Below are 57671 nucleotides of genomic sequence, written 5' to 3'. Positions count from 1 at the left end.
AACTGTGCATTATCGGCGTCCTGCGGCCGCAGCTTCAAGTTTTAAGCGGCAAGCTGCAAGCGCCGTGTCGAGCTATCGGTCGGGTTGGCTGCGGATCGGTGTTCGTTCAGAACAGGTCGATGGGGTCGATATCCAGCGACCAGCGCACCGCGCGGCCGCCGGGCAGTTGCTCCAGGGCCTGGCTCCAGGGCGTCAGCAGGCGGTGCAGCGGCGCGCGGGCATTGGCCTGCAGCAACAACTGGGCGCGGAAACGGCCGGCTCGGCGTTCCATGGGCGCCGGCACCGGGCCCAGCAACTCGACGTTGTTCAGACCCAGGTCCGCCAATTGCTGTTCGGCTTCGACGCAGGCGCTGTCGAGGAAATCCTCCGCCTGGCCGGGCTTGTGCGCTTCGGCACGCAGCAGCGCGAGGTGGGCGAAGGGGGGGAGACCGGCGGCGCGGCGCTCGCTGAGCGCCTGCTCGGCAAAGGCGAAGTACCCCTGTTCGGTGAGTTGCACCAGCAGCGGGTGTTCGGCCAGGTGGGTCTGGATGATCACCCGGCCCGGCTCTTCGGCGCGGCCGGCGCGACCGGCGACCTGGACGATGAGCTGGGCCATGCGCTCGCTGGCGCGGAAGTCGGCGGAGAACAGGCCGCCGTCGGCGTCGAGGATGGCCACCAGGGTCACCCTTGGGAAATGGTGTCCCTTGGCGAGCATCTGGGTGCCGACCAGGATGCAAGGTTCGCCTCGCTGGATGGTGGCGAACAACTTGTCCATGGCGTCCTTGCGCGCGGTGCTGTCGCGGTCGATGCGCAAGACCTGAGTTTTTGGGAAGAGGATCGCCAGGCGCTCCTCGGCGCGCTCGGTACCGGCCCCGACGGGGCGCAGGTCGACCCGCCCGCAATCGGGGCAGCAGGCCGGCTGGCGCTGGGTATGGCCACAGTGGTGGCAGCGCAGCTCGTTGAAGCGCTGGTGCAGGGTCATGCGTGCGTCGCAGCGCGGGCACTGGCTGATCCAGCCGCAGTCATGGCACAGCAGGGTCGGCGCGAAGCCGCGGCGGTTGAGGAACACCAGCACCTGCTGGCCGGCGGCCAGGGTTTGGGCGATGGCCTGTTGCAGCGGCATGGAGATGCCGGAGTCCAGCGGCAGGCTCTTCACGTCCAGGCGCAGGAAGCGTGGTTGCTTGGCGCCGCCGGCACGCTGGGTCAGGCGCAGCAGGCCGTAGCGGCCAGCGTGGGCATTCTGCAGGCTTTCCAGGGACGGCGTGGCCGAGCCCAGCAGGATCGGGATGTTCTCCTGGCGGGCGCGCACCAGGGCCAGGTCGCGGGCGTGGTAGCGCAAGCCTTCCTGCTGCTTATAGGAAGCATCGTGTTCTTCGTCGATGATGATCAGCCCGGGGTTCTTCAGCGGGGTGAACAGTGCCGAACGGGTGCCGATGACGATGTCGGCCTCGCCGTCGCGGGCGGCCAGCCAGGCGTCCAGGCGCTCGCGATCGTTTACCGCCGAGTGCAGCAGAGCGATCCGCGCGTTGAAGCGCCGCGAGAAACGCTCCAGGGTCTGCGGGCCGAGGTTGATCTCGGGAATCAGCACCAGGGCCTGTTTGCCGGCCTCCAGGGTCTGGCGGATGAGCTGCAGGTAGACCTCGGTCTTGCCACTGCCGGTGACCCCGGCCAACAGCAGGGCATTGAAGCTGCCGAAGGAGGCGTGTACTGCATCGAAGGCGGCGCGCTGTTCCGGATTGAGCGGCAGTTCCGGCTGGGACAGCAAGGGTCCATGGCGTTCGCTGGAGGCGTGACGGCGCACTTCGACCCGCACCAGGCCTTTCTCCAGCAGCAGGTCGAGGCTGTCCTTGTTCAGCTGCAGCTGGCCGAGCAGCTGGTGCGCGACGCCGTGGGGATGCTGGGCGAGGGTGGCCAGGGCCTGGCGCTGACGCGGCGCGCGGGCCAGGCGCGGGTCGTCGAGGCTGGCGCCGGGAACGGCATGCCAGAAGCGCTCCTGCCGCGACTCCGCCGGTTCGCCCTGGCGCAACAGCACTGGCAGCGCCCAGCTCAGGGTGTCGCCCAGGCTGTGCTGGTAGTACTGCGCGGTCCACAGGCACAGCTTGAACAGCGAGGGCGGCAGGGGCGGGCGGCTGTCCAGCAGTTCCAGGGCGGGCTTGAGCTTGTCCGCCGGCACGTCGCTCCGTTCGGCCAGCTCCACCAGCACGCCGATGATCTCGCGACGGCCGAAGGGGACGCGCAGGCGCACTCCCGGCTGCAGGGCGGCACGCGGCATCCCGGCGGGCGCCCGATAGTCGAACAGACGGCGCAGGGGCGAGGGCAGGGCGAGGCGCAGGATGGGGGCGTTCGAAGTGGCGTCGGGCAAGCGGGCGGTCCTTTTCGAAGAGGCGCGATCTTAGCACGGCGCGGCACGACAGCCGGCGCGGCTGGCGGCTTGCAACGCCCCCTCACTCTGGTATCATCCGCCGCCTGTTTCCGTGCGGTGCTCGACATAGGGTCGGGTGGCGGCACGCCAGACCTGAGGATCATGCAATGAAACCGGAAATCCATCCCGAGTACGTCGCGATCGAAGCTACCTGCAGCTGCGGCAACGTCATCAAGACTCGCTCCACCCTCGGCAAGAACATCAGCCTCGACGTATGCTCCGAGTGCCACCCGTTCTACACCGGCAAGCAGAAAGTGCTGGACACCGGCGGCCGTATCGATCGCTTCAAGCAGCGTTTCGGCGTGTTCGGCGCCAAGTAAGGGCCCGAGCAGCCCGGGAAGGCCGAATGGCCAAGTCCCCGCTGACGAAAAAGGCGCCTCTAGCAGGCGCCTTTTTCTTTTTTCTGGTCCTGGGATTTCCTCTCCAGGCCGCCTGCCCGATCCCGGGCAAACTTCCTACCTATAAAGTCAGACAGGTCGTCGATGGCGACACCCTGCGGCTGGTCGATGGCCGAAGCGTTCGCCTGATCGGTCTGAACGCACCCGAGATTGCTCGGAAGGGGCGGCGGGCAGAACCCTATGCCGAGGCAGCCCGCAAGCGTCTGCAGGAGCTGGTGCAGGCCAGTCAGGGGAGGGTGGGGCTGCGCCTCGGACGTGAGCCGCAGGACCGCTATGGCCGTACCCTCGCGCATCTCTATGACGACCGTGGCCGCAATCTGGAGGAGCGCCTGCTCGCCGAGGGACTGGGCCTGCGCGTCGTCATTGCGCCGAATGCCGCGCTCAGCGAGTGCCACGCCGTCGCCGAGCGCGAAGCCAGGCGGGCCGGTCGTGGCCTGTGGCAGCGCGCGCCAGCGCGATCGCCCTGGCAGTTGCGGCAGTCCGGCTTCGCCTTGTTGCAGGGACGGGTGACCAGAGTCGAACGCAACCGCGGCGGGCTCTGGCTGCAATTGGATGGGCCCGTGGTACTGCGCATCGAGCCGAAGCGGCTGCGTCAGTTCGATAGCAAGTCCATACAGGGACTGGTGGGGCGTCGGGTGGAGGCGCGGGGCTGGGTAATTGACCGCGCGCGGGCGGGCGGCGTAAAAACTGGGAAGTCCCGCTGGATGCTTCCGCTCACTCATCACGCAATGCTCGAGGTGCTTCAATGAAATGGCCCGCGCTCAGTCTGGCGCTGCTGCTGGCTTCCTCCCTGTTGGCCGGTTGCGCGGTCAACCCGGCCACCGGGCGCACCAATTTCGTGATGATGAGCGAGCAGCAGGAGCTCGACCTGGGCCGCCGCTATAACCAGGAAATCGCCAAGGAAAATCCGCGCTACGCCGATGAAAAGCTCCAGGCCTATGTCCAGCAGGTGGGGCAACGGGTCGCCGTGCATAGCCATCGCAGCAACCTCACCTACCACTTCACGGTGGTCGACTCGCCGGACATCAATGCCTTCGCCCTGCCGGGCGGCTACATCTATATCCATCGCGGCCTTCTCGCCTATCTCAACTCTGAAGCCGAGCTGGCGGCGGTGCTGGCGCATGAGGTGGGGCATGTCACGGCACGTCACAGCGTGCAGCAGCAGAGCCAGTCCACTGCGTGGAACGTCCTCGGTCAGGCGGTCGCCATCGGCACCGGCGTCGGCGCCGCCAGCGACCTGACCAATGTGGTAGGTACCGCCTTCGTGCGCGGCTATGGCCGCGACATGGAGCTGGAGGCCGATGGCCTGGGCGCCCAGTACCTGGCGCGCAGTGGCTATGACCCGCAGGCGATGATCGAGGTGGTCAAGGTGCTGAAGAACCAGGAGGACTTCGCTCGCGACCAGGCCCGGCTCAAGGGGCAGCCGGCGCCGCCTTCCGGCTATCACGGCGTGTTCGATACCCACCCGGACAACGACACCCGCCTGCAGCAGGTGGTCGGACCGGCCAAGGCCCTTGCCGGCGGCAGCCAGGTGGTCAACCGCGAGGTCTTCCTCGAGCATCTGGCGGGACTGCCGTTCGGCGACTCGGCGGAAACCGGCGTGCGCCGTGGTCAGGATTTCTATCACGCGGGGCTCGATTTCACCCTGCACTTCCCGGAGGGCTGGGGCCTGGTCAACCGCCCCGATGCAGTGATCACCCACAGCGCCGACAAGATGGCCTTCATCGCCATGTCCATGGATGGGCGCAAGCCGAGCGCGGCCCCTGCGGACTACCTGAGGCAGAAGGCGGGCGGCCAGCGCCTGGCCGTGGAGGAGCCGCTGCAACAGGCCGGCCTGCAAGGCGCCACCGCCGTCCTTCCGGGTAACCCGGCGCGTCGCGTGGCGGTGATCTATAAGGACGATAAGGCTTATCTCTTCGTCGGCGCTATTCGCAACCGAGCGTCCCTGGAAACGCAGGATGGCAACTTCCTCGCGGTGATCAGGAGCTTCCGCCCGCTGAAGAAGGAAGAGCTGGCACTGGCCCAGCCACTGCGCCTGCACCTGACTCAGGTAAAGGCCGGGCAGAGCATCGCCAGCCTGGCCCGGGACAGCAAGTTGCCGGGGTCGAAAGCTGATGTGGAAAATCGTATTCGATTACTGAATAATTTGTATCCAATCGACGAGCCGAAGCCGGGGGATTGGCTTAAAGTCGTACGCTAGAGGGGTTGACGCGGGGTGACTGAACGGTCTTGTTAGCCCCCGACATCTTGCGTATGCTCGCCCGTCACGTCTGTCACAAGCAAAAGCGGAAATGCCAAAATGTCTGATCTGAAAACGGCCGCTCTCGAATACCATGCCCAACCCCGCCCCGGGAAACTCAGCGTCGAGCTGACCAAGCCGACCGCCACCGCACGTGATCTGTCGCTGGCCTACAGCCCGGGCGTCGCCGAGCCGGTACGCGAAATCGCGCGTGATCCCGAGTTGGCCTTCAAGTACACCGGCAAGGGTAATCTGGTAGCGGTAATTTCCGACGGCACGGCAATCCTCGGTCTGGGCAACCTCGGCCCGCTGGCCTCCAAGCCGGTGATGGAAGGCAAGGGTGTTCTCTTCAAGCGTTTCGCTGGTATCGACGTGTTCGACATCGAAGTGGACGCTGAGAGCCCGCAGGCCTTCATCGACACCGTCAAGCGCATCTCCATCACCTTCGGCGGCATCAACCTCGAAGACATCAAGGCGCCCGAGTGCTTCGAGATCGAGCGCACGCTGATCGAGCAGTGCGACATCCCGGTGTTCCACGATGACCAGCACGGCACCGCGATCGTGACTGCCGCCGGCATGCTCAACGCCCTGGAAATCGCCGGCAAGAGCCTGGGCGAAGCCAGGATCGTCTGCCTGGGCGCCGGCGCCGCCGCCATCTCCTGCATGAAGCTGCTGGTGAGCATGGGTGCCAAGGTCGAGAACATCTTCATGATCGACCGCAAGGGCGTGATCCATGCCGGCCGTGACGACCTGAACCAGTACAAGGCGGTATTCGCTCACGAGACCGACAAGCGCACCCTGTCCGAAGCCCTGGACGACGCTGACGTATTCGTTGGCCTGTCCGGCGCCAACCTGCTGAGCCCGGAAGACCTGAAGCGCATGGCGCCCAACCCCATCGTCTTCGCGTGCTCTAATCCGGACCCGGAAATCAAGCCGGAACTGGCTCACGAGACCCGCAACGACGTGATCATGGCCACCGGTCGCTCCGACTACCCGAACCAGGTCAACAACGTGCTGGGCTTCCCCTTCATCTTCCGTGGCGCGCTGGACGTGCGCGCCACCCGTATCAACGAAGAGATGAAGATCGCCGCCGCCAACGCCCTGCGCGAACTGGCCAAGCTGCCGGTGCCGAAGGATGTCTGCGACGCCTACGGTGTGGCTTCCCTGGAATTCGGTCGTGAGTACATCATTCCGAAGCCCATGGACAAGCGCCTGATCACCGTCGTGTCCGATGCCGTGGCCAAGGCCGCCATCGAGTCCGGCGTGGCGACCCTGCCCTATCCGAAGAACTACCCGCTGAACTCGGTGGATGACGTGTTCAACGGCTAAGTCGAGTCCCAATAAAAAGCCCCGCAATCGCGGGGCTTTTTATTGGGCGTCTGTTGCGTCAGAACAGGTCGATGGGCGCCGCCTCGTCCGCCGGCAGCGGGCTGCCAGGGATGGCCAGGCCGGGCTCCAGTTCGCTCATGGGGGGTGGCGTGTCTTCACTCTTGAACAGCTCGAAGAACGCGTCCGGTGCGCCCGGACTGGCGGCGCGGCCGCTGAGCGGGTCGATGCGCAGGGTCAGTAGGCCGGCGGGCTCCGGCTGGGCATGGGCCGGCTTGTCCTTGAGGGCGGCGCTCATGTAGTTCATCCAGATCGGCAGGGCCACCGTGCCGCCGTACTCGTGGCGGCCCAGGCTTTCCGGCTGGTCGAAGCCGACCCAGACGGTGGTAACGTAGTCGGCGTTGTAGCCGGAGAACCAGCTGTCCTTGGATTCGTTGGTGGTCCCGGTCTTGCCGGCGATGTCGGCGCGGCCCATGGACAGGGCGCGGCGACCGGTGCCGCGTTTGATCACATCCTGCAGCATGCTGTTGAGGATGTAGGTGGTGCGCGGGTCGACGATGCGCTCGGCGACGGCGGGTGCCTGGGCTTGCGGCGCTGAGGTGTCGGTCGAAGCGAGCAGGGTGTCCGGCGCGGCGGCGGTCTGCGCCACGTCGTTGGGCTGGACCTCGCCCTGGGGGACTCGCGGCGGGTTGGCGACGAACAGGGTCTTGCCGTCGCGGCTCTCGATGCGTTCGATCAGGTACGGCTGCACCTTGTAACCACCATTGGCGAAGGTGCTCCAGCCGCCGGCGATCTCGAGAGGGGTGAGGTTGGCGGTGCCCAGGGCCAGGGACAGGTTCCGCGGTAGGTCGTCCTTGCTGAAGCCGAAGCGACTGACGTAGTTCAGCGCGTAGTCGATGCCGATGGCCTGAAGCACGCGGATCGATACCAGGTTGCGCGACTTGTACAGGGCTTCGCGCAGGCGGATCGGGCCGAGGAAGGTGTTGTTGTCGTTCTTCGGCCTCCAGGCTTCCTCCATGCCGGCTTCATGGAAGACGATGGGGGCGTCGTTGACCAGGCTGGCGGCGGTGAAGCCGTTGTCCAGCGCCGCGCTATAGAGGAAGGGCTTGAAGCTGGAGCCCGGCTGGCGCTTGGCCTGGGCGGCGCGGTTGTAATTGCTTTGCTCGAAGGAGAAGCCGCCGACCAGGGAGCGGATGGCGCCGTCGTTCGGGTCCAGGGAAACCAGGGCGCTCTGCGCTGCCGGCAGCTGGACGAAGTGCAAGCTGCCATCGGCCTGGCGCTGCACGCGAACCATATCGCCGATCTGGGCGACGTCGGCCGGTCGCTGCGGGCGCGGCCCCAGGCTGTTGGTGTTGAGGAAGGGGCGGGCCCATTTCATGCTGTCCCAGCCTACCGCTTCTTCCTGGCCGCTGCGGGTGAGGACGAGGATGCCGCTTTTCTCCACCTGGGTGACGATGGCCGGCTCCAGGCCGCCAAGGGCTTTCTGCTTGACCAGTTCCTGCAGCCAGGTCTCCCGGGTCATGCCGGGGAGACGGGTTTCCGGGCCGCGGTAGCCGTGGCGCTGGTCGTATTCCAGCAGGCCTTCGCGCAGGGCGCTGTTGGCGACTTCCTGCAGATTGCTGGGTACGGTGGTGATCACGCGGAAGCCTTCGGTGTAGGCGTCGCTGCCATAGCGGCCGACCATTTCGGCGCGCGCCATCTCGGCGATGTAGGGGGCGGCCAGTTCTGGAGTGGGGACGTGGTAGCTGGCGTCGATCGGCTCGTTGATGGCCTGCTGGAAGCGTGCCTCATCGATGCGGCCGAGCTTGTACATGCGGCCGAGGATCCAGTCACGACGTTCCTTGCTGCGGGTCGGATTGACCAGCGGATTGAAGCGCGACGGGGCCTTGGGCAGGCCGGCGATCATGGCCATTTGCGCCAGGCTGAGTTCGCGGATGGACTTGCCGTAATAGACCTGCGCGGCGGCCTCTATACCGTAAGCGCGGTTACCCAGGTAGATCTTGTTCACATAAAGTTCAAGAATCTCGTCTTTGCTGAGTTCTCGTTCAATTTGCAAGGCCAGCAATATTTCATTGATCTTGCGTGAGAAACTTCTTTCGCTGGTGAGGAAGTAGTTCTTCGCCACCTGCATGGTGATGGTGCTGCCGCCCGTCTGGATGTGGCCGGTCTTCAATAATTGAGTGGCAGCGCGCATCAGGCTGGTGAGGTCGACGCCATAATGGTTCGCGAAATTGTCGTCCTCGGCGGCCAGCAGGGCCTGGATGAAATCCGGCGGGATATCAGCGAAGCGCACGGGGGATCGACGCATTTCGCCGAATTCAGCAATCAGTTTGCCGTCGTTGCTGTAGACCCTGAGGGGGATCTGCAGCTGGATTCTCCGCAGCGAGTCGACGGACGGAAGGCTGGGGCTAAGATAGAGGAAGGCGCCGCTGAAACTGAGCAACAGACCACAGAAAACGGCGACGAAGGACCACCAGAAGAACTTCAGCAGGCGCATCAAGGCTTGTGGATTTCCAAGTAAAAGAATGAGTTGAGCGAAAGGCGTTGATGAAAGGCAAAAGCCGTTCACATTATAAGCGTTTTTTTTCCGGGGGAGCCATTTGCGCTTCTGTCAAGACTGCTATTTAATGTGGAAAAACATAAATCGTCCGTAAGTCTCGGACGCTGATAGGAAATCGGTCGTGCTAGGGCTCTTCAATAAGAAAGCGAATTCGCTGTTGGGGATCGACATCAGCTCGACCTCAGTCAAGCTCCTTGAATTGAGTCGCTCGGGAAGCCGCTTCAAAGTGGAGTCCTATGCCGTCGAGCCGCTCCCGCCAAACGCAGTGGTCGAGAAGAACATTGCTGAGCTGGAGGGCGTGGGGCAGGCCCTTTCCCGAGTGGTCACCAAGGCGCGTACCGGTGTCAAGGTCGCAGCGGTAGCCGTGGCCGGTTCGGCCGTGATTACCAAAACCATCGAAATGGAAGCCGGGCTCTCCGACGACGACCTGGAGAATCAGCTGAAGATCGAGGCCGACCAGTACATCCCCTACCCGCTGGAAGAAGTGGCCATCGATTTCGAAGTGCAGGGAGCGTCTGCGCGCAACCCGGAACGGGTCGACGTGCTGCTGGCCGCCTGTCGCAAGGAAAACGTCGAAGTGCGCGAGGCCGCGCTGGCGCTGGCAGGGCTCAACGCCAAGGTGGTCGATGTCGAGGCTTACGCGCTGGAGCGCGCCTACACCCTGCTTTCGGCTCAGCTTGGCGAAGGCCATGACGAGCTGACCGTGGCGGTCGTCGACATCGGCGCCACCATGACCACCCTGAGCGTGTTGCACAACGGCCGCACCATCTATACCCGTGAACAGCTGTTCGGTGGCCGTCAGCTGACCGAGGAGATCCAGCGTCGTTACGGTCTTTCGGTCGAGGAAGCTGGTCTTGCCAAGAAACAGGGCGGTCTTCCGGATGACTACGACAGCGAGGTGTTGCAACCGTTCAAAGATGCCGTCGTCCAGCAGGTTTCCCGTTCGCTGCAGTTCTTCTTCGCGGCGGGTCAGTTCAACGATGTGGATTACATCCTCCTCGCCGGCGGCACGGCTTCCATTCCCGATCTGGATCGCCTGATCCAGCAGAAGATCGGCACCCCGACCCTGGTCGCCAACCCCTTCGCCGACATGGCGCTGAGCAGCAAGGTCAATGCCGGCGCGCTGGCCAGCGATGCGCCTGCGTTGATGATTGCCTGCGGCTTGGCGATGAGGAGTTTCGACTGATATGGCACGCATCAACCTATTACCTTGGCGCGAGCAGCTGCGCGAGGAGCGCAAGCAGCGCTTCCTGGTGGCCATGGGGGCTGTGCTGGCGCTGGGTGCCGCTGCGGTTTTCCTGGGCGACCAGTACCTGAACAATGCCATCGAGAACCAGCAGGCGCGCAACGACTTCGTGCGCAAGGAGATCGCCGTCCTGGATGCCAGGATCAAGGAGATCAGCGAGCTGAAGACCCGTCGCCAGCAGTTGCTGGAGCGGATGAAGATCATCCAGGACCTGCAGGGCAATCGTCCGATCATCGGTCGAGTATTCGACCAGCTGGTGCGGACGCTGCCGGACGGCGTGTTCTTCACGGGCCTGAAGATGGCCGGTAAAGAAATTGCCATTGTCGGTGCGGCCGAGTCGAACAACCGGGTTTCCAACCTGATGCGCAACCTGGACGCGTCGGAGTGGTTGGCTTCGCCCAACCTTACCGAGGTCAAGGCCGTCACAGCGGGAGCGGTCGATCAGGCCAACGTCTTCAGGTTGACGGTCCAGCAAACCCAGCCCGGTGCCGAAGGAGAGACAGGCAACCAGGGTGCTGCAAATCAAGGGGTTGCCAACAAAGGAGCGGTGAAATGAGCCTGTCCGACTCCCTAGACAGTCTGCGCAAGATCGACCTGGCCGATCTCGACGTCAACAACCTGGGCTCCTGGCCTATCGCGGTCAAGGTCATCACCTGCATTCTGCTGCTGATACTGGTCCTGGTGCTCGGCTACAACTTCCACCTGAAGGACCTTCAGGCGCAGCTGGATTCCAAGCGCGCGGAAGAGGTCACCCTTAAGGAGCAGTTCGCTAGCAAGGCCTTCCAGGCCGCCAACCTGGAAGCCTACAAGGAGCAGATGAAGGAGATGGAAACTTCCTTCGGCGCCTTGCTGCGCCAGCTCCCCAGCGACACCGAGGTGCCGGGCCTGCTGGAAGACATCACCCGCACAGGCCTGGGCAGTGGTCTTGAGTTCGAAGAGATCAAGCTGCTGCCGGAGGTCGCCCAACAGTTCTATATCGAGCTGCCGATCCAGATTTCGGTAGTGGGCGGGTATCACGACCTGGCCACCTTCGTCAGTGGCGTCGCCAGCCTGCCGCGCATCGTGACCCTGCATGATTTCGAGATCAAGCCGCTTGCCGAGGACAGTGGATCCAAGCTGCGCATGTCGATCCTTGCCAAGACCTATCGCTACAACGACAAGGGGCTGCAGAAATGAGTAGTGCCCGCGCCCGCCTTGCGTTCTGTGCCCTGGTGCTGGCCGGCCTCTCCGGCTGCGGCGTCGGTGGCGATTTCAGTGACTTGCAGAGCTATATGGACGAGGTTCGAGCCCGTCCGAAGGGTTCCATCGAGCCCTTGCCGAAATTCCAGCCCTATGAGGCCTTCACCTACAGTGCTGCGGCATTGCGCAGCCCTTTCCAGCCGCCGGTCAAGATCGATCTGGCCAAGCAGCAGAAGGGTTCCAAGGACATCCATCCGGACGAAACGCGGGTCAAGCAGTTCCTCGAGGGCTTCAACATCGAATCCTTCGAGATGGTGGGCACCCTGGCCAACGGTTCGGGGACCTTTGCCTTGATCAGCGGCGCTGGAGGGGTGCACAGGGTCAAGGTGGGGGATTACCTGGGGCGCAACCACGGCCGCATAGTCGGAATCGACGAAGCCAAGGTCGATGTGGTCGAGATAGTCCCGGATGGGGAAGGCGGATGGCTGGAGCGTCCGCGAAGTCTCGCGCTCAGGGAGCGCTCTTGAGGGCGAGGTCACCCGATGAAAAATAACTACCGGTCTGCACAACGGAACCAGATGATGAAAAGCTCGCTATCGCGCCTTGGTATCACGCTATTGGCCGCCCTGCTGTCGCCAGCGCTGCTGGCCGCGAACCTGCAGGCCTTGGATGTTGCGGCCCTTCCGGGCGACAGGGTTGAACTCAAGCTGGGCTTTGACGAGCCGGTGGTCGCGCCGCGTGGCTACACCATCGAGCAACCCGCGCGTATCGCCCTGGACCTGCCGGGCGTGTCCAACAAGCTCGGCACCAAGAATCGTGAACTGGGCGTGGGTAACGCCCGTAGCGTGACCGTGGTTGAGGCCAAGGACCGCACCCGCCTGATCATCAACCTGTCGACCCTGGTGCCGTACAGCACGCGCGTGGATGGCAACAACCTCTATGTGCTGGTGGGCGACTCCGCTTCGGCACCTGCCGCCCGGCCAGTCGCCGCCGCTGCGCCGGCGCCCGTTGCCGCGCCCCTGGCCGCTGCGCAGCCGGTCAAGAGCTACGCCCGCGCCGGTCGCGCCATCGAGAACATCGACTTCCAGCGCGGCGAACAGGGCGAGGGTAATGTGGTCATCACCCTGTCCGACCCCAGCGTCAGCCCGGATATCCAGGAGCAGGGCGGCAAGATCCGCCTGGACTTCTCGAAGACCCAGCTTCCCGAGCCGCTGCGTGTACGCCTGGACGTGAAGGACTTCGCTACTCCAGTGCAGTTCGTCAGTGCTTCGGGTTCCGGCAGCAACGCGAGCATCAGCATCGAGCCGACCGGCTTCTACGACTACCTGGCCTACCAGACCGACAACAAGCTGACCGTCAGCATCAAGCCGCTGAGCCAGGATGACGTCGAGAAGCGCAAGGCCGATCGATTCGCCTATTCCGGCGAGAAACTCTCGCTGAACTTCCAGGATATCGATGTGCGCTCAGTGCTGCAGCTGATCGCCGACTTCACCGACCTCAACCTGGTGGCATCCGATACCGTGCAGGGCAACATCACCCTGCGCCTGCAGAACGTGCCCTGGGACCAGGCGCTGGATCTGGTCCTGAAGACCAAGGGTCTGGACAAGCGCAAGGTAGGCAACGTGCTGCTGGTCGCCCCGGCCGATGAAATCGCCGCCCGTGAACGCCAGGAACTGGAGTCGCAGAAGCAGCTCGCCGAACTGGCGCCACTGCGTCGTGAATTGATCCAGGTGAACTACGCCAAAGCGTCGGATATCGCCAAGCTGTTCCAGTCGGTCACCAGTGGCGATCCGAGCGCTGCCGGCACCGACGAACGCGGCTCCATCACGGTGGACGACCGCACCAACAGCATCATCGCCTACCAGACCCAGGACAAACTGGACGAACTGCGCCGCATCGTCACCCAGCTGGACATCCCGGTTCGCCAGGTGATGATCGAGGCGCGCATCGTCGAAGCCAACGTCGACTACGACAAGGCGCTGGGCGTCCGCTGGGGTGGTGCCTTCGCCAGTGGCAATTGGGCCGGTTTTGGCAAGGACGGCAACATTGGTATTGAAGACGAGGGCGCGGGAAATTGCGGTCCATTTGCCGGCAATTGCACCTTGCCGACCAACGACGATGACTCGCCGACTCCCTTCGTGGATCTGGGTGCGGTTAACAGTACTTCCGGCATCGGCATCGGCTTCATTTCCAATCACGCTATCCTGGATCTGCAGCTTTCTGCGATGGAAAAGACCGGCAATGGCGAGATCGTCTCGCAACCCAAGGTGGTTACGGCTGACAAGGAAACTGCGAAGATCCTCAAGGGTTCCGAGATCCCGTACCAGGAAGCGAGCTCCAGCGGTGCCACCAGTACCTCGTTCAAAGAGGCTGCGCTGTCGCTTGAGGTAACGCCGCAGATCACTCCGGATAACCGCATCATCATGGAGGTCAAGGTGACGAAGGATGCGCCGGACTTTGCCAATGCCCTGAACGGTGTGCCTCCAATCAACAAGAACGAGGTGAACGCCAAGGTGCTGGTCAATGATGGCGAGACCATCGTTATCGGTGGCGTGTTCTCCAACACCCAGATCAAGGCCGTGGACAAGGTGCCGTTCCTGGGCGATCTGCCATTCCTTGGTCGGATATTCCGTCGCGATGTGGTTCAGGACAAGAAATCCGAGCTGCTGGTCTTCCTCACTCCGCGTATCATGAACAGCCAGGCTATTGCTGTGAGTCATTGAGTGAAGTGCAAAACTTGATTTTGATCGGCCCGATGGGAGCAGGGAAAAGCACCATCGGGCGTTTGCTTGCCAAAGAACTGCGTCTTCCCTTCAAGGACTCCGATAAGGAAATCGAACAGCGTACCGGGGCAGATATTCCGTGGATCTTCGACGTCGAGGGGGAACAGGGCTTTCGTGATCGCGAACAAGCGATGATCGAGGAGCTCTGCGAGCAGAATGGCGTGGTCCTGGCGACCGGTGGCGGCGCGGTGTTGCGCCCGGCCAACCGCCAGGCCTTGCGCTCCGGCGGCCGGGTCGTCTACCTGCACACCTCGGTGGACCAGCAGATCGAACGGACTGCCCGGGACCGGAATCGGCCGCTGTTGCGTGCCGCCGACCCCGGCAAGGTGCTGCGCGACCTGATGGCGATTCGCGATCCGCTCTACCGCGAGATTGCCGACATCATCATCGAAACTGACGAGCGGCCGCCGCGTCTCGTGGTGCATGAGATACTCGCGCGCCTGCAGGAATTGCCTCCCCGTTAAAGCGCAGGCCGATCTGCGCTATCCTTTAGCCCTTTTTATGTCGGGGGCCCCATGCGGACACTTCAGGTCGATCTTGGCGAGCGTAGCTATCCCATCCATATAGGTGCGGGCCTGCTGTCGCAGCCCGAGCTTTTCACCCCGCACATCGCTGGCCGTCAGGTGGCCATTGTCACCAACGAGACCGTGGCGCCCCTCTACCTGCAGAAGCTGACTCAGACCCTCCAGGGTTACTCGGTGCTGCCGGTGGTGCTGCCGGACGGTGAAGCCCACAAGAACTGGGAAACCCTGCAGCTGATCTTCGACGCGCTGCTGGGTGCGCGCCACGATCGGCGTACCACCGTCATCGCTCTCGGCGGCGGCGTGATCGGCGATATGGCCGGCTTCGCCGCGGCCTGCTACCAGCGCGGCGTGGACTTCATCCAGGTGCCCACCACCCTGTTGTCCCAGGTGGACTCCTCGGTCGGCGGCAAGACCGGGATCAACCATCCGCTGGGCAAGAATATGGTCGGTGCCTTCTACCAGCCCAAGGCGGTGATCATCGATACCGATAGCCTGAAGACCTTGCCCGAGCGCGAGCTGTCTGCCGGGCTGGCCGAGGTGATCAAATACGGTTTGATCTGCGACGAGCCCTTCCTGCCCTGGCTGGCCGAGCGGATGCCGGCCCTGCGAGCCCTCGACGGCAACGCCCTGACCCAGGCCATCGAGCGCTCCTGCGCCGCCAAGGCGCGAGTGGTCGGGGTGGACGAGCGCGAGTCGGGGCTGCGCGCCATTCTCAACCTGGGTCACACCTTCGGCCACGCCATCGAGACCCAGATGGGTTACGGTGTGTGGCTGCATGGCGAGGCGGTGTCGGCGGGCACCGTCATGGCTCTGGAGATGTCCGCCCGACTGGGCTGGATTTCCACCGACGAGCGCGACGCAGCGATCCGTCTGCTGCGCAGTGCCGGCTTGCCGGTCGTACCGCCAACGGACATGACGCCGGAACATTTCCTCCAGCACATGGCCGTAGACAAGAAGGTGCTCGATGGCCAATTGCGTCTGGTGCTTCTGCGCCGGATAGGGGAGGCCGCCGTAACCGCCGAATTTCCGCGCGAAGTGCTGGAGGCCACACTGGCCACAGACTATCGCGCCCTGGCCGACCAGCTTGGAGAGTAAAGGATTCCCATGAGCAGCCTGCACGCCGACGAGGCCTACCTCGGTCATTACCAGTTCACCCATGATCCGTTCGCCGCGCGGGTGCCCGGTTTCAAGTTCTTCCCGGCCCAGCGCAAGCCCGTACTTGGCCAATTGCACCACCTGGCGCGCTACAGTCAGCTGATGCTGGTGGTGAGTGGTCCTCACGGCAGCGGCAAGACCCTGCTGCGCCAGGCGCTGGTGGCCAGCACCAACAAGCAGGCGGTGCAAAGCCTGGTGGTGTCGGCGCGCAGTTCCGTTGAGGCCGGTGGCCTGCTGAGGCAGATTGCCCAGGGGCTGAACGTGACCCAGGCCGACCCGCAGTCGATCCTCGCCCAGATCGCCCAACTGGCCCTTACCGGCCAGGAGGTCTACCTGCTGGTCGACGATGCCGAGGAGCTGGATGACGCCTCTCTCAACAGCCTGCTGGCCCTGGCCGAGGGCAGCGTCGAGGCGCGTCCCCACGTCTTCCTGTTTGGCGAGGACGCCTTGCTGGCGCGCCTGGACGCGCTGGTCGAGGGCGAGGAACGTTTCCACGTCATCGAGTTGCAGCCATACAGCCAGGAAGAAACCCGCGAATACCTCGCCCAGCGCCTCGAGGGCGCCGGACGCGACGTGGAGCTGCTGAGCAATGACCAGGTGGCTGAGATCCACCTGCAGTCCGGTGGCTGGCCGGGCTCGATCAACCAGATCGCCCGCGACCTGCTGATCGAAGCCATGCTCGCCCAGCGTGGCTCCGCCCGAAAGACCGGTGCCGGCTTCAGCCTGCCGAAGAAACACCTGCTGGCCCTGGCGGTGGTGGGTGTCGGCGTGATCGCTGCCTGGATGATGCAGGGGCGTAACGATGGCGGTGCGGAGACCGCGTCGGCCACTGCCCAGCTGCCCGCGGGGCAAGCCCAGGCTCCTGCCAGTCAGGCGACCGAGGGCGACTCAGGCTCGCCTGCTGTCGAATTCGCCGGCTCCTCGCAGCCGCTACCCCTGCCGCTGGTGGGCGAGGCGCAGCCGGTTATCCGCGAGCCGCTGGCCCAGGCCGCTGGCCAGGGCGAACCGGAAGATGCTCCCGCGCCCGAAGGGGCCGCTGCGAGCGTGCCGCCCACGGTCACCAGCATCGCGCCGCCCCAGGGTGTTCCGGCTGGTCCGGCGCCCGCGCCTGTCGAACCGATCGCATCGGCGCAGCCGCTGCCCAAGCCGGTGCAGCCCATTGCCGCGGCACCTGTCGCGCCGGCCGCTCCGGTCGCCGCGCCCAAACCTGCTGCTCCCGCCCCGGCGCCCGCTGCCAAACCAGCGCCCGCGCCGACCCAGGCCGCGGCCAAGCCTGTTCCTGGAGCCAAGCCTGCCCCTGCGCCGGCGGCCACTGGAGCCGGTGGCGGTGCCGGCGGTGGCTGGTACCGCAGTCAGTCGGGTGGTCATTTCGCCCTGCAGATCCTGGGCACCAGCTCGGAGAGCAGCGCCAAGGCATTTGTGCAGCAGAATGGCGGCCAGTACCGCTACTTCAAGAAGCAGCACCAGGGCAAGGCGCTCTATGTGGTCACCTATGGCAATTTTGCCAGCCGCGATGCCGCCCTGGCTGCGATCAAGGCCTTGCCGGCCAAGGTTCAGGCTGGTAAACCCTGGCCGAAAACCTTCGCCAGCATCCAGCAGGAGATGGCTCGCTAGTTCCACGCGAGCCTGCTTCCTCACCTTCTGACTAGGTGGTCGCTAGCACGACCGCCTGGTGCATTCATTCATTTTTGCGACATCGACTTTCACTAGTTGGCCGCTAAAATTTGTGGTCGACCAAGGGGCTATGTACAATGACCTCCCTTTGCCCTACGCAAAAGCTGGCGGCTCGTTCAGTGCGTATGGTAAGGAGTTGAATTACAAAGCAATTCTGCCTTTTCTGAAGGCAACCCTGGTGAGAGTTCCCCTATGAAAGCAGGTCTGTACCATCCTGATGAATTCAAGGATAACTGCGGTTTCGGCTTGATCGCCCATATGCAGGGCGAGGCGAGCCACCATCTTTTGCAAACCGCCATCGAAGCCCTGACCTGCATGACCCACCGCGGCGGCATCAACGCCGACGGCAAGACCGGCGACGGTTGCGGTCTGTTGATCCAGAAGCCTGACCTGTTCCTGCGTGCGGTCGCCAAAGAGACCTTCGCGGTTGAACTGCCGACCCAGTATGCCGTCGGCATGGTCTTCTTCAACCAGGATCCGGCCCGCGCCGAGGTGGCCCGCGAGAACATGAATCGCGAGATCCTGGCCGCCGGCCTGCAGCTGGTCGGCTGGCGCAAGGTCCCGGTGGACACCAGCGTCCTCGGCCGCCTGGCCTTGGAGCGCCTGCCGCAGATCGAGCAGGTGTTCGTCGGTGGCGAAGGCCTCAGCGACCAGGAAATGGCGGTCAAGCTGTTCAGCGCCCGTCGCCGCTCCTCCGTGGCCAACGCCGGCGACGTCGAGCACTACATCTGCAGCCTGTCGCACAAGACCATCATCTACAAAGGCCTGATGATGCCGGCCGACCTGCAGCAGTTCTACCCGGACCTGGGTGACGAGCGCCTGCAGACCGCCATCTGCGTCTTCCACCAGCGCTTCTCCACCAACACCCTGCCGAAGTGGCCGCTGGCGCAGCCCTTCCGCTTCCTCGCCCACAACGGCGAGATCAACACCATCACCGGCAATCGCAACTGGGCGGTGGCCCGTCGGACCAAATTCGCCAATGAGCAGCTGCCCGACATCGACGAACTGGGCCCGCTGGTCAACCGTGTGGGCTCCGACTCCTCGAGCATGGACAACATGCTGGAGCTGATGGTCACCGGCGGCATCGACCTGTTCCGCGGCGTGCGCATGATCATCCCGCCGGCCTGGCAGAACATGGAAACCATGGATGCCGACCTGCGCGCCTTCTACGAATACAATTCCATGCACATGGAGCCCTGGGACGGCCCCGCCGGCGTCGTGCTCACCGACGGCCGCTACGCCGTGTGCCTGCTCGACCGCAACGGCCTGCGCCCGGCCCGCTGGGTCACCACCAAGAACGGCTACATCACTCTCGCCTCGGAAATCGGCGTGTGGGACTACAAGCCCGAAGACGTGCTCGCCAAGGGCCGCGTCGGCCCGGGCCAGATCCTCGCGGTGGACACCGAGACCGGCCAGGTCCTCAACACCGAAGACATCGACAACCGCCTGAAGTCGCGCCATCCCTACAAGCAGTGGCTGCGCCAGAGCGCCGTGCGCATCCAGGCCAAGCTGGACGACGACCACGGCGTGGCCAGCTACGACAGCGACCAGCTCAAGCAGTACATGAAGATGTTCCAGGTCACCTTCGAGGAGCGTGATCAGGTACTGCGCCCGCTGGCCGAGCAGGGCCAGGAAGCGGTCGGCTCCATGGGCGACGACACTCCCATGGCCGTGCTGTCCCAGCGCGTGCGCTCGACCTACGATTATTTCCGCCAGCAGTTCGCGCAGGTCACCAACCCGCCGATCGACCCGCTGCGCGAAGCCATCGTCATGTCCCTGGAGATCTGCCTCGGCGCCGAGCGCAACATCTTCAGCGAGTCGCCGGACCACGCCACCCGCGTGATCCTTAGCAGCCCGGTGATCTCCCCGGCCAAATGGAGTGCCCTGATGAGCCTGGACCGCCCGGGCTTCGAGCGGCACATCATCGACCTCAACTACGACGAGAACCTCGGCCTCGAAGCGGCCGTGCGCAACTTCGCCGACCAGGCCGAAGAGGCTGTGCGTTCCGGCAAGTCCCTGCTGGTGCTGACCGATCGTCACATCGCCCCGGGCAAGCTGCCGGCCCACGCCTCCCTGGCTGTCGGCGCCGTGCACCACCGACTGGTGGAGAAGGGCCTGCGCTGCGATTGCAACATCCTGGTCGAGACCGCCACCGCCCGCGACCCGCACCACTTCGCTGTGCTGGTGGGCTTCGGCGCTTCCGCCGTGTACCCCTTCCTCGCCTACGAAGTGCTGGCGGACCTGATCCGCACCGGCGAAGTCCTGGGTGACCTCTACGAAGTCTTCAAGCACTACCGCAAGGGCATCTCCAAGGGCCTGCTGAAGATCCTCTCGAAGATGGGCATCTCCACCATTGCTTCCTACCGCGGTGCGCAGCTGTTCGAAGCCGTGGGCCTGTCCGAGGAAGTGGTGGACCTCAGCTTCCGTGGCGTCGCCAGCCGCATCAAGGGCGCGCGCTTCGTCGACATCGAGTCCGAGCAGAAGCTGCTGGCCAATGAAGCCTGGAACAACCGCAAGGCCATCCAGCAGGGTGGCCTGCTGAAGTTCGTCTACGGCGGCGAGTACCACGCGTACAACCCGGACGTGGTGAACACCCTGCAGGCCGCCGTGCAGCAGGGCAACTACGAGAAGTTCAAGGAATACACCGCCCTGGTGGACAACCGTCCGGTGTCGATGCTGCGCGACCTGCTCAAGGTCAAACCCGTCGAACAGCCGTTGCCGCTGGCGGAAGTCGAGCCGCTGGAAGCCATCTTCAAGCGCTTCGACGCCGCCGGTATTTCCCTGGGCGCCCTCTCCCCAGAGGCCCACGAGGCCCTGGCCGAGGCCATGAACCGCCTGGGCGGCCGCTCCAACTCCGGTGAGGGTGGCGAAGACCCGGCGCGCTACGGCACCGTGCGCAGTTCCAAGATCAAGCAGGTGGCCACCGGCCGCTTCGGCGTCACCCCGGAATACCTGGTCAACGCCGAAGTGCTGCAGATCAAGGTGGCCCAAGGCGCCAAGCCCGGCGAAGGCGGCCAGTTGCCCGGTGGCAAGGTCAACGGCCTGATCGCCCGCCTGCGCTACGCAGTGCCCGGTGTGACCCTGATCTCGCCGCCGCCGCACCACGACATCTACTCCATCGAAGACCTGGCCCAGCTGATCTATGACCTCAAGCAGGTCAACCCGCAGGCCCTGGTTTCGGTGAAGCTGGTGGCCGAAGCGGGCGTCGGCACCATCGCCGCCGGCGTGGCCAAGGCCTATGCTGACCTGATCACCATCTCCGGCTACGACGGTGGCACCGGCGCTTCCCCGCTGACTTCCATCAAGTACGCCGGCAGCCCCTGGGAACTCGGCTTGGCCGAAACCCACCAGACCCTGCGCGGCAACGACCTGCGCGGCAAGGTGCGGGTGCAGACCGACGGCGGCCTGAAGACCGGCCTCGACGTGATCAAGGCGGCCATCCTCGGCGCTGAGAGCTTCGGCTTCGGCACCGCGCCGATGATCGCCCTGGGCTGCAAGTACCTGCGCATCTGCCACCTGAACAACTGCGCCACCGGCGTTGCCACCCAGAACGACAAGCTGCGCAAGGACCACTTCATCGGCACCGTCGACATGGTGGTGAACTTCTTCACCTATATCGCCGAAGAAACCCGCGAATGGCTGGCCAAGCTGGGCGTACGCAGCCTCGGCGAGCTGATCGGCCGTACCGACCTGCTGGAACTGCTCCCCGGCGACACCGAGAAGCAGGGCCACCTGGACCTCAGCCCGCTGCTCGGCAGCGTGCACGTCCCGGCCGACAAACCGCAGTTCTGCACCGTCGACAAAAACCCGCCGTTCGACCCAGGCCTGCTGGCCGAGAAGATGTGGGGCCTGGCCAAGGCGGCTGTCGAAGGCAAGAGCGGCGGCGTCTACGACCTGGAAATCTGCAACTGCGACCGTTCCATCGGCGCGCGGATATCCGGTGAGATCGCCCGTCGCCATGGCAACCAGGGCATGAAGGACACCCCGGTGACCTTCCGCTTCCGCGGCACCGCCGGCCAGAGCTTCGGCGTGTGGAACGCCGGTGGCCTGAACCTCTACCTCGAAGGCGACGCCAACGACTACGTGGGCAAGGGCATGACCGGCGGCAAAGTGGTCATCACCCCGCCGAAAGGCAGCCCGTTCAAGAGCCAGGAGTCGGCCATCATCGGCAACACCTGCCTCTACGGCGCCACCGGCGGCAAGCTGTTCGCCGCGGGTACCGCGGGCGAGCGCTTCGCGGTGCGCAACTCCGGCGCCCACACCGTAGTGGAAGGTACTGGTGACCACTGCTGCGAGTACATGACCGGCGGTTTCGTCTGCGTTCTCGGCAAGACGGGTTACAACTTCGGCTCGGGCATGACCGGCGGCTTCGCGTACGTGCTCGACATGGACAACAGCTTCGTCGACCGGGTCAACCACGAACTGGTGGAAATCCAGCGCATCAGCAACGAGGCCATGGAGGCCTACCGCAGCCACCTGCACGGCGTGTTGGTGGAGTACGTCAAGGAGACCTCCAGCGACTGGGGTGCCCATCTGTTGGAAAACCTGGACGATTACCTGCGCAAGTTCTGGCTGGTCAAGCCGAAGGCCGCGAGCCTCGCTTCGCTGCTCTCCAGCACCCGTGCCAACCCGCAATGACAACAGCGCCTGAAGTGGTTTGATGAGGTTTTTTTAATGACTGAACGTCTGAACAACGACTTCCAGTTCATCGAGGTCGGGCGCAAGGATCCGAAGAAGAAACTGCTGCGCCAGCGCAAGAAGGAATTCGTCGAGATCTATGACCTGTTCAAGCCGCAGCAAGCGGCTGACCAGGCTCACCGCTGCCTCGGCTGCGGCAACCCCTATTGCGAGTGGAAGTGCCCGGTGCACAACTTCATTCCGAACTGGCTGAAGCTGGTCTCGGAAGGCAATATCCTGGCCGCCGCCGAACTGTCGCACCAGACCAACACCCTGCCGGAAGTCTGCGGTCGGGTATGCCCGCAGGACCGCCTCTGCGAGGGTGCCTGCACTCTCAACGACGGCTTCGGTGCTGTGACCATCGGCTCGGTGGAGAAGTACATCACCGATACCGCCTTCGCCATGGGCTGGCGCCCGGACATGTCCAAGGTCAAGCCGACCGGCAAGCGTGTCGCGGTGATCGGTGCCGGCCCGGCGGGACTGGGCTGCGCCGACGTGCTGGTGCGCAACGGCGTGACCCCGGTGGTGTTCGACAGGAACCCGGAAATCGGCGGGCTGCTGACCTTCGGCATCCCCGAGTTCAAGCTGGAAAAGACCGTGATGAGCCGTCGTCGCGAAGTCTTCACCGGCATGGGCATCGAGTTCCGCCTGAACACCGAGATCGGCACGGACGTGACCATGGAGCAGTTGCTCGATGAGTACGATGCTGTGTTCATGGGCATGGGTACCTACACCTATATGAAGGGCGGCTTCCCGGGCGAGGACCTGCCGGGCGTGCATGACGCGCTGGACTTCCTGATCGCCAACGTCAATCGCAACCTCGGCTTCGAGAAGTCCGCCGAGGACTTCGTCGACATGAAGGGCAAGAAGGTCGTGGTGCTAGGCGGTGGCGACACCGCGATGGACTGCAACCGCACTTCGATCCGCCAGGGCGCCAAGGCCGTTACCTGTGCCTACCGCCGTGACGAAGAGAACATGCCCGGTTCGCGCAAAGAGGTGAAGAACGCCAAGGAAGAGGGCGTGAAGTTCCTCTTCAACCGTCAGCCCATCGCCATCGTCGGCGAGGACAAGGTGGAAGGCGTGAAGGTGGTCGAGACCCGTCTCGGCGAGCCGGACGCCCGTGGCCGTCGCAGCCCCGAGCCGATCCCGGGCTCCGAGGAGATCATCCCGGCCGAATCCGTGCTGATCGCCTTCGGTTTCCGCCCGAGCCCGGCGCCCTGGTTCGACCAGCACCAGGTGCAGACCGACAGTCAGGGCCGCGTTGTCGCACCCGCCGCTGCCGAGTTCAAGCACCAGACCAGCAACCCGAAGATCTTCGCCGGTGGCGACATGGTCCGCGGGTCCGACCTGGTGGTGACCGCGATCTTCGAAGGCCGTACGGCCGCCGAAGGCATCCTCGACTACCTTCAGGTCTGAGGCGCACGCACCGACGCGACGTGTCAAATCGTCGCGATGGACAAAAGGCACGGCACCCGCCGTGCCTTTTGCGTTGGGCTTTGCGAAAATGCCCGCACTTTTTTGCTGGAATCCTGCCATGACCGCCCTGAAGAACGACCGTTTCCTCCGTGCGCTGCTGAAGCAGCCCGTCGACGTCACCCCTGTCTGGATGATGCGCCAGGCCGGTCGCTACCTGCCGGAGTACCGCGCTACCCGCGCCAAGGCCGGCGACTTCATGAGCCTGTGCATGAACCCGCAGCTGGCGTGCGAGGTCACCCTGCAGCCGCTGGATCGCTACCCGCAGCTGGATGCGGCCATCCTGTTCTCCGATATCCTCACTATTCCCGACGCCATGGGTCAGGGCCTGTTCTTCGAGACGGGCGAAGGTCCGCGCTTCAAGAAAGTGGTAAGCAGCCAGGCTGATATCGACGCCCTGCCGATTCCCGACCCGGAGAAGGACCTGGGCTACGTGATGGACGCCGTGCGCACCATCCGCCGTGAACTGAACGGCCGCGTGCCGCTGATCGGTTTCTCCGGCAGCCCCTGGACCCTGGCCACCTACATGGTCGAAGGCGGTTCCAGCCGCGACTTCCGCAAGTCCAAGGCGATGCTCTACGACAATCCCCAGGCCATGCACGCCCTGCTGGACAAGCTGGCGCAGTCGGTTACCACCTACCTCAACGGCCAGATCAAGGCCGGCGCCCAGGCGGTGCAGATCTTCGACTCCTGGGGCGGCAGCCTGTCGGCGGCGGCTTACCAGGAATTCTCCCTGGCCTATATGAAGAAGATCGTCGAGGGCCTGATCCGCGAACACGACGGGCGCCGCGTGCCGGTGATCCTCTTCACCAAGGGCGGCGGCCTCTGGCTGGAGTCCATGGCCGACACCGGCGCCGAGGTCCTGGGCCTGGACTGGACCTGCGACATCGGCAGCGCCCGCGCCCGAGTCGGCGCCAAGGTGGCGCTGCAGGGCAACATGGACCCCTCGGTGCTCTACGCCAACCCGGCCGCCATCCGCGCTGAAGTAGGACGGATCCTCGCTAGCTACGGCCAGGGCAGCGGCCACGTGTTCAACCTCGGCCACGGCATCACCCCGGAAGTCGACCCGGCCCACGCCGGCGCCTTCTTCGAGGCGGTGCACGAGTTGTCGGCGCAGTATCACCAGTAAAACCAAGGGTCGCGAAAGCGACCCTTCTTGTTTCGATTCGGAGAACCGCTTCCCGCGTCTTATTCCTCGCCCTTGTCACGGGCATTGCATAGAATCCGGTACTTATCGGGTTCGGGGAGGTGTGCTATGCGGCGAGTGGTGTTCAATCAGAAAGGTGGCGTGGGCAAGTCCAGCATCGCCTGCAACCTGGCGGCGGTGAGCGCTTCGCAGGGCTATCGCACCCTGCTGATCGACCTCGACGCCCAGGCCAACTCCACTCACTACCTCACCGGCCTGACCGGTGAAGACATCCCCATGGGGATCGCCGACTTCTTCAAGCAGACGTTGTCGGCCACCGCCTTCCGCAAGGGCAAGGTGGATATCTACGAAACCCCTTACGACAACCTGCACGTGGTCACCGCCACGGCGGAGCTGGCAGATCTGCAGCCCAAGCTCGAGGCCAAGCACAAGATCAACAAGCTGCGCAAACTGCTGGACGATCTGGGCGAGGACTACGACCGGATCTACCTGGATACGCCGCCGGCGCTCAATTTCTATACGGTTTCCGCGCTGATCGCGGCTGATCGTTGCCTGATTCCCTTCGACTGCGACAGCTTTTCCCGAAATGCTCTCTACGGCCTGCTGGCCGAGATCGAGGAGCTGAAGGAGGACCACAACGAAGGCCTGGAGGTGGAGGGCATCGTGGTCAACCAGTTCCAGCCACGGGCCTCGCTGCCCCAGCAACTGCTGGACGAGTTGCTGGAGGAGGGGCTGCCGGTGCTGCCGGTGAACCTGATGATGTCGGTGAAGATGCGCGAGTCGCACCAGGCCTGCAAGCCGCTGATCTTCCTGGAGCCCCGCCACAAGCTGACCCAACAGTTCGTCGAGCTGCACGATCTCCTTGAAGCCTGAGGCCCGGGCTATTTGACCAGCAACAGGTCGCAGGGCGGGTTCTGCAGGTAGCGTAGAGCCAGGCTGCCCAGCAGAGCCTGGGAGATCAGGCTGCGGCCGTGGCTGCCGAGGGCCAGCAGATGTGGGCGCTGGTCGGCGATGGCGTCGTCCAGGGCCTTGGGCAGGGCGCCGCGTACCACCTCCAGCCCCACCTCCGGTATCCGGCCGGCCAGGCCCGCCAGTTCGTCCTCCAGCAGCTTGCCGAGCAGCTCCTTCTGGGTCGCCAGAAAGTCGGCCGAGCGGCCGCCCTTCGACAGCAGGCGGCTGCCCAGCTCCATCACGTTCAAGGCGGTCAAGTGGGCCTCCCTGGGCAGTAGTGCGATGCCCTTGCGCAGCGCGTCGCAGGCGCAGAGGGAGAAGTCCAGCGCCACGGTCGCCCGCTGGTAGGGCTCGTCAGGCGGTTCGCCGACCACCAGCAGCAGCGGTGCGTCCAGATGGCGGGCGACGCGCTCCAGGGTGGTGCCGATGAACAACTCCGGCGCGTTGTGGTGGTGTCGGCCTATTGCCAGCAGGTCGGCGCGACTGTCGATCATCTCTTCGAGGATTTGCTGCGCTGGGCGCCCCTTGCGCAGGAGCAGTTGGCAGTTCCCGGCGCCCAATTGCGCCAGGCGCTCGCCGAAGTGCTGCTGGGCGGCGTCGCGCAGGCTGCCCTGGACGGCATTGGGCAGGTGGTCTTCGAGTACGTGCAGCAGGGAGAGGCGTGCGTCGTGCTGGCGGGCGAGCTGGACGGCGCGGCGCAGGGCGATGTCCGCCTCGCGGCTGAGGTCATGGGCGACCAGGATGTGCTTGTACATGGTGGGAAGCTCCTCTGGGGCTCCCACTTTGCGGCCTTTCGTCGAGCGGCAATTTGATCCAGAGCAAGGCCGGTCAGTGCGCCCGCATCTGGTAGAGCCCGCGGCTTTCGGCCACCACTTCGCCCGTGGCGTCCAGCAGTTGCAGTTCCAGCACGTAGTCGGCCTTGCCATTGGCTTCGGCCTCCCGCTGGATCCGCGTGATTTCCTCGCTGTGCATGCGCGCTTCGACTTTGATGTCGCCCTTGGCCGGGCGGCGAAAGCGCAGGTTCATTTCCTTGACGACGGGGTAGAAGCGGCGGCTATCGAAGCTGGTTAGGAAGAGTGCGCCGCCTGGCATCTCGGCCAGGGTGAAGAGCGCGCCGGCGTAGAGGGTGCCTATGTGGTTCTGGTTGCCTTCCAGGGGCATGCGCAGGCGCACGTGGCCGGGCTCCAGGACTTCGGCCTTGAGGCCGCTGCGCTTGACGAAAGCGATCTGTTCTTCAGTCAGCTGGCGGACCAATTCGATGGGCATGGACATGGTGTGCTCCGGGTTGGTGGCCTTCAGAGCCTAGCTACCCTGTTGTTCCCGGCAATGACCAGGGCGGCCAACGCGGCTGACCGAAACGCTCATGGTTCGGTTCTTGTCGGAGCGAGCTCTGCTTGCGAATGGCCCCGCAGTGAAGCTTCGCGAGCAAGCTCGCTCCTACGGGGCGTGCATCATCAGATGCCTTGGCTTTTCAGCCAGGCCAACAGCTGCGGCAGCGGCAGGGCGCCGCTCTGGCGCGCGACTTCGACGCCGCCCTTGAACAGGATCAGAGTGGGGATGGAGCGGATGTTCAGCTGTCCGGCCAACTGGCGGTTGGCCTCGCTGTCCAGCTTGCCCAGGCGGCAGCGGCCCTGGAGTTGGCTTGCGGCCTGTTGGTAAGTGGGTGCGAAGGCCTTGCAGGGGCCGCACCAGTCGGCCCAGACGTCCACCAGCAGCGGCAGGTCGCCACGCAGCTGCTTGGCGAAGCTGGTCTCGCTCAGGTCGAAGGGCGCGGCGGGCAGCACGGCCTCCTTGCAGTGGCCGCAGCGCGGCGAATCGCCCAGGCGGGCGGCGGGAATGCGATTGAGGCCCGCGCACTGCGCGCAGGGGATCATCAGCGGGTCGGTCATCTCGGGACTCCTGTGGCGGACTCCACAGATCTGGAGTCGCACCGGGCGGATATCAACCCGCGATGGCCCTTAGCGCAGGGCGATGAAGATGTTGTAGGCGCTGATCAGGGTGATCAGGCAGCCGACGATGATCAGCAGGGTGCGCGACGACAGCTTCTTGCACAGCAGGGCGGCGAACGGCGCGGCGAACAGGCCACCGAAGACCAGGCCGGCGACCATTTTCCAGGTGTCCGGCTCACCGGCCAGGAGAATGAAGGAGGTGGCGCTGGAGATGGTCAGGAAGAACTCGGCGAAGTTCACCGAACCGATGGTGGTGCGCGGATCGCTGCCCGAGCCGATCAGGCTGCTGGTAACCACCGGACCCCAGCCACCGCCGCCGGCAGCATCGACGAAGCCGCCGAACAGCGCCAGCTTGGCGACATGGTTGGGCGCGCGGCGCTTGGCCACGTGGCGATAGGCCTTGCTCAGGATATACAGGCCCATCAGCAGCAGGTAAGCGGAGATGAAAGGCTTGAGCGCGGCGCCGTCGAACTGGGTGATCAGCACGGCGCCGAGGATGGCACCGATGATGCCCGGCAGCAGTAGACGCAGGAACAGGGACTTGTTGACGTTGCCCAGCTTGACGTGGGAAATGCCCGACAGGCCGGTGGTGAACACTTCGGCGATGTGCACACTGGCGCTCGCAGCAGCGGGAGTGGCCCCGGCGCTGAGAAGGAAGGTGGTGGCCGTGATGCCGTAGGCCATGCCCAGCGCGCCATCGATGACCTGGGCGAAGAAACCCACCGCCACCGCGCTCCAGAAGCCCTTGCTGGTCAGGGCATTCTCGATGATCTCGAAGCCGTTGCCGCCGCCGTTGTCGAAGAACAGGCGCCAGGCGAGGAAGCTCAGCAGACCGACCAGGATCAGCACGGCAACCCACATCGCGGCTCGCAGGACGGGGTGGTCGTCGGGATGCGAGACGAAATCTTCGACTGGCGGGATCCGCAGTGCTTCGTGTTCGGTGTTGATCGAACTCTGGCTGAGGTCGAGATTACGAATCTTCATGCGGGCACGGCGCCTGACAGTGGGTGGTAGAACAGGCTGGAATAAGCAGGTCGCGAAGATAATCCGCTTTGCTTAGAGAGTCTAAGAAGATTTATGCAGGTTTATATTCCATTTAGTAAGTGAAATTAGTCTCCCAGCCGTGGGAAAAGGCTGGCTCAGCTGTATCCCCGGGTTGACCTGCAACTGTATTCCTGACCTGCGGCGAGCCTGGGCTAGGCTGGGGCTTTCAATCGAAGGAGAGGCGGCGATGCGGACCTTGGGCGTGCTGGGCGGTATGAGCTGGGAATCGACCGTCACCTACTACCAACTGCTCAATCGCGGCGTGCGCGAACGCCTTGGCGGGCTGCATTCAGCGCCCCTGCTGCTGCACTCGGTGGACTTCGCACAGATCGCCGCACAGCAGAAGGCCGGCGAGTGGCACGCCGCCGGCCAGGTGCTGGCCGAAGCCGCGCGGGGCCTGCAGGGCGCCGGCGCGACGGCGCTGCTGCTTGCGACCAACACCATGCACAAGGTGGCCGCGGCCATCGAGGGCGCTGTAGATATCCCGCTGCTGCATATAGGCGATGCCGTCGGCCAGGCGCTGCGGGAGCAGGGCATCGAACGCGCGGCACTGCTCGGCACCCGTTTCACCATGCAAGAGGATTTCTACCGCGAGCGCCTGGACCGGGAGTTCGGCATCCGGGTGCTGGTGCCTGGCGCTGGGGCCATGGCGGAGATCGACCGGGTGATCTTCCAGGAGCTTTGCATCGGCCAGTTCAGGCCGGCCGCCCAGGCCTTCTACCTCGACCAGCTGGCGCTGCTGAAAGCCCAGGGCGCCCAGGCGGCGATCCTCGGCTGCACCGAGATCGGCCTGTTGCTGGAGGGCTGCGACTCGCCGCTGCCGCTGGTGGATAGTGCCGAGCGGCATGTGGCAATGGGGCTGGAATGGATGCTGGGCGATTCACGCCCACCGGTCTGATGCGTAGGGCGGACCACGCTTCACCGGTCCACCAGCGGTGCTCCGGTTCGACCGCGATGGTGGATAGGAAAAGCGCTATCCCCCTGCAGGGAGAAAGGAGAGGGGCGCGGACTGAACTGCCCGGCCGCTCAGGACGAGCAGCTGATTTCCAGGTGCTTGCCCCATTCCGGCGGGCGTTCGGCATAGCGCTCCATGCCCGGTTGTTCGTCGAAGGGACGGGAAAGCACGGCATGCAGCTGGCGCACTTCGGCGTAGTCGCCCTGCTGAGCGGCTTCGATGGCCCGCTGGGCCAGGTAGTTGCGCAGGATGTACTTGGGGTTCACCGCGTGCATGCGCGTACGGCGCTCCTCCTGGTCGCTGCCGTCAATGGCGGCGCGGGCCTGGTAGTCGGCGGCCCAGGCGTCGAAGCCGGCCAGGTCGACGAAATCTTCCCGCAACTTGCGCAGCGCCTGCTCCGGCGCTTCATCACCCAGGCGACGGAAGAACTGGTTGTAGTCCACCGCGCTGCCCTGCATCAGTTGCAGCAGGCGCTGCACCAGGGCTTCGTCCTGATCGACGGCCGAGGTGAAGCCCAGGCGCCGGCGCATCAGGTCCAGGTAATGGGCCTGGTAGAGCGGCAGGAAGAGGTTGAGGGTTTCCCGCAGGGCTTCCACCTCGACGAAAGGCGTCAGTGCCTGGGCCAGCGCCGCCAGGTTCCAGTGTGCGATGGGCACCTGGTTGCTGAAGCTGTAGCGGCCGCCGTCGTCGGAATGGTTGCAGATGTGGTTGGCGTCGAAGTCGTCGAGGAAGGCGTAGGGCCCGTAGTCGAAGGTAATGCCGAGGATGGACATGTTGTCGGTGTTCATCACCCCGTGGCAGAAGCCGTAGGCCTGCCAGAGGGCGATCAGCTCGGCGTTGCGCTCAAGCACTTCGCGGAAGAAGGCCGCCCAGGGCTGTTCCTGCTCCAGGCACTCGGGGAAATGACATTCGAAGACGTGGCGGCCGAGGGCTTCCAGCTGTTCGTGCTGGCGCGTGTAATAGAAGTACTCGAAGTGGCCGAAGCGAACATGGCTGCGCGCCAGGCGCAGGAGCATTGCCCCGGTCTCGCGGGATTCCCGGTACACCGGCGAGCTGGAGCCGGTCACGCATAGGGCGCGGCTGGTGGGGATGCCGAGGGCGTGCAGGTGCTCGCTGGCGAGGAATTCGCGAATCGAGCTGCGCAGCACCGCGCGGCCATCACCCATGCGCGAGTAGGGTGTCTGTCCCGCGCCCTTGAGGTGCAGGTCCCAGTGCTCGCCGGCGTCATTGACCACCTCGCCCAGCAGCAGGCCGCGGCCATCGCCCAGTCGCGGGTTGTAGACGCCGAACTGGTGCCCGGAATAGACCATGGCCCGCGGTTCGGCCTCGGACCAGAGCTTGTGCCCGGCGAACAGCTCGGCGAAGACCTGGCTGTCGGCCTCGGCCGGGTCCAGGTCGAGCAGCGCCATGGCTGCCGGGCTCGCCACCACCAGGCGCGGCTCGGCGATGGGCTCGGGCAGCACCTCGGTGGAAAAGGCGTCGCCCAGGCGGGCGAAGCGGTTGTCGAACTGCAACTCGTCGAGTTTCTTCATGGGCTCAGCTTGTCATGCCGCCATCGTGGCTGGAAGGGCAGGGGACATATGGCTCACCTGACCTCCGGCTCCGGCGCCTTTTCCTTGGCCGGCACCGCTTCGACTTCGACCTCTGCCGCGGCCTCAGCTTCTGCGTGCTTCTCGATCTTGCGGCTGAGGGTGACGTTCATCGACGGTGTCGTGGAGATGTTGATGTCGTGCTCCTGGAACAGATGGTCGATGCGCCGGTTCAGCTCGTCGGTGGCCAGGCCGCGGTCGCCCAGTTCGCGCACGTAAATCTTCAGCTCGTGCTCCAGGGTGCTGGCGCCGTAGGTCTTCAACTGCACGGTGGGCGGCGGGTCGCGCAGTACGCGCGGGTTCTCCTGGGTGGCCTGCAGCAGCAGCTTGCGCACCAGCTCCAGGTCGGCGCCGCGGTTGACGTTGTACACCAGCACGATGCGGGTGACGGTGTCGGTCAGGGTCCAGTTGATCAACTGGCTGGTGAGGAAGGTCTGGTTCGGCACTATCACTTCCTTGCGGTCGCTGTCGGTGATGTGCGTGGCGCGGATGCGGATGCGGTTCACCGTACCGGTCACCGTGCCGATGGTCACCAGGTCGCCGATGCGCACCGGGCGCTCGAACAGCAGGATCAGGCCGGAAATGAAGTTGGCGAAGATCGCCTGCATGCCGAAGCCGATACCCACGGACAGGGCTGCCACCAGCCATTGCAGCTTGTCCCAGCTGACCCCGAGGGTGGACAGCGCAGTGACGAAACCGATGCCGGCGATGGCATAGGACAGCAGCGTGGTGGTGGCGTAGGAGCTGCCCTGGGCCAGGGTCAGCCGCGACAGCACCAGCACTTCCAGCAGGCCCGGCAGGTTGCGCGCCAGGACCGTGGTGATGGCGGCGATGATCAGTGCGCCGAGCACGTCGAGCAGGCTGATGGGCACCAGGGTGGCGGCGTCGCCGGTACCGCTGGAGTACTGGTAGAGGGTGACCTGGTCGAGGTAGGCGAAGACGCTGATCAGGTCGGCCCAGACCAGGTACATGGCGGCGAGGAAGACGCCGAGCAGGGCCAGGCGGATCAGGCGCAGCGATTGGTCGTTGACCTTTTCGATATCGAGGGTCGGCTCTTCCACCACCACTTCTTCGCCTTCGGCGTTCTCCTTGGTCTGCGCCTGGCGTTTGGCGAGCACGCGCTGGTAGGCCAGGCGCCGCGCCGCCACACCGAGGCCGCGGACGAAGGCGGCCTCGATCAGCAGGAACAGGATCAGCAGGTAGAGGGTGTTGATCAGGCGGTCGGTGAGCTTGAGCGAGGTGTAGTAGTAGCCGAAGCCGACCGCGACTATGAACGCCAGCGGCAACAGGGTGAAGCCGACGCCGATGAGCAGGCGGAAGGGCGAGGTCTGTTCGCGCATCGGCTCGGCCAGCAGCAGATTGCTCAGCACCAGGGTCATCAGGGCGTAGCAGCTGAGCACGACGATGATGCCGATGATGTCGTCGGCAAGCGCCGCAGGTTGGTGCTCGGCCACTGTGACTATGGCCACCAGGGCCATGACCACGCCGCCGAGGCGGCGGACCTGGCTGCGCAGGAAGGCCACCTGCGGGCGGTCCCAGCGGAAGTGCAGCTCGGCGATGCCGCCGGGGGCGAGTATGCGGTAGAGGGTGTAGAACACCATCCAGGCCTGGGCCATTTCCATCAGGGCAGCGCCCAGGGTGGCGTTCTGGCCGCGGGCGTCGATTTGCAGGGCGAAGCCGCCGAGGGCGAGGAACAGGCTCACCGGCAGCGCCAGCAGCACGGTGAGGAAGAGCGCCAGCGGGGTGTGCAGCTGGCTGTCGCGCTTGAAGTGGCCGACGTCCTGGTTGAGTTCCTTGAGACGATCATGGAGGTAGCGGCGCTTCCACAGCAGGGCGCCGATCACCAGCAGCAGCGGGAGGAACAGCCAGGGGCGGTTCACCAGGCCTTCGCCCAGTTCGCGCACACCCGCGCCCCAAGGCATCTCGGCCAACTGGCGTTCCAGCAGGTGCGGGGCGGATTTCAGCCAGTTCAGGTCCAGCGGCTTGTTGCTGGGAATCCAGAACATCTGCTCGTCGAGGGTGTTGCGCAAGGCCTTTGAGGTTTCCTGCAGCTGCTTCTGGTTGAGCTGCAGGGTGATGGATTCGTTCAGCAGGGTGTTCAGCTCACGGCTGAGGCGGTCGAGCAGTTCGCCCCGGGTGGTGACGAGGTCCATCAGGGTGGCGCGCAGTTCCGGTGTCACCTGCTCCGGGGGCTGCTCGGCCAGCAGGCCGTCGACATAGCCCTGGGGATTGCTCAGCTGGTCGCGCTCCTGGTTCAGCTCGAACTGATAGAGGCGGATGTCAGCGATCTCGTCGGCCAGGTTGTTGTCCAGGTCGAGCTGGGGCAGCGCCTGCTTCTGCTGGTAGAGGATCTTGGCCAGCAGCAGGCTGCCCTTGAGCACGCTGATCTGCTCTTCCAGGGCCTGGTCGGCCTGGCTGAGGTTGTCCAGCTGCTGCCGGGTCTGCAGGTTCTGCCGGGTCAGCTCATTGAGGCGGTCAGTGGCCCGCAGCAGGTAGTCGGACATCTTCAGATTGATGGCGCTTTCCTTCGCCAACAGGCTGTCCGGCGTGCCCTTGCCGGCTTCGCGGGAGAGCTCGGCCACGGTCTGCTCAGAGCTTTCCCGGCGCATCTCGTTGATCAGCGACTGCAGGTCCAGGGTTTCCTGCTCCAGGCGCCGGATGCGCTCCACCAGCAGGTCGCGGCGGGCGTTGCCGAGGTCCTGCAGCAGGCTGTTGCCGGCCAGCTCCTCGCGGCGCAGTTCGGTCTGGGCGACTAGAGAGGCCTGTTCGGCGTTAAGCAGGGTGCGCTGCTCTTCGCTGATGGACTTGCCGGCGTCCTTGCCGGTCTTGAGGATATTGTTGATCTGCGGGATGCGTGTCTGGTTGCTGCTGATCTCAGCCTGGGCCCGCTCCGGGCGGGTTTGCGAGGTGATGATCAGGCTATTGGCGTCGGCCAGGGCCTTCTGCAGGTTGGCCAGCTCGTTGCTGCGCTGCTCCAGCAACTGCTCCAGTTGCGGTAGCTCGGACTTGCCATTGCGCTGCTTGGCCGACACCGGCTGGCTGGCCTTGAGCCGCGTCAGCTCGCGCTGGGATTCAGCGATCAGCTTCGGCGCGTCGTTCAGCTGGCGCTTGAGGTTGGTGAGACTCTGCTGGCTTTCCGCCTGGCTGGCGAGGAAGGACTTGGTCTGCTCCTCGATGGAGGGTTTGGCCTGGGCCTCGCCCTCGGCGGCCTTGCCCTCGGCTGGCGCGGCGGCCGGCTTGGGGACGCCCACCGGAGGCGCGGCATGCAGGTAGGCGGGTGACAGGCAGAGGCCCAGCAGGGTGGCAACGAGAAAGGTGCGCAAGGAAGCAATCATCGCGATCGGGCAGCTCGGGTTCAAATGCGGCTAATGATATGCCAGGGCGGCCGTTACGGGGCTGCCCGGCACGAGCGGTTGTGATCTCGGTTCGCACTGGGGCGAACCCATGGATTCCATGGCGGGGGCCTGCAGGTTCCGGGATGCCCCGGAAAGGGCCGTCCCAGGCGCGTTTCCTTAGAGAAACAGCCCTGGGCGACCCTGACCTTCGGGGAATTTGACGCCCACTTTGCGCACCTTGTTCCCTTCCATCAGAGCAACGGTCCAGGTCAGGCCGTTCCACTCCACCTGGTCGCCCACCACCGGCTCGCCGCCGATTTCGTGGGCAATGAAGCGGCCCAGGGCCTGGTGGCCGTCCTGGTCGCCAAGCTTGAGGCCGTACAGCGAGGCGACGGCCGAGAGCTGGGCATCGCCTTCCAGCACGAAGTCGCCGAAGAAGCGCAGGTCCAGCCCGCGTTGCGGCGCCTGGCTGAACAGCTTGCCGAGGGCCGGCAGGTCATGCTCGTGGCCGACCACGCAGAGGATGTCGCCGGCTTCGAGGGTGGTGCTGCCCGATGGGTGCAGCAGCTCCTTGCCGCGGAACAGCGCGGCGATGCGGGTGCCGCCGGGCATCTTCAGCTCGCGCAGGGCCGCGCCTATGCACCATTTCTCGGCGCCCAGGCGGTAGACGAACAGCTCCCACTCGCTGGTGGGGTGGACCTCCAGCCCGGCGCGGGAGATCGGCGCCGGCTCCGGCGGCACCGTCACCCGCAGCAGCTTGGCCGCCCAGGGCAGGCTGGTTCCCTGCAGCAGCAGAGAGACCAGCACGATGAAAAAGGCCACGTTGAAGAACAACTGGGCATTGGGCAGTCCGGCCATCAGCGGGAACACCGCGAGAATGATGGGTACCGCGCCGCGCAGACCGACCCAGGCGATGAAGGCTTTTTCGCGGTCGTGGAAGGCGCGGAAGGGCAGCAGCCCGAGGAAGACCGACAGCGGCCGGGCGAAGACGATCATCCACAGGGCCAGGCCCAGGGCCGGCACGATGATCGGAAACAGCTCGTGGGGCGTCACCAGCAGGCCGAGGACCAGGAACATGCCGATCTGCGCCAGCCAGGTGAGCCCGTCGAGCATGTGCAGGATGCCGTGGCGCGAGCGGATCGGGCGGTTGCCGAGAAACAGGCCGAACAGGTAGACAGCGAGGATGCCGCTGCCGTGAACGGCGTTGGTCACGGCGAACACCAGGATGCCGCCGGCCACCACCAGCAGGGGATAGAGGCCGTTGGCCAGGGTCAGGCGGTTGATCAGTTGCAACATCAGCCAGCCGCCGGCGAAGCCCAGCAGGGTGCCGATGCCGAACTGCTGGATGATGTGGACGACGAAGGTCAAGCTGAATCCGGTCTGGCCGGTGGCGAGCATCTCGATCAGGGTTACGGTGAGGAACACCGCCATCGGGTCGTTGCTGCCCGATTCGATCTCCAGGGTAGCGCTGACCCGCTCGTTGAGGCCGCGCCCGCCGAGCAGGCTGAACACCGCCGCGGCATCGGTGGAGCCGACGATCGCGCCGATCAGCAGGCCTTCCAGGGTACTGAGATTGAACAGCCAGGTAGCGGCGACACCGGTCAGCCCGGCAGTGACCAGTACGCCGATGGTGGCCATGGATAGCGAGGGCCAGAGCGCCACGCGGAAGGTGGCCGCGCGGGTTCGCATGCCGCCATCGAGAAGGATGATGGCCAGCGCCAGGTTGCCTACCAGGTAGGCCTGGGAATAGTTATTGAAGACGATGCCGCCGGGGCCGTCGCTGCCGGCCAGCATGCCGACCACCAGGAACACGACGAGAATGGGGACGCCGAAGCGTGACCCGAAGGCGCTGACCAGGATACTCATGCCTACCAGCACCGCGCCGATCAGGAACAGGCTATTGACGGTGGGGGCATCCACTGGCGGCTCCTTGCGATTTTTTGGGGGTTACAACGGCATGCAGGGGCGCATGCGGACGAATTCTAACCTGCCGGCGGCAACGCACTGCAAGCTTTACATGCAGAGTTCTTGCCAGTGCCCCCGACAGGTTCAACCCTAGGCCATACAAGCGAATTCATTCGCGAAAGGTCGCGCAGCGGCCCATGGCCTCCTTCATCGCAACTGATTTCTTTCCCAACAGGGTCGATGGCGTCCGGGAAATCCTGGGCATAAAAAAGCCCCGCATGTGCGCGGGGCGTCAAGAACCCTGGCACAGGGTCAGAACCAGTTGTCCTGCATCGCCAGGCAGGTGTCGTCGCGGGTTTCGAGCAGGGCCAGTTCGTGGTGGCAGCCAGGCACTTCCCAGGTGAGGAAGTAGCGCGCCGCCTGCAGCTTGCCCTTGTAGAAGTCGGCATCGGTCGGATTGCCGCGGGCCAGGCCTTCTTCGGCGCGGATCGCCTGCTCCAACCAGCGCCAGCCGATCACGGCGTGGCCGAACACCTTGAGGTACAGCGCCGAGTTGGACAGGGCCTGGTTGACCTTGCCCTGCATCAGGTCGCCGAGCAGCGCCAGGGTGACGCTGGAGAGGCGGGTCATCAGCTGTTCCAGGGGCTGGCGCAGGGCGCTCAGCGACTCGTATTCGGCAGCGCGCTGGCAGCATTCGTTGATCAGCCGGGTCAGTCGCTTGAGGCCGGCGCCCTTGTTCTGCGCCAGCTTGCGGCCCAGCAGGTCGAGGGACTGGATGCCGTGGGTGCCCTCGTGGATCGGGTTCAGGCGGTTGTCGCGGTAGTACTGCTCCACCGGGTATTCACGGGTATAGCCGTGGCCGCCGAGGATCTGGATCGCCAGCTCGTTGGCCTTGAGGCAGAACTCCGACGGCCAGGATTTGACGATGGGGGTGAGCAGGTCGAGCAGTTCGTGGGCCTGTTGGCGCTCCTCCTCCGTTGCCAGGGTCTGGGTGTCGTCGAACAGGCGCGCGGCGTACAGGCCGAGGTCGAAGGCACCTTCCACGTAGGCCTTCTGGGTCAGCAGCATGCGGCGCACGTCGACGTGCTGGATGATCGAGACTTGCGGCGAGGTCGGGTCCTTGCCGTCGGGCAGGCGGCCCTGGGGGCGCTCGCGGGCGTATTCCAGCGAATAGAGGTAGCCGGCGTAGCCGAGCATCACCGCGCCCATGCCGACGCCGATGCGCGCCTCATTCATCATCTGGAACATGTAGGACAGGCCGGCGTGTGGCTTACCCACCAGATAGCCGACGCAGTCGCCGTTATCGCCGAAGTTCAGCGCGGTGGAGGTGGTGCCGCGGTAGCCCATCTTGTGGAACAGGCCGGCCAGGATCACGTCGTTTCGCTTGCCCAGCGAGCCGTCTTCGTCCACCAGGAACTTGGGCACGATAAACAGCGATATGCCCTTCACCCCGGGCGGCGCGTCCGGCAGCTTGGCCAGGACCATGTGCACGATGTTGTCCGACAGCGGGTGGTCGCCGCCGGAAATGAAGATCTTGTTGCCCTTGATCCGGTAGGTGCCGTCGCCGGCCGGCTCGGCGCGGGTGCGGATGTCCGAGAGGGACGAACCGGCATGGGGTTCGGTCAGCGCCATGGTGCCGAAGAAGCGGCCTTCGATCATTGGCTGGAGGAAGCGCTGCTTCTGTTCATCGCTGCCGAAGCTCTCGATCAGGTTGGCCGCGCCCATGGTCAGGAAGGGGTAGGCGGAACTGCCGACGTTGGCGGCCTGGAAATGCGCGAAGCAGGCCTGGGACAGCAAAGTCGGTAGTTGCATGCCGCCCTGCTCGAAGCTGCGGGTGGCGTTGAGGAAGCCGGCTTCGAGGAAGGCGTCGACGGCAGGCTTCACTTCCGGGATCAGGGTGGCGGCGCCATCCACGTATTCCGGCTCGTGCTCGTCGCCCTTGCGGTTGTGCGGGGCGAAGAACTTCTCGGCGATGCTGCGGGCGGTGCCCAGGGCGGCGTCGAATGTTTCGCGGTTGTGCTCGGCGAAACGCTCGCGCTGGGTCAGGGCTTCGGCGTCCAGCACTTCGTAGAGTTCGAAGGCCAGGTTGCGGGAACTGAGCAGGGTCTCGGACATGGTGGCTCTCCGGTGGGATTGCCCAAGTCTAGGTCGGTGAATGTAGGGCGCCTAGCAACATCCATGAGCGTGATAAAGGGGGTGAAGCCGCAGTGGGGCGCTGGCTGGTAAACTGCGCGTCCTGCGAGGACCCACTATGAACTACCGCCATGCCTTCCACGCCGGCAACCATGCCGACGTGCTCAAACACTTCACTCTGGCCCGCCTGATCGCCCTGCTGTCACGCAAGGAGGCGCCCTTCGTCTACCTCGACAGCCATGCCGGCATCGGTCTCTACGATCTGCTGGGCGATCAGGCCAGCCGCACCGACGAATGGCGCGAGGGCATCGGCCGCCTCTGGGACCTGCCCGACCTGCCGGCGCCCATGGCCGATTACCTGAAGGTCATCCATGACCTGAACCCGGATGGCGGGCTGCGTTATTACCCCGGTTCGCCGGAGCTGGCGCGGCGGCTGACGCGTCCCCAGGACCGCCTGCAACTGAACGAGAAGCACCCGGAAGACGGGTTGCTGCTGAAGGACAACATGGCCGGCGACCGCCGGGTCGCCGTGCACCTGGGCGAAGGCTGGCACCTGGCGCGGGCGCTGCTGCCGGTGGCGGAGAAGCGCGCATTGATGCTCATCGACCCGCCCTTCGAGAAGGCCGACGAACTGGAGCGCTGCGTCACCGCGCTGCAGGAGGCCATTGGCCGGATGCGCCAGACGGTCGTGGCCATCTGGTACCCGATCAAGGACCAGCGCCAGCTCAAGCGCTTCTACCAGGGGCTGGAAAAATCCGGCGCCCCCAAGCTGCTGCGCGCCGAACTGCGGGTGCACGCGGCGGACAATGCGCTGGGGCTGAACGGTTCCGGGCTGGCCATCGCCAACCCGCCGTGGGGCCTGGAGGAAGAGCTGCGCCAGGTCCTGCCCTGTCTGGCCGAGCGCCTGGCGCAGAGCCAGGGTGGCTGGCAGCTGGATTGGTTGATTGCCGAGGGCAGCTGAGGACCGGACACCGAAAGCAAGGTCCGGCAGAAGGCGGGGGCGGGCGGCGGTCTGCGAGCGGAGCGTCGCCCGCCCCCTCCTACCCAGCGTTCGATGTCAGGCCGGCAGGCAGACCCCGGTGCCGCCCAGGCCGCAATAGCCGCCGGGATTCTTCGCCAGGTACTGCTGGTGGTAGGCCTCGGCGTAATAGAAGGCAGGCGCTTCGCGGATTTCGGTAGTGATGGCACCGAAGCCGGCTTTCTCCAGCTCGTCCTGGAAGCGCTGCTGGCTGGCGTTGGCGGCGGCCAGCTGGGCCTCGTCGTAGCAGTAGATGGCCGAGCGGTACTGGGTGCCGACGTCGTTACCCTGGCGCATGCCCTGGGTCGGGTTGTGCGCTTCCCAGAACACCCGCAACAGTGCATCGAAGCTGGTCTGCTGCGGATCGAAAACCACCAGCACCACTTCGCTGTGCCCGGTCAGGCCGGAGCAGACTTCGTCATAGGTGGGGTTCGGCGTGAAGCCGCCGGCGTAGCCCACGGCCGTAGTCCAGACGCCGGGTTGCTGCCAGAAACGCCGTTCGGCACCCCAGAAGCAGCCCAGGCCGAACTGCGCGACCTGCAGGCCAACGGGGAAAGGGCCCTGCAGCGGGCGGCCGTTGACATAGTGGCTGTCGGGCACCGGCATCGGGGTTTCGCGGCCGGGCAGGGCCTGGCCAGCGCCGGGAAGTTCGAGCTTGTGGGCGAGTATTTGCGAACGCAGGACCATCAGCCTTCTCCTGGTTGGTGGCGGGAAGTCTCGATGTTACCTCGACTTGGCGGGCTATTGAAAAATCCACTTCCCTGACCCCAGGGCGCCGGCCTCAGGTCCCTTTGCGGCAAGGGTAGCGGCCGAGATTCTCGAACAGGTGCTTGCCGGAGATCGGCTTGTCGAACAGGTAGCCCTGGCCCACATCGCAGTGCTGGCGGCGCAGAAAGCCCAGCTGGGCGGCGGTCTCTATCCCCTCGGCGACCACTTTCAGCTTGAGCTTGTGGGCCATGGCGATCACCGCGGAGGTAATTTCCTTGTCGTCCTGGCTGTCGGGGATGTCCTTGATGAAGCTGCGATCGATCTTGATCACGTCGATGGGGAATTTCTTCAGGTAGCTCAGCGACGAGTAGCCGGTGCCGAAGTCATCCATGGCCAGGGTCAGACCCAGGCTTTTCAGGTTGTTGAGTTGGTGCCGGGTGTCTTCGGTGGCCTCCAGCAGCAGGCCTTCGGTGAGCTCCAGTTCCAGTTGCGCCGGCGGTAGTTGCTCCTCCTGCAGGATGGCGGCGATAGAGCCCACCAGATCGGGGTCGCTGAACTGCTTGGGCGACAGGTTGATCGCCACCTGCAGGTCGCCGAGCCCGGCCGCTCCGAGACGTTTGCTCATGCGGCAGGCTTCGCGGATCACCCACTTGCCGATGGGGATGATCATCCCCGTCTCTTCCGCCACGCTGATGAACTGGTCCGGGCTGATCATGCCCTTTTCCGGGTGGTGCCAGCGCAGCAGCGCCTCCATGCCCAGCAACTGGCCGCTCTTCAGGCAGAGCTTGGGCTGGTAGAAGACTTCCAGTTCGTTCTGCGCCAGGGCACGGCGCAGGTTGTTCTCGACGAACAGCTTGTAGCTGGCTTCGGCATTCAGCACCTCGGTGAACAGCTGCAGCTGGTGTTTGCCGTTGGCCTTGGCCTTGTGCAGCGCGAGTCCCGCGTGCTTCATCAGGGTCTGCGGGTCGCGCCCATGCTGGGGCGCGCAGGCGAGGCCGAGGGAGCCGGTGACGCTGATCAGCTGGTTGTCGACGAACAGCGGCTTGTCCAGGGTCTGCAGTACCTGGGCGGCAATGCGCCGACCGCTCTCGAGGTCGGCGCCGTCGAGCAGCACGGCGAACTCGTTGCTGGCGAAGCGCGCCAGGATGCCATTGGGGCTCAGGCTGTTGCGCAGGCGCCGGGCGAGGCTGACCAGCAGTTTGTCGCCAGTCTGGTGGCCGAGGCTGTCGTTGATCCGCTTGAAGTTGTCGATATCCACCAGCAGCAGGCAGAGCGGCGTGTCGCGGTCGCTGTGGAAGCGCTCTTCGAGGGTGCGGATGAAATAGGGGCGGTTGCCGAGGCCGGTGAGGTTGTCCGTGTAGGCCAGCTTTTCGATGCGTTGCTGGGCCAGCTTGCTCTGGGTGACGTCTTCGTAGATGCCGATGTAGTGGGTGAGCCCGCCGTCCTCGCCGAAGACCTTGGAGATCGATAGCTGGCCCCAATAGGGCTCCAGGTTCTTGCGCCGGCTGCGGAACTCGCCCTGCCAGCTGTTACAGGCGGCGAGGCCCGAACCTGTGTCGAAGAGCAGTTCGCTGAGATTCTCCAGCGCCGGCAGGTCCGACAGGCGGCGGCCGTGCACTTCGTCGGCGCTGTACTGGGTGATGGCGGTGAAGCTCGGGTTGACGTATTCCACCAGGCCGTCGCGGTCCACCAGCAGGAAGGCGCTGGCACTCTGCTCCACGGCGCGCTGGAACAGGTGCAGCGCGCTGGTGGCGTGGCGCCGCTGCTGGTTCACCAGGACCTGGGCGAACTGGTCGGCCAGCTCGCCGGCGAAGGCGATCTCATCGGTCTGCCAGACGCGCGGCGCGCCGGTGTGCTCCAGGCAGAGCACGCCCACCACCTCGCCGCCGATGCGGATGCTGGCGTCGAGCATGGCGGTGATGCCTTGGCGCTTGAGGTAACTCTTGGCCAGTTCGCTGGTGCGGGGGTCGCGCTGGGCGTTGTGGGCGTCGATGGCGCGGCCGCTGTGCAGGGCTTCGAGGTAGCGCGGGAACTGACTCATGTCCATGGCCCGCGGGTGCTCATGATGGTCCTGGTCACGGCGGAACAGGCTGACGGCCACCAGTTGGCTGCCCTCGAGCATCCAGATGCCGGTGCGCGCCACGTCGTAGGCTTCGCAGGCGGCCTGGGTGATGAGTTGTGCGGCTTCCTCGGCCGGGTCGCTGGAGGTGTAGCGATGACGCGCCAGGCGCACGATCAGGCTCTGCTGGGCGCGGGAGCGGATCAGGTGCTGCAGGTGGTCTTCCTGGGAGCGCTGGTAGAGTTCGAGGGAGGTGCGCAGGCGACTGTTCTGGGCTTCCAGGTCGAGGTTCTTCTGCCTTTCCTTGGGCTCCTGCGCCTCGCCGGCCACCATCAGGTAGCCGCGCAGCAGCTGGCGTCCGTGCTGCTGAAAGGGTTCGCCGACTTCCAGCAGGCGCAATGGCCCATTGGGGGTGTGCAGGGTGTAGTGGATGGCGTAGTGGGGCTTTTCGCCCAGCTGCAGTTGCACCTCGTCATGCAGCCGGTAACGGCTTTCCGGCTCCATCAGGCTGGCGTAGGGGGAGTCGATGAGGGCGCAGAGCTCGCTGGCCGGCACGCCGAACCGGCGCTCGCAGGCCGGATCGAGGAAGAGCAGCGCCCAGCTGGCTTCGTTGAGCCGCTCGAAACGCATCAGGCCCAACCGCGAGGGGACAGGCAACTGCGTCACTATCTCGGCCACCGTACGGCTGGCGGCATCGGGATGGCTCTTCATCGGGCGCTGGGCTTCCACTTCTCTGACCGGGAGAGGGCCCGGCCAACTTCTTCAAAGCATCGGGCAAGGGTGCATCATGATGATGGCACTGGCAAGCACGCCGCATGGGCCGTTTCGCGAGGCGGTTCTCAGCCCGCGCAGGGGGAGGGGCGGTCGCCGGGTGAGTCGACCTGGGCTGGGCGCCGGGCCGCATGCAGGCATCCGGAAGAGCGGCCGGTGGTCAGTTGCAGGCAAAAAAAACCCCGCCTCAGGGGGCGGGGTTGAGGTACGAGCGTGGCGTGCTCGCGAATAGCAAGGGTTACAGCAGCATGGTGCGGATATCCGCCAGCACGTCGCCGAGGCGCTTGGTGAAGCGCGCGGCGGCGGCGCCGTTGATCACGCGGTGGTCGTAGGACAGTGACAGCGGCAGCATCAGGCGCGGCTGGAAGGCCTTGCCGTCCCAAACTGGCTGCATCGCGGCCTTGGACACACCGAGGATTGCCACCTCAGGCGCGTTGACGATCGGCGTGAAGCCGGTGCCGCCAATGTGACCGAGGCTGGAAATGGTGAAGCAGGCGCCTTGCATGGCATCGGCGGACAGCTTCTTGGTGCGTGCCTTCTCCGCCAGTTCGGCGGCCTCGGCGGCCAGTTGCAGCAGGCTCTTCTGGTCGACGTCGCGGATGACCGGTACCAGCAGGCCGTCCGGGGTGTCCACAGCGAAGCCGATGTGCACGTATTTCTTGCGGATCAGCGCCTTGCCACTGGGCGCCAGGGAGCTGTTGAAGTCCGGCAGTTCCTTGAGCAGGTAGGCGCAAGCCTTGAGCAGCAGCGGCAGGACGGTCAGCTTGACGCCGGCCTTCTCCGCCACGGCCTTCTGGGCCACGCGGAAGGCTTCCAGCTCGGTGATGTCGGCCGAATCGAACTGGGTCACGTGCGGGACGTTGAGCCAGCTGCGATGCAGGTTGGCCGCGCCGACTTGCATCAGGCGGGTCATGGCCACTTCTTCGATTTCACCAAACTTGCTGAAGTCCACCACCGGGATCGGCGGGATGCCGGCACCGCCAGTGGCGCCTGCAGCCGCGGCCGGGGCTTCCTTGGCCTTCTGCATCATGGATTTGACGTAGGCCTGCACGTCTTCCTTGAGGACACGGCCGTGCGGGCCGGTAGCCGGTACCGCGCTCAGCTCGACGCCGAACTCGCGGGCCAGCTGGCGAACTGCCGGGCCGGCATGGACCTTGGCGCCGCTGGAACGTGCCGGTATGCCAGTCGTGCTCGCTGCCGCAGCCGCCAGCGCGGCAATGGCGCTGACTTCGGCGGCCGCGACCGGGTGGGCGCCGTCCGGTACGCGGTGCACCGGCTGGCTCACCTGGGCCGGAGCCGCGGCAGCCGGGGCAGCGCCCGCTACGCGCAGCTTGAGGATCAGGTCGCCGGTGCCGACTTCGGCATCCAGCTTGACCTCGACGCTCTCCACCACGCCGGCGGCGGGGGAGGGGATCTCCATGCTGGCCTTGTCGGACTCCAGGGTGATCAGCGACTGGTCGGCTTCGACGGTGTCGCCGGCCTTGACCAGCACTTCGATGACCTTGGCCGTGCCGTCCGAGCCGATGTCCGGAACGAAGATGTCCTGCACGGTCTGGCTGGCGGCTGCGGGGGCGGCAGCCGGAGCCGGGGCAGCGGTCGGCTTCTCTTCAGCCTTGGGCGCGGGAGCTGGAGCCTGCGCGGGCGCCGCGGCTGCGGCACCCTCGACTTCCAGTTCCAGCAGCTCGTCACCTTCCTTCAGGTGATCGCCGAGCTTGACCTTTAGACTTTTGATCACACCGGACATGGGCGCGGGGATCTCCATGCTGGCCTTGTCCGATTCCAGGGTCAGCAGGCTCTGGTCGGCCTCGATGCGGTCGCCAACCTTGACGAACAGCTCGATCACTTCACCTTCGCCGCTGCCGATGTCGGGTACGCGAATCAATTTACTCACAATGCGTCTCCTCAGCAGTCCAGCGGGTTGCGTTTTTCGGGGTCGATGCCGAACTTGGCGATGGCCTCGGCCACGACCTTGGGCTCGATCTCGCCACGGTCCGCCAGGGCTTCCAGGGTCGCCAGGACCACCCAGTAACGGTCAACCTCGAAGAAGTGGCGCAGTTTCCTGCGGGTGTCGCTGCGGCCGAAGCCGTCGGTGCCGAGGACCTTGTACTCCTTGCCCGGAATCCACTGGCGGATCTGGTCGGCGAACAGCTTCATGTAGTCGGTAGAGGCCACGACCGGACCCTTGCGGCCGGCCAGGCACTGTTCGACATAAGTCTGCTGCGGCTTCTGTTCCGGGTGCAGGCGGTTGTGACGCTCGACGGCCAGGCCTTCGCGGCGCAGTTCGTTGAAGCTGGTGACGCTCCAGACGTCGGCGCCGACGTTGAACTGCTCGCGGAGGATCTTCGCCGCTTCGCGGACTTCGCGCAGGATGGTGCCCGAGCCCAGCAGTTGCACGTGGTGCGCGGCATCCTTCTTGTCTTCTTCCAGAAGGTACATGCCCTTGATGATGCCTTCCTCGACGCCTTCCGGCAGCGCGGGCTGCTGGTAGGCCTCGTTCATCACGGTGATGTAGTAGAAGACGTTCTGCTGCTCTTCGGCCATCTGGCGGATGCCTTCACGCACGATCACCGCCAGCTCGTAGCCGTAGGTGGGGTCGTAGGTGCGGCAGTTGGGGATGGTGGCCGCCATGATGTGGCTGTGGCCGTCCTCGTGCTGCAGGCCTTCGCCGTTCAGGGTGGTACGACCCGAGGTGCCGCCGATCAGGAAGCCGCGGGTGCGGCTATCGCCGGCCGCCCAGGCCAGGTCGCCGATACGCTGGAAGCCGAACATCGAGTAGAAGATGTAGAACGGCAGCATCGGCTGGTTGTGGTTGCTGTACGAGGTGCCGGCGGCGATGAAGGAGGACATGGCGCCCGCTTCGTTGATGCCTTCCTCGAGAATCTGGCCCTTCTTGTCCTCCCTGTAGAACATCACCTGGTCCTTATCCACCGGCTCGTAGAGCTGGCCGACCGAGGAGTAGATGCCCAACTGGCGGAACATGCCTTCCATACCGAAGGTACGGGCCTCGTCCGGAATGATCGGAACGATGCGCTGGCCGAGTTCCTTGTCCTTGACCAGCTGCGAGAGGATGCGCACGAAGGCCATGGTGGTGGAGATTTCACGGTCGCCGGAGCCGTCGAGGATGGCTTTCAGGGTTTCCAGCGGCGGGGTCGGGATGCTGAAGCTGTTGGCGCGGCGCTGCGGCACGTAACCGCCCAAGGCGGCGCGGCGCTCGTGCAGGTACTTGTGCTCGGCGCTGCCTGCCTCGGGACGGTAGAACGGCAGTTTTTCCAGGTCTTCGTCCTTGACCGGAATATCGAAGCGGTCGCGGAACTGCTTCAGGCTCTCGACGTCGACCTTCTTGACGTTGTGGGCGATGTTCTTCGCTTCGCCGGCGCCGGTGCCATAGCCCTTGATGGTCTTGGCCAGGACGACGGTGGGCTGGCCCTGGTGGTTGACCGCCTGGTGGTAGGCCGCATAGACCTTGTAGGGGTCGTGGCCGCCACGGTTGAGCTTCCAGATCTCGTCGTCGGAAAGGTCCTTGACCATTTCCTTGAGTTCCGGGGTGTTGAAGAAGTTCTCGCGGACGTAGGCACCGTCCTTGGCTTTGTAGTTCTGGTACTCGCCGTCGACCGCTTCGTCCATGCGGCGCTGCAGGGCACCATCGGCGTCCTTGGCGAACAGCGGGTCCCAGAAGCGGCCCCAGACCACCTTGTTCACGTTCCACTGGGCGCCGCGGAAGACACCTTCCAGCTCCTGGATGATCTTGCCGTTGCCGCGGACCGGGCCATCGAGGCGCTGCAGGTTGCAGTTGATGACGAAGATCAGGTTGTCCAGCTTCTCGCGGCCGGCCAGGGAGATGGCGCCGAGGGATTCCGGCTCGTCGCACTCGCCGTCACCCATGAAGCACCAGACCTTCTGCTTGCCGGCGGGGATGAAGCCGCGGCTTTCCAGATACTTCATGAAGCGCGCCTGGTAGATGGCCTGGATCGGGCCGAGGCCCATGGACACGGTGGGGAACTGCCAGAAGTCCGGCATCAGCCAGGGGTGCGGGTAGGAGGACAGGCCCTTGCCGTCCACTTCCTGGCGGAAGTTGGTCATTTGCTCTTCGCTGATGCGGCCTTCGAGGAAGGCGCGGGCGTAGATACCGGGGGAGGCGTGGCCCTGATAGAAGATCAGGTCGCCGCCATGCTCGTCGGTGGGAGCCTGGAAGAAGTAGTTGAAGCCGATGTCGTAGAGGGTCGCCGAGGACGCGAAGCTGGAGATGTGGCCGCCCAGGTCCGGGTCTTGCAGGTTGGTACGCATGACCATGGCCAGGGCATTCCAGCGCACCAGGGAGCGGATGCGGCGTTCCATGAACAGGTCGCCGGGCATGCGGGCTTCGTGAGTCAATGGAATGCTGTTGCGATACGGCGTGGTGATGGCGTATGGCAGTTGGGTGCCGCTGCGGGTGGCCAACTCGCCCATGCGGGTCAGCAGGTAGTGCGCGCGGTCTTCACCTTCTTTGTCGAGTACGGACTCCAGGGCGTCCAGCCATTCCTGGGTTTCGACGATATCGAGGTCTTGCATGGCTTGCTCCAGGGCGGAAAGGCTTCCAGAATCGGATGCCAGTGGTCACGGCCGGCCTTATGGGCGACCGCGGCGAAATTCTTGTTACCGGGGGTAGAACCGGGCTCGTGTAGTTTTACTACAAATCGACGAAGGTTTCAGCACTCTGGATACAATCTTTCGTAGTAAAACTACAGATCGCGCGGCGCAGTCGGCTGAAAGCCCCGAGTTAGAGCTATTCCGCCACCGCTGCGCTAGCTGCGGGCCCAGCCGAGACCCGCAGCCCACAAAGGATAGACCATGAGCCTGCCGCCGCCGGCCGCCCTGTCGGCCAACCTCCAGCCCAGCGCCGATCGGGCGCTATCGGCCTTCCGCTCCGCCCTCGCCGAACAGATCCAGGAATTCGCCGGCTGGCCCGACGAACGGCAGCAAGCCTTCGTTCGTGTCGCTGCTGCCAGCGATTTTGTCGCCGAGCAGGCTCAGCGCGACCCAGCCATGCTGCTGGCGCTGGCCGCTTCCGGTGAACTGGAGCGGAGCCTGGCGCCGGGCGAACTGCGGACCCAGGTGTCGGAGCTGCTGGAGGACTGCGCCGAGGAAGATGAGCTGGGCCGACGCCTGCGCCGCTACCGCAACCGCCAGCAACTGCGCATCATCTGGCGCGACCTGACCCGCCAGGCGGATCTCGCGGAAACCTGCTGCGACCTTTCGGACCTCGCCGACGCCTGCATCGACCTCGCCTATCACTGGCTCTACAGCCGCCACTGCGCCCAGTTCGGTACCCCCATCGGCCGTCGCTCCGGCCAGCCGCAGCATCTTGTCGTGCTCGGCATGGGCAAGTTGGGCGCGCACGAGCTGAATCTGTCTTCGGATATCGACCTGATCTTCGGCTACCCCGAGGGGGGCGAAACCGAGGGCGCCAAGCGTGCCCTGGATAACCAGGAGTTCTTCATCCGCCTCGGCCAGCGGCTGATCAAGGCGCTGGACGTGATTACCGTGGACGGTTTCGTCTTCCGCGTGGACATGCGCCTGCGCCCCTACGGTTCCTCCGGGCCGCTGGTGTTCAGCTTCAATGCCCTGGAGCAGTACTACCAGGACCAGGGGCGCGACTGGGAACGCTACGCCATGATCAAGGCGCGGGTGGTGGGTGGCGACCAGGCGGCCGGGGGCCAGCTGTTGCAGATGCTGCGGCCCTTCGTCTATCGCCGTTACCTGGACTTCTCCGCCATCGAGGCGCTGCGCTCGATGAAGCAACTGATCCAGCAGGAAGTGCGGCGCAAGGGCATGACCGACAACGTCAAGCTCGGATCCGGCGGCATTCGCGAAGTCGAATTCATCGCCCAGGCCTTCCAGTTGATCCACGGCGGGCGCGACCTCAGCCTGCAGCAGCGGCCGTTGCTCAAGGTGCTGGACACCCTGGAAGGTCAAGGCTACCTGCCGCCGCCAGTGGTGGCGGAAATGAAGGAGGGCTACGAGTTCCTTCGTTATACCGAGCACGCCCTGCAGGCCATCGCCGATCGCCAGACCCAGATGCTGCCGGACAGCGACCTGGACCGCGCCCGCGTCGCCTTCATCATGGGCTTCGACGACTGGCCGGCTTTCCATGAGCGCCTGATGTACTGGCGTGGCCGCATCGAGTGGCACTTCCAGCAGGTGATCGCCGACCCGGATGAAGAAGAGGGTGGAGGTGAAGGCTGCATTGGCGGCGAGTGGCTGCCTTTATGGGAAGAGGCCCTGGACGAGGAGAGCGCCTGTCGCCAACTGGTCGAAGCGGGCTTCACCGAGCCGGCCACTGCCAGGCGCCGGCTCAGCGACCTGCGCAACGGTCCGCAGGTGCGCGCCATGCAGCGCCTCGGCCGCGAGCGTCTGGATGCCTTCATCCCGCGCCTGTTGAACATGACCGTGGAGCACGGCAATCCCGACCTGGTGCTGGAGCGGGTGTTGCCCATGGTGGAGAAGGTGGCGCGCCGCTCGGCCTACCTGGTGCTGCTGAGCGAGAACCCCGGGGCGCTGCAGCGGCTGATCGAACTCTGCGCCGCCAGCCCCTGGATCGCCGAGCAGATCACCCGCTTCCCCTTGTTGCTGGACGAGTTGCTCAATGAAGGGCGTCTCTATCGCCCGCCGCTGGCGCCGGAGCTGGCCGCCGAGCTGCGCGAGCGCCTCACCAGGATTCCCGAGGACGACCTGGAGCAGCAGATGGAGGCCCTGCGCCACTTCAAGCTGGCCCACAGCCTGCGGGTCGCGGCTTCGGAGATCGCCGGCACCCTGCCGCTGATGAAGGTCAGCGACTACCTGACCTGGCTGGCCGAGGCCATCCTCGACCAAGTGCTGGCGCTGTCCTGGCGCTACAACGTGGCCAAGTTCGGCACGCCGAAGCGCTCCGACGGCAGCCTCTGCGAACCGGACTTCATCATCGTCGGCTATGGCAAGGTGGGCGGCCTGGAGTTCGGCCACGGCTCGGACCTGGACCTGGTGTTCATCCATGACGGCGATCCCCAGGCCGAGACGGACGGCGCCAAGCCCATAGACGGCGCCCAGTTCTTCACTCGCCTGGGTCAGCGCATCATCCACCTGCTAACCACCCAGACCACTTCCGGCGCCCTCTATGAGGTTGACATGCGCCTGCGCCCCTCGGGCGCGGCGGGCCTGTTGGTCAGCTCGCTCGGTGCCTTCCAGCGCTACCAGGAAAACGAGGCCTGGACCTGGGAGCACCAGGCGCTGGTGCGCGCGCGGGTGCTGGTGGGCTCGCCACGGGTCGCCAGTGCCTTCGAGCAGGTGCGCCTGGCGGTGCTCGGCCGCGAACGCGACCTGCCCAAGCTGCGCGCCGAGGTCAGCGAGATGCGGGCGAAGATGCGCGACAACCTCGGCACCCGCGAAACTGCTGCCGGAACCACGCCGAATGCCTTCGAGGCCGCGGCCGCCTTCGATCTGAAGCAGGATGCCGGCGGTATCGTCGATATCGAATTTATGGTGCAATATGCCGCCCTGGCCTGGTCACGACAGCACCCTGAGCTGGTTCGTTACACCGATAACATCCGCATTCTGGATGGCCTGGAGCAGGCAGACCTGCTGGCCGGCGACGAGGTTCGCCTGTTGCAGGAGGCCTACAAAGCCTATCGTTCAGCGGCCCATCGCCAGGCCTTGCAGAAGCAGCCGGGCGTAGTGGGCGGGGACCAGTTCCACGCGGAGCGCCAGGGCGTGATGCGGATCTGGCGTGAGTTGGGCTTGAACTGACTCGTCTGGCTGAACCAATCGAATTCTTGAGGAGCTGGCAATATGTCGATGGCCGATCGTGATGGCGTGATCTGGTATGACGGCGAACTGGTACCGTGGCGCGAAGCGACCACCCATGTGCTGACCCACACCCTGCACTACGGCATGGGCGTGTTCGAAGGCGTGCGCGCCTACAACACCCCGGACGGCACGGCCATCTTCCGCCTGCAGGCGCACACCGATCGCCTCTTCGACTCGGCCCACATCATGAACATGCAGATCCCGTACTCCAAGGACGAGATCAACGAGGCCACCCGCGCCGCCGTTCGTGAGAACAACCTGGAAAGTGCCTACATCCGCCCGATGGTGTTCTACGGAAGCGAAGGCATGGGCCTGCGCGCCACCGGCCTGAAGGTCCACGTGATAGTCGCCGCCTGGAACTGGGGCGCCTACATGGGCGAAGAGGCGCTGCAGCAAGGCATCAAGGTGCGCACCAGCTCCTTTACTCGCCACCATGTGAACATCTCGATGACCCGCGCCAAGTCCAACGGCGCCTACATCAACTCGATGCTGGCCCTGCAGGAAGCCATTTCCGGCGGCGCCGACGAAGCCATGATGCTCGACCCGGAAGGCTATGTGGCCGAAGGCTCCGGCGAGAACATCTTCATCATCAAGGACGGTGTGCTCTACACCCCCGAGGTGACCGCCTGCCTCAACGGCATCACCCGCGCCACCGTGCTGCGCCTGGCCGACGAGCTCGGCATCAAGCTGGTGGAGAAGCGCATCACCCGTGATGAGGTGTACATCGCCGACGAGGCCTTCTTCACCGGCACCGCCGCTGAAGTCACCCCGATTCGCGAAGTGGATGGCCGCAAGATCGGCCTCGGCCGCCGTGGCCCTGTGACCGAAAAGCTGCAGAGCGCCTACTTCGACCTGGTGACCGGCAAGACCTCCGCTCACCCCGAGTGGCGCACCCTGGTCAAGTAAACCGACAGAGCTGCAAGCAGCAAGCCGCAAGCCGCAAGTGGTCACCACCGCTTGAAGCTTGCGGCTTGTCGCTTGAGGCTTGAAGCTGCCCTTATGAACATTCTGATCGTAGGACCCTCCTGGGTCGGCGACATGGTAATGGCGCAGACACTTTTCCAGTGCCTGAAAGCCCGCCATCCCGACTGCGAGATCGACGTGCTGGCGCCCGAATGGAGCCGGCCCATCCTCGAACGCATGCCGGAAGTGCGCCAGGCGCTGAGCTTCCCGCTTGGCCATGGCGTGCTGGATATTGCTGCCCGGCGCAAGATCGGCAAATCCCTGGCCGGGCGGTACGACCAGGCCATTCTCCTGCCCAACTCCCTGAAGTCGGCGCTGGTGCCCTGGTTCGCCGGCATCCCCAAACGCACCGGCTGGAAGGGAGAGATGCGCTACGGCCTGCTCAACGACATTCGCAGCCTCGACAAAGAGCGCTACCCGCTGATGATCGAGCGCTTCATGGCGTTGGCCCATGAACCTGACGCCGAGCTGCCCAGGCCCTATCCGAGGCCCACGCTGCAGATCGACCCGGCCAGCCGTGATGCGGCCCTGGCCAAGTTCGGCCTGGACCTGGACCGGCCTGTGCTGGCGCTCTGCCCGGGCGCCGAGTTCGGGGAAGCCAAGCGCTGGCCCGCCGAGCATTACGCCAAGGTGGCCGAGCTGAAGATTCGCGCGGGCTGGCAGGTCTGGCTGTTCGGCTCGAAGAACGACCATCCTGGCGGCGAAGACATCCGCATGCGCCTGATTCCCGGCCTGCGCGAAGAGGCGGTGAACCTGGCCGGCGAAACCAGCCTGGCCGAAGCCATCGACCTGATGTCCTGCGCTGGCGCCGTGGTCTCCAACGACTCCGGCCTGATGCATGTGGCGGCGGCGCTGGCGCGCCCGCTGGTGGCGGTCTATGGCTCCACCTCGCCGCAGTTCACCCCGCCCCTGGCGGAACGGGTGGAAATCGTCCGCCTGGGCCTGGAGTGCAGCCCCTGCTTCGACCGCACCTGCCGCTTCGGCCATTACAACTGCCTGCGCGAGCTCAGGCCGCGTCCGGTGATCGAAGCCCTGGACCGCCTGGTGCCGGACCCGCTCGACCTGGTGGAGATTCACTGAGTGCGGGTATTGCTGATCAAGACTTCTTCCCTGGGCGATGTCATCCACACCCTGCCGGCATTGACCGATGCCGCGCGGGCGATTCCCGGCATCCAGTTCGACTGGGTGGTGGAGGAAGGCTTCGCCGAGATTCCCGCTTGGCACCCGGCGGTGGCGCGGGTCATTCCGGTGGCCATCCGCCGCTGGCGCAAGAACCTCTGGCAGACCCTGAAGAGCGGCGAGTGGCGCCGCTTCAAGCGTCGCCTGCGGGAAACCCGTTACGACCTGGTGATAGACGCCCAAGGCCTGCTGAAAAGCGCCCTGCTGACTCGTTACGCCAAGGCGCCGGTGGCCGGCCTGGACCGCGATTCGGCCCGCGAGCCGGTGGCCAGCCGCTTCTATGACCGCCGCTACCCGGTCGCCTGGGGCCAGCACGCGGTCGATCGCGTGCGCCAGTTGTTCGCCCAGGCCCTGGACTACCGCGTGCCGGAAGGCATGGGTAACTACGGTCTGAACCGTGCCGCCCTGGCCGACGCCCAGGGCGGCGCCCCTTACCTGCTGTTCCTCCACGGCACCACGTGGGACACCAAACACTGGCCGGAAAAATACTGGCGCGAACTGACCGAGCGGGCCTGCGAACACGGCTGGCATGTGCGCCTGCCTTGGGGCAATCCGACAGAGAAGGCGCGTGCCGAGCGTATAGCCGAGGGCTTGGAAAACGCCGCCGTGCTCCCCAGATTGTCCCTGGCAGGGATGGCCAAGGTGGTGGCCGGCGCCCGTGCCTGCGTAGCAGTGGATACCGGCCTTGGCCACCTGGCCGCCGCGCTGGACGTGCCCACCCTGTCGCTCTACGGGCCGACCAACCCAGGTTTCACCGGTGCCTATGGGCGGGCGCAGATCCACCTGGGCAGCGACTTCCCCTGCGCGCCCTGCCTGAAGAAGACCTGCGCCTATAAACCGACGGCGGAGGATCGCCGCCTGTTCGACCTGGAGCGCGAACAGCCGCTATGTTTCACCCGGCTGAATCCGCAGCGCGTGGCGACCCAGCTGGAAGCCCTGCTGCTGACCGAGGATATCCACTGATGCAACTGGCATTCGTGCTCTACAAGTACTTCCCCTTCGGCGGCCTGCAGCGCGATTTCATGCGCATCGCCCTGGAGTGCCAGCGCCGTGGGCATGCCATTCGCGTCTACACCATGATCTGGGAAGGCGACATCCCAGAAGGCTTCGAAGTGCTGATCGCGCCGGTCAAAGCGTTGTTCAATCACAAGCGCAACGAGAAATTCACGGCCTGGGTCGATGCCGACCTGGTGCGCCGTCCGGTGGACCGGGTGATCGGCTTCAACAAGATGCCCGGTCTGGACGTCTACTACGCCGCCGACCCCTGCTTCGAGGACAAGGCGCAGACCCAGCGCAACGGCCTCTACCGGCGCTGGGGCCGCTACAAGCACTTCTCCGACTACGAGCGTGCGGTCTTCGCCCCCGAGTCTGCAACCTCGGTGCTGATGATCTCCGAGGTACAGCAGCCGCTCTTCGTCAAGCACTACGCCACGCCGGCGGGGCGTTTCCACCTGCTGCCACCGGGTATCGCCGCCGACCGCCGTGCGCCGGCCAACGCCGCGGAGATCCGCGCCGAGTTCCGCCGCGAGTTCAAGCTGGACGAGGATGACCTGCTGCTGGTGCAGATCGGCTCCGGCTTCAAGACCAAGGGCCTGGATCGCAGCCTCAAGGCCGTGGCCGCGCTGCCCCGCGAGCTGCGCAAGCGTACCCGGCTGATCGTCATCGGCCAGGACGACCCCAAGCCCTTCCTGCTGCAGATGAAAGCCCTGGGGATATCCGACCAGGTGGACATTCTCAAGGGCCGCAGCGATATCCCGCGCTTCCTGCTCGGCGCCGACCTGCTGATCCACCCGGCCTACAACGAGAACACCGGCACGGTGCTGCTCGAGGCGCTGGTGGCAGGCTTGCCGGTGCTGGTCACGGATGTCTGCGGCTATGCCCATTACATTGCCGAGGCCGACAGCGGCCGGGTGCTGCCCGGCCCGTTCGAGCAGGAGGCGCTGAACCAGATGCTCGCCGAAATACTCGCCGACCCGGCCGCGCGCGCGCGCTGGAGCACCAACGGCCTGGCCTTCGCCGACAGCGCCGACCTCTACAGCATGCCGCAGCACGCGGCTGACGTGATTCTCGCGGAGCGCCCATGAAGCTTGTGCTGAAAGAGCCCTTCGAGCGCCTCTGGGCCGGCCGCGACGCCTTCACCGCCGTCGAGACGCTGCAGGGGCAGGTCTACCGCGAGCTGGAGGGGCGGCGGACCCTGCGTACCGAAGTCGAGGGGCGTGGCTATTTCGTCAAGATCCACCGGGGTATCGGCTGGGGCGAGATCGCCAAGAACCTGCTGACCGCCAAGGCGCCCGTGCTTGGCGCCGGGCAGGAGTGGACGGCCATCCAGCGCCTGCACCAGGCCGGCGTGCCGACCATGACCGCCGTGGCTTTCGGCGAGCGTGGCAGCAATCCTGCGCAGCAGCATTCCTTCATCGTCACCGAGGAGCTGGCGCCGACCATCAGCCTCGAGGATTTCTGCGTCGACTGGCTGCGCAACCCGCCGCCACCGCGCCTGAAGTGGGCGCTGATCGGCGAAGTGGCGCGAATGACCGGCACCATGCATCGCGCCGGGGTCAATCACCGCGACTGCTATATCTGTCATTTCCTGCTGCATACGGAGCGGGCGGTGACCGCCGATGACTTCAAGTTGTCGCTGATCGACCTGCACCGTGCACAGACGCGCGCGAGCACGCCGCGGCGCTGGCGTGACAAGGACCTGGCCGGCCTCTACTTCTCCGCGCTGAATATCGGCCTGACGCAGCGCGACAAGCTGCGCTTCCTCAAGGCCTACTTTCGCCAGCCATTGCGTGATGTGCTGCGCGATGAGATCGGCCTGCTGGCCTGGCTCGAGCAGAAGGCGGCAAGGCTGCTGTCGCGCTACGAGCGTAAGTACGCGGGAGGAGAGGGCGCTTGAGTCAATGGAAACTGGCCGAGGGGCTGGATGCGGAAACCGCCGGGCTCTTCGGCGACCTCGACAGGGTATTTGCCCTCCAGGGCGACTGGATCACCAGCGACCCGCTGTCCGAAGTGCTGCGTGTGGAGCACCGTGGCGTGCGCTACTACGTCAAGCGCTACTGGGCCGCGGGCAAAGGGCTGCGCCGCTGGCTCGGCCGGTCGCGGGTCAAGGCCGAGTGGCAGAACCTGCGGTACTTCACCCAGTGGGGCATCCCCACCGCACCCGTGGTGGGTTGGGGCCAGGAGCGCCGTGCTGGTGCCTTCCACCGCGGCGCGTTGATCACCCGCGAACTCGCCGGCACGGTCGACCTGGCCGAAATGGCCCGGGAAGGCGACCCGCGGCTGCTCGACCCGCGCTGGGTCGACCGGGTCAGCCGGCAGCTGGCGAAAGCCACGCGACAATTGCACCAGCACGGCTTCGCCCATAACGACCTGAAGTGGCGCAACCTGCTGGTCGACCAGGCCGGCAACCTGTTCCTGATCGACTGCCCGACCGGCACCTTCTGGTGGGGACCATTCTTGCGCTACAGGGTCATCAAGGACCTGGCGTGCCTGGACAAGCTCGCCAAGTACCACCTCAGCCGCAGCCAGCGCCTGCGCTTCTACCTGCAATACCTCGGCCGTCCGAGCCTGCAAGCCGGCGACAAGCGCCAGGTGCGACGGATCCTCAGTTTCTTCGAGGGACGCGAATGAGCGACTTTATCGCGCCGGCGGATCGCGACATCCTCGCCCGCCATGGACTGGACAGTTTCGACGCGCTCTGGGCCCTGCGCCTGGAGGCGGTGGACGAGCCCAACACGGGGCGTGGCGGCTGGAGCAGTGTGTTTCGCCTGGACCTGGGCGACACCGCCTACTACCTCAAGCGGCAGAGCAACTTCCTCAGCCGCAGTCCGCTGCGACCATTCGGCGAGCCCACCTTCGCCCGCGAGTTCCGCAATATCCGCCGCTATCAGGTGCTCGGGGTTCCCGCCCTGGAAGCAGCGTTCTTCGGTACTCGCCAGGTCAACGGCGAGCGCCGTGCCATCCTGGTGTCGCGGGCGCTGGACGGCTGGCGCGAGCTGGCAGGTTGGCTGGAACTCTGGTCGGACCTTTCCGCAAAACAACGCACGGCCATAGTCGCGGCGGTCGCCTGGCTGGGCCGGCGTCTACACGACGCCGGCCAAGTGCATGGCTGCTTCTATCCCAAGCATGTCTTCCTGCGGGAAGTTGGCGGCAGCTTCGAGGCCTGCCTGATCGACCTGGAAAAGACCCGGCCCCTGCTGCTGGGCCGTCGCGACCGGGTCAAGGACCTGGAAGCTCTGGTACGGCGTGCCGACGCCTGGGGCGAGACCGAGGTGCGCGAGCTGCTAGCCGGCTATCTGGGGCAGGCGCGGGAATCAAGTGAAGTCAGCGACTGGCTGGCGCAAATGGGGCGTCGACGCCGCACCAAGGAACACAATCAATGACCCTGGCGGAACTGGCCCGGGCGGGACGAAACCCGCAATTACCCATCAACCTGGATATCGCCGGCGGTCTGGAGCTGTTGAGCCTGCTGCGGGTCCTGCCCGGCCAGCGCTACGTGGGCGTGGCTCTCTG

General features: G+C 65.1%; 41 protein-coding genes (1 of these 41 running past the window's edge). 27 read left to right on the top strand and 14 right to left on the bottom strand.

The genetic code is table 11. The annotated features are described in order from the left end of the window. Positions 1-106 precede the first annotated feature (106 nt). Entirely contained in the window at positions 107-2314 is a 2208-nt protein-coding gene (locus E8F12_RS25790; protein WP_280328103.1) for a primosomal protein N', read from the bottom strand. A gap of 194 nt (positions 2315-2508) precedes the next feature. Between E8F12_RS25790 and rpmE the strand changes: the two genes are divergently transcribed. The 4 genes from rpmE (at position 2509) to E8F12_RS25770 (ending at position 6367) form a co-directional block, all read left to right on the top strand. Then, complete coding sequence (gene rpmE / locus E8F12_RS25785; RefSeq protein ID WP_003453200.1) at positions 2509-2721, top strand: 50S ribosomal protein L31; 213 nt, start codon at positions 2509-2511, stop codon at positions 2719-2721. Between the two features lie 26 nt (positions 2722-2747). Continuing rightward, entirely contained in the window at positions 2748-3548 is an 801-nt protein-coding gene (locus E8F12_RS25780) for a thermonuclease family protein (RefSeq protein WP_280328047.1), read from the top strand. Continuing rightward, on the top strand, positions 3545-4999 hold the full coding sequence (locus E8F12_RS25775) for a M48 family metalloprotease (protein ID WP_280328046.1): 1455 nt from the start codon (positions 3545-3547) through the stop codon (positions 4997-4999). Before E8F12_RS25780 ends, E8F12_RS25775 begins: the two co-directional genes overlap by 4 nt. A 99-nt stretch (positions 5000-5098) precedes the next feature. Continuing rightward, positions 5099-6367 (top strand): malic enzyme-like NAD(P)-binding protein, encoded by a 1269-nt coding sequence (locus tag E8F12_RS25770; RefSeq protein ID WP_280328045.1) that lies wholly within the window; start codon positions 5099-5101, stop codon positions 6365-6367. 58 nt (positions 6368-6425) lie between these two features. Here the strand turns inward: E8F12_RS25770 and E8F12_RS25765 are convergent, their stop codons facing one another. After that, positions 6426-8861, bottom strand: a complete 2436-nt coding sequence (locus E8F12_RS25765) for a penicillin-binding protein 1A (protein WP_280328044.1) — start codon at positions 8859-8861, stop codon at positions 6426-6428. A 184-nt stretch (positions 8862-9045) separates the two neighbouring features. Here E8F12_RS25765 and E8F12_RS25760 point away from each other — a divergent pair, with 184 nt between their 5' ends. The 12 genes from E8F12_RS25760 to E8F12_RS25705 all read left to right on the top strand — a co-directional run bounded on the left by E8F12_RS25760 (position 9046) and on the right by E8F12_RS25705 (position 25655). After that, the gene (locus E8F12_RS25760; RefSeq protein WP_280328043.1) at positions 9046-10110 is read left to right on the top strand and encodes a pilus assembly protein PilM; all 1065 of its coding nucleotides are present in this window, start codon (positions 9046-9048) and stop codon (positions 10108-10110) included. A gap of 1 nt (position 10111) precedes the next feature. Continuing rightward, on the top strand, positions 10112-10726 hold the full coding sequence (gene pilN / locus E8F12_RS25755) for a type 4a pilus biogenesis protein PilN (protein WP_280328042.1): 615 nt from the start codon (positions 10112-10114) through the stop codon (positions 10724-10726). Continuing rightward, positions 10723-11346 carry a type 4a pilus biogenesis protein PilO gene (pilO, locus tag E8F12_RS25750; protein WP_280288213.1) on the top strand — a complete coding sequence of 208 codons (624 nt, stop codon included), beginning with the start codon at positions 10723-10725 and terminating at the stop codon, positions 11344-11346. The genes pilN and pilO overlap by 4 nt, the downstream gene beginning before the upstream one ends. Beyond that, positions 11343-11876 (top strand): type 4a pilus biogenesis lipoprotein PilP, encoded by a 534-nt coding sequence (gene pilP / locus E8F12_RS25745; RefSeq protein WP_280328041.1) that lies wholly within the window; start codon positions 11343-11345, stop codon positions 11874-11876. The genes pilO and pilP overlap by 4 nt, the downstream gene beginning before the upstream one ends. 54 nt (positions 11877-11930) lie before the next feature. Further along, positions 11931-14072, top strand: coding sequence for a type IV pilus secretin PilQ (gene pilQ, locus E8F12_RS25740; RefSeq protein ID WP_280328040.1), 2142 nt, complete (start codon positions 11931-11933; stop codon positions 14070-14072). Positions 14073-14077: 5 nt separating this feature from the next. Further along, positions 14078-14596, top strand: a complete 519-nt coding sequence (gene aroK, locus E8F12_RS25735) for a shikimate kinase AroK (protein ID WP_280328102.1) — start codon at positions 14078-14080, stop codon at positions 14594-14596. A gap of 51 nt (positions 14597-14647) precedes the next feature. Continuing rightward, the gene (gene aroB / locus E8F12_RS25730; protein ID WP_280328039.1) at positions 14648-15751 is read left to right on the top strand and encodes a 3-dehydroquinate synthase; all 1104 of its coding nucleotides are present in this window, start codon (positions 14648-14650) and stop codon (positions 15749-15751) included. A gap of 9 nt (positions 15752-15760) precedes the next feature. Further along, positions 15761-17425, top strand: coding sequence for an AAA family ATPase (locus tag E8F12_RS25725; protein ID WP_280328038.1), 1665 nt, complete (start codon positions 15761-15763; stop codon positions 17423-17425). A 252-nt stretch (positions 17426-17677) separates the two neighbouring features. Then, the gene (gene gltB, locus E8F12_RS25720; protein WP_280328037.1) at positions 17678-22123 is read left to right on the top strand and encodes a glutamate synthase large subunit; all 4446 of its coding nucleotides are present in this window, start codon (positions 17678-17680) and stop codon (positions 22121-22123) included. Positions 22124-22159: 36 nt separating this feature from the next. Further along, complete coding sequence (locus E8F12_RS25715) at positions 22160-23578, top strand: FAD-dependent oxidoreductase (RefSeq protein ID WP_280328036.1); 1419 nt, start codon at positions 22160-22162, stop codon at positions 23576-23578. Between the two features lie 118 nt (positions 23579-23696). Then, positions 23697-24764 carry a uroporphyrinogen decarboxylase gene (hemE, locus tag E8F12_RS25710; protein ID WP_280328035.1) on the top strand — a complete coding sequence of 356 codons (1068 nt, stop codon included), beginning with the start codon at positions 23697-23699 and terminating at the stop codon, positions 24762-24764. 126 nt (positions 24765-24890) lie between these two features. Beyond that, entirely contained in the window at positions 24891-25655 is a 765-nt protein-coding gene (locus tag E8F12_RS25705; protein WP_280328034.1) for a ParA family protein, read from the top strand. 8 nt (positions 25656-25663) lie between these two features. Here the strand turns inward: E8F12_RS25705 and E8F12_RS25700 are convergent, their stop codons facing one another. The 4 genes from E8F12_RS25700 to E8F12_RS25685 form a co-directional block, all read right to left on the bottom strand. Then, positions 25664-26488 carry a universal stress protein gene (locus tag E8F12_RS25700; protein ID WP_280328033.1) on the bottom strand — a complete coding sequence of 275 codons (825 nt, stop codon included), beginning with the start codon at positions 26486-26488 and terminating at the stop codon, positions 25664-25666. A 73-nt stretch (positions 26489-26561) separates the two neighbouring features. Then, positions 26562-27005 carry a YiiD C-terminal domain-containing protein gene (locus E8F12_RS25695; RefSeq protein WP_280328032.1) on the bottom strand — a complete coding sequence of 148 codons (444 nt, stop codon included), beginning with the start codon at positions 27003-27005 and terminating at the stop codon, positions 26562-26564. Between the two features lie 182 nt (positions 27006-27187). Then, positions 27188-27622, bottom strand: coding sequence for a thioredoxin TrxC (gene trxC, locus E8F12_RS25690; RefSeq protein ID WP_280328030.1), 435 nt, complete (start codon positions 27620-27622; stop codon positions 27188-27190). A gap of 69 nt (positions 27623-27691) precedes the next feature. After that, positions 27692-28666, bottom strand: a complete 975-nt coding sequence (locus tag E8F12_RS25685) for a sulfite exporter TauE/SafE family protein (RefSeq protein WP_280328028.1) — start codon at positions 28664-28666, stop codon at positions 27692-27694. Between the two features lie 247 nt (positions 28667-28913). Here E8F12_RS25685 and E8F12_RS25680 point away from each other — a divergent pair, with 247 nt between their 5' ends. Beyond that, positions 28914-29624, top strand: coding sequence for an amino acid racemase (locus E8F12_RS25680; protein ID WP_280328027.1), 711 nt, complete (start codon positions 28914-28916; stop codon positions 29622-29624). 128 nt (positions 29625-29752) lie between these two features. Here the strand turns inward: E8F12_RS25680 and selO are convergent, their stop codons facing one another. The 4 genes from selO to E8F12_RS25660 form a co-directional block, all read right to left on the bottom strand. Beyond that, positions 29753-31213 (bottom strand): protein adenylyltransferase SelO, encoded by a 1461-nt coding sequence (gene selO / locus E8F12_RS25675; RefSeq protein WP_280328026.1) that lies wholly within the window; start codon positions 31211-31213, stop codon positions 29753-29755. A gap of 53 nt (positions 31214-31266) precedes the next feature. Further along, complete coding sequence (gene mscK / locus E8F12_RS25670; protein ID WP_280328100.1) at positions 31267-34602, bottom strand: mechanosensitive channel MscK; 3336 nt, start codon at positions 34600-34602, stop codon at positions 31267-31269. Positions 34603-34782: 180 nt separating this feature from the next. After that, the gene (locus E8F12_RS25665; RefSeq protein WP_280328025.1) at positions 34783-36525 is read right to left on the bottom strand and encodes a potassium/proton antiporter; all 1743 of its coding nucleotides are present in this window, start codon (positions 36523-36525) and stop codon (positions 34783-34785) included. Positions 36526-36822: 297 nt separating this feature from the next. Continuing rightward, positions 36823-38625, bottom strand: a complete 1803-nt coding sequence (locus E8F12_RS25660; RefSeq protein WP_280328024.1) for an acyl-CoA dehydrogenase — start codon at positions 38623-38625, stop codon at positions 36823-36825. Between the two features lie 136 nt (positions 38626-38761). Between E8F12_RS25660 and E8F12_RS25655 the strand changes: the two genes are divergently transcribed. Then, positions 38762-39604 carry a 23S rRNA (adenine(2030)-N(6))-methyltransferase RlmJ gene (locus tag E8F12_RS25655; RefSeq protein WP_280328023.1) on the top strand — a complete coding sequence of 281 codons (843 nt, stop codon included), beginning with the start codon at positions 38762-38764 and terminating at the stop codon, positions 39602-39604. 96 nt (positions 39605-39700) lie between these two features. Here the strand turns inward: E8F12_RS25655 and msrA are convergent, their stop codons facing one another. The 4 genes from msrA to aceE all read right to left on the bottom strand — a co-directional run bounded on the left by msrA (position 39701) and on the right by aceE (position 47747). Next, entirely contained in the window at positions 39701-40348 is a 648-nt protein-coding gene (gene msrA, locus E8F12_RS25650) for a peptide-methionine (S)-S-oxide reductase MsrA (protein WP_280328022.1), read from the bottom strand. 94 nt (positions 40349-40442) lie between these two features. Continuing rightward, positions 40443-43139, bottom strand: a complete 2697-nt coding sequence (locus tag E8F12_RS25645) for an EAL domain-containing protein (protein WP_280328021.1) — start codon at positions 43137-43139, stop codon at positions 40443-40445. Positions 43140-43437: 298 nt separating this feature from the next. Continuing rightward, positions 43438-45090, bottom strand: coding sequence for a dihydrolipoyllysine-residue acetyltransferase (gene aceF / locus E8F12_RS25640; protein WP_280328020.1), 1653 nt, complete (start codon positions 45088-45090; stop codon positions 43438-43440). Positions 45091-45101: 11 nt separating this feature from the next. After that, positions 45102-47747 (bottom strand): pyruvate dehydrogenase (acetyl-transferring), homodimeric type, encoded by a 2646-nt coding sequence (gene aceE, locus E8F12_RS25635; protein ID WP_280328019.1) that lies wholly within the window; start codon positions 47745-47747, stop codon positions 45102-45104. A gap of 279 nt (positions 47748-48026) precedes the next feature. Here aceE and glnE point away from each other — a divergent pair, with 279 nt between their 5' ends. The 9 genes from glnE to E8F12_RS25590 all read left to right on the top strand — a co-directional run. Further along, on the top strand, positions 48027-50957 hold the full coding sequence (gene glnE / locus E8F12_RS25630) for a bifunctional [glutamate--ammonia ligase]-adenylyl-L-tyrosine phosphorylase/[glutamate--ammonia-ligase] adenylyltransferase (RefSeq protein WP_280328018.1): 2931 nt from the start codon (positions 48027-48029) through the stop codon (positions 50955-50957). Positions 50958-50999: 42 nt separating this feature from the next. After that, positions 51000-51923 (top strand): branched-chain amino acid transaminase, encoded by a 924-nt coding sequence (locus tag E8F12_RS25625; protein WP_280328016.1) that lies wholly within the window; start codon positions 51000-51002, stop codon positions 51921-51923. A 93-nt stretch (positions 51924-52016) separates the two neighbouring features. Beyond that, the gene (waaF, locus tag E8F12_RS25620) at positions 52017-53060 is read left to right on the top strand and encodes a lipopolysaccharide heptosyltransferase II (protein WP_280328015.1); all 1044 of its coding nucleotides are present in this window, start codon (positions 52017-52019) and stop codon (positions 53058-53060) included. Continuing rightward, positions 53061-54122: a lipopolysaccharide heptosyltransferase I gene (gene waaC / locus E8F12_RS25615; RefSeq protein WP_280328014.1), complete on the top strand. Its 1062-nt coding sequence runs from the start codon at positions 53061-53063 to the stop codon at positions 54120-54122. After that, a complete protein-coding gene (locus tag E8F12_RS25610) occupies positions 54122-55243 on the top strand; it encodes a glycosyltransferase family 4 protein (RefSeq protein WP_280328012.1) in 1122 nt (373 codons plus the stop codon). The genes waaC and E8F12_RS25610 overlap by 1 nt, the downstream gene beginning before the upstream one ends. Then, positions 55240-56055: a lipopolysaccharide core heptose(I) kinase RfaP gene (rfaP, locus tag E8F12_RS25605; protein ID WP_280328011.1), complete on the top strand. Its 816-nt coding sequence runs from the start codon at positions 55240-55242 to the stop codon at positions 56053-56055. Before E8F12_RS25610 ends, rfaP begins: the two co-directional genes overlap by 4 nt. Then, on the top strand, positions 56052-56789 hold the full coding sequence (locus tag E8F12_RS25600) for a lipopolysaccharide kinase InaA family protein (RefSeq protein ID WP_280328009.1): 738 nt from the start codon (positions 56052-56054) through the stop codon (positions 56787-56789). Before rfaP ends, E8F12_RS25600 begins: the two co-directional genes overlap by 4 nt. Beyond that, the gene (locus E8F12_RS25595) at positions 56786-57541 is read left to right on the top strand and encodes a lipopolysaccharide kinase InaA family protein (protein WP_280328008.1); all 756 of its coding nucleotides are present in this window, start codon (positions 56786-56788) and stop codon (positions 57539-57541) included. The genes E8F12_RS25600 and E8F12_RS25595 overlap by 4 nt, the downstream gene beginning before the upstream one ends. Continuing rightward, a protein-coding gene (locus tag E8F12_RS25590; protein ID WP_280328007.1) for a lipopolysaccharide kinase InaA family protein crosses the window boundary here: on the top strand, positions 57538-57671 show its beginning. The gene runs 1324 nt beyond the window's last position; 134 of the gene's 1458 nt are visible here — the first part of the coding sequence; the start codon lies at positions 57538-57540; its stop codon lies beyond the right edge, outside the window. The genes E8F12_RS25595 and E8F12_RS25590 overlap by 4 nt, the downstream gene beginning before the upstream one ends.

The sequence above is a fragment of the Pseudomonas sp. BN102 genome (assembly GCF_029871245.1).
Taxonomy (GTDB): domain Bacteria; phylum Pseudomonadota; class Gammaproteobacteria; order Pseudomonadales; family Pseudomonadaceae; genus Metapseudomonas.
This window is presented reverse-complemented; position numbering and strand designations above follow the sequence as displayed.

What these genes read in the sequence shown, in the direction of transcription:
- rpmE (WP_003453200.1), top strand. Translation starts at nt 2,509, where the DNA reads ATGAAACCGGAAATCCATCCCGAGTACGTCGCGATCGAAGCTACCTGC.
- E8F12_RS25780 (WP_280328047.1), top strand. Translation starts at nt 2,748, where the DNA reads ATGGCCAAGTCCCCGCTGACGAAAAAGGCGCCTCTAGCAGGCGCCTTT.
- E8F12_RS25775 (WP_280328046.1), top strand. Translation starts at nt 3,545, where the DNA reads ATGAAATGGCCCGCGCTCAGTCTGGCGCTGCTGCTGGCTTCCTCCCTG.
- E8F12_RS25770 (WP_280328045.1), top strand. Translation starts at nt 5,099, where the DNA reads ATGTCTGATCTGAAAACGGCCGCTCTCGAATACCATGCCCAACCCCGC.
- E8F12_RS25765 (WP_280328044.1), bottom strand. Translation starts at nt 8,861, where the DNA reads ATGCGCCTGCTGAAGTTCTTCTGGTGGTCCTTCGTCGCCGTTTTCTGT.
- pilN (WP_280328042.1), top strand. Translation starts at nt 10,112, where the DNA reads ATGGCACGCATCAACCTATTACCTTGGCGCGAGCAGCTGCGCGAGGAG.
- pilO (WP_280288213.1), top strand. Translation starts at nt 10,723, where the DNA reads ATGAGCCTGTCCGACTCCCTAGACAGTCTGCGCAAGATCGACCTGGCC.
- pilP (WP_280328041.1), top strand. Translation starts at nt 11,343, where the DNA reads ATGAGTAGTGCCCGCGCCCGCCTTGCGTTCTGTGCCCTGGTGCTGGCC.
- pilQ (WP_280328040.1), top strand. Translation starts at nt 11,931, where the DNA reads ATGAAAAGCTCGCTATCGCGCCTTGGTATCACGCTATTGGCCGCCCTG.
- aroB (WP_280328039.1), top strand. Translation starts at nt 14,648, where the DNA reads ATGCGGACACTTCAGGTCGATCTTGGCGAGCGTAGCTATCCCATCCAT.
- E8F12_RS25725 (WP_280328038.1), top strand. Translation starts at nt 15,761, where the DNA reads ATGAGCAGCCTGCACGCCGACGAGGCCTACCTCGGTCATTACCAGTTC.
- gltB (WP_280328037.1), top strand. Translation starts at nt 17,678, where the DNA reads ATGAAAGCAGGTCTGTACCATCCTGATGAATTCAAGGATAACTGCGGT.
- E8F12_RS25715 (WP_280328036.1), top strand. Translation starts at nt 22,160, where the DNA reads ATGACTGAACGTCTGAACAACGACTTCCAGTTCATCGAGGTCGGGCGC.
- hemE (WP_280328035.1), top strand. Translation starts at nt 23,697, where the DNA reads ATGACCGCCCTGAAGAACGACCGTTTCCTCCGTGCGCTGCTGAAGCAG.
- E8F12_RS25705 (WP_280328034.1), top strand. Translation starts at nt 24,891, where the DNA reads ATGCGGCGAGTGGTGTTCAATCAGAAAGGTGGCGTGGGCAAGTCCAGC.
- E8F12_RS25700 (WP_280328033.1), bottom strand. Translation starts at nt 26,488, where the DNA reads ATGTACAAGCACATCCTGGTCGCCCATGACCTCAGCCGCGAGGCGGAC.
- E8F12_RS25695 (WP_280328032.1), bottom strand. Translation starts at nt 27,005, where the DNA reads ATGTCCATGCCCATCGAATTGGTCCGCCAGCTGACTGAAGAACAGATC.
- trxC (WP_280328030.1), bottom strand. Translation starts at nt 27,622, where the DNA reads ATGACCGACCCGCTGATGATCCCCTGCGCGCAGTGCGCGGGCCTCAAT.
- E8F12_RS25685 (WP_280328028.1), bottom strand. Translation starts at nt 28,666, where the DNA reads ATGAAGATTCGTAATCTCGACCTCAGCCAGAGTTCGATCAACACCGAA.
- E8F12_RS25680 (WP_280328027.1), top strand. Translation starts at nt 28,914, where the DNA reads ATGCGGACCTTGGGCGTGCTGGGCGGTATGAGCTGGGAATCGACCGTC.
- selO (WP_280328026.1), bottom strand. Translation starts at nt 31,213, where the DNA reads ATGAAGAAACTCGACGAGTTGCAGTTCGACAACCGCTTCGCCCGCCTG.
- E8F12_RS25660 (WP_280328024.1), bottom strand. Translation starts at nt 38,625, where the DNA reads ATGTCCGAGACCCTGCTCAGTTCCCGCAACCTGGCCTTCGAACTCTAC.
- E8F12_RS25655 (WP_280328023.1), top strand. Translation starts at nt 38,762, where the DNA reads ATGAACTACCGCCATGCCTTCCACGCCGGCAACCATGCCGACGTGCTC.
- msrA (WP_280328022.1), bottom strand. Translation starts at nt 40,348, where the DNA reads ATGGTCCTGCGTTCGCAAATACTCGCCCACAAGCTCGAACTTCCCGGC.
- E8F12_RS25645 (WP_280328021.1), bottom strand. Translation starts at nt 43,139, where the DNA reads ATGAAGAGCCATCCCGATGCCGCCAGCCGTACGGTGGCCGAGATAGTG.
- aceE (WP_280328019.1), bottom strand. Translation starts at nt 47,747, where the DNA reads ATGCAAGACCTCGATATCGTCGAAACCCAGGAATGGCTGGACGCCCTG.
- glnE (WP_280328018.1), top strand. Translation starts at nt 48,027, where the DNA reads ATGAGCCTGCCGCCGCCGGCCGCCCTGTCGGCCAACCTCCAGCCCAGC.
- E8F12_RS25625 (WP_280328016.1), top strand. Translation starts at nt 51,000, where the DNA reads ATGTCGATGGCCGATCGTGATGGCGTGATCTGGTATGACGGCGAACTG.
- waaF (WP_280328015.1), top strand. Translation starts at nt 52,017, where the DNA reads ATGAACATTCTGATCGTAGGACCCTCCTGGGTCGGCGACATGGTAATG.
- E8F12_RS25610 (WP_280328012.1), top strand. Translation starts at nt 54,122, where the DNA reads ATGCAACTGGCATTCGTGCTCTACAAGTACTTCCCCTTCGGCGGCCTG.
- rfaP (WP_280328011.1), top strand. Translation starts at nt 55,240, where the DNA reads ATGAAGCTTGTGCTGAAAGAGCCCTTCGAGCGCCTCTGGGCCGGCCGC.
- E8F12_RS25595 (WP_280328008.1), top strand. Translation starts at nt 56,786, where the DNA reads ATGAGCGACTTTATCGCGCCGGCGGATCGCGACATCCTCGCCCGCCAT.